Genomic DNA, 40,576 nt, shown 5'->3' on the forward strand with positions numbered 1-40,576 from the left:
GCGCACGCGGTTGTGGTTGAAGCCCACCAGCTCCTCGGCCTGGAAGCCACTGATCTCCACGAAGTCCGGGTTCACATGGGTGACCGCGCCCTTGAGATCGGTGGTGGAGAGGATGTTGGCGTCGGCCAGCACTTCCACCTGGCGCCCGCTGACGGGCAGGTTGAGCTTCATCGCTGGTGCTCCAGGCGGGTCTGGAACAGTTGCTCCGGCGCCAGCGGCTTGCTGAACAGGAAGCCCTGGGCGTGGCGGCAACCTTCCTGGCGCAGGAAGTCGAGGTGTTCCTGGCGCTCCACACCTTCGGCCACCACTTCCAGGCCGAGGCTATGGCCCAGGCCGATGATCGCCCGGCAGATGGCGCTGAGCTCCGGGTCGTCCGGCACGCGGGTGATGAAGCTGCGGTCAACCTTGAGGATGTGCAGCGGGTAGCGCTTGAGGTAGCCCAGCGAGGAATAGCCGGTGCCGAAATCGTCCAGCGCCAGGCGTACGCCCTCGGCGGCCAGTTCGCGCAGGCAGGCGAGGGTTTCCGCGCCGTCCTGCATCAGCAGGCTTTCGGTGATTTCCAGCACCAGGCTGCGTGGCGACAGGCCGCTCTCGGCAAGAATCTGCTGCACCCGCGCGGCGAATCCCGGCTGCTGCAGCTGCCGGCTCGACAGGTTGACCGAGCAGTACAGGTTGCGATGCCCCTGGCTCTGCCACAGCACCGTCTGCCGGCAGGCCTGGCGCAGCACCCAGTCGCCGACCGGAACGATCTCGCCGGATTCCTCCAGCGCCGGGATGAAGTCCAGCGGCGAAATCGACTGGTCGTCGTGCTTCCAGCGCAGCAGCACTTCCACCGCTTCCCAGTGCGGCGAGTCGCGGTCCAGGCGGACGATGGGCTGGTAGTGCAGGCTGAATTCCTCGCGGCGCAGCGCCTGGGCCAGTGCGCTTTCCAGGTCCAGCCGGCGTTGCGCCTCGGCCTGCAGCTCCAGGCTGAAGCGCGCGTACTGCGCCTTGCCGGCCTCCTTGGCGCGGTACAGCGCGAGGTCGGCGGCCTGCAGCGTGTCGATGGCCTGGCCGTCGGTCATCAGTCCGGTGATGCCGATGCTGGCGCTGACTACCAGCGTGCGTCCGTCCACATGCAGCGGCTGGCGCAGGCAGTCGAGCATGCGTTGCGCGACCTGCTCGGCGTCCGCCAGGCTGGCCAGATCGTCCAGTAGCACGACGAACTCGTCGCCGCCGAAGCGCGCCAGGTGGTCGCCCGGCCGCAGGCAGCGCAGCAGGCGCTGGGAGACCTCCACCAGCACGCGGTCGCCGACTGCATGGCCGAGGCTGTCGTTGATCAGCTTGAAGCGGTCCAGGTCGATGAACAGCAGGCCGGACTCGCGCGCGCCGGGGCGGCGCTGGCGCATCAGGGCCTGCTGCAGCAGCTCGTCCAGGCGCAGGCGGTTGCCCAGGCCGGTGAGCGGGTCGTGCCGCGCCGCGTGACTGAGCTGGTGCTCGCTGGCCTTGTGCTGGCTGATGTCGGTCTGCGAGCCGGCCATCCGTCCGTCGGTGATCACGCCGCGCGCCAGCACCCAGAGGTAATTGCCGTCGCGCTGGCGGATACGGTACTCGTGGCTGAGCAGCGCGCTGCTGCCGCGCAGGTGCGCGTCGATGGCCTTGCGCAGGCCGGGCAGGTCGTCCGGGTGCACGCGGGCGAACCAGCTGGTGCTGCCTTCGCCGAGGTTGTCGCGGGACAGGCCGAGCATGCGTGCCCAGCGCTCGGAGACGTAGAGGCGGTCATTGCCAAGGTCCCAGTCCCAGATGCCGTCATTGGCGCCACGCAGGGCGCGGGCATAGCGCGCCTCGCTGTCTTCCAGCGCCTGGCGCTGGGCGGCGCCGTAGGTGTCGATGGCCAGCGACATGTCGAAGAACACCCGCTTGAGCAGGCTGGCGTAGGTCCTGGCTTGCGGCGCATCGCCCATCAGGTCGGCGAGCATCTGGTCGAGGTACAGGCGATAGGCGCCCAGGTACCACTTCAGCTCGACGCCGACCTGCTGGTGCACCAGCCCGATGCGCAGGCGATCGCGCACGTAGTCGGCATCCTGCGGGGCGTCCCACAGCTGCCGGTAGTATTCGAACTGGCTGCATTTGAGCCGCGCCAGCGTCGCCGGCTCGGCGAGGATCGCCCCCAGCGGCGGGTAGTTGCGCAGGTGGTCGTAGAGCTGCTCGATGAAGCGCTGGTGGCAGCCTTCCAGTTCGGCGGCGCGGCCATGGAGAAGGTCACCGTCCTCCTGTCGCCATTCCAGGTAACTCAGGCGCTGTTCGACTTCCATCGTCGACAGGCCGATGCGCTCGAGCACGCTATCGAGCTTGGGTCCCAGGCCCATGTTCGGCTCCTTGCGGGGTCTGCTGTTTTTATCGGGCATGAAAAAAGCGCCGGCCGGTCATCCCGTCGAAATCGAGGATGACCAACTCGGCGCTTTGTCTTGCAGGTCCACAAGTCCTGCCCGGCAAAGCCAGCTTCCGCAACGCGGAACGCGGGTGGTTTGTCTTTTACACCAGGGAACGAGGGCCAGACAACTCCTGCAATGCACCGCTCAATCGCTGGCGCAGTTCGCCCAGCTCGCGAGAGCGGAAGGCATGCCGGGTGCGCTCCAGCACGCCGATGGCATCGGCCAGCAGCGCGAGCATTCGCGCCGATTCGCTCAAGGGCGCTTCCTTGAACCATCGGCACAAAGGGGCCTGCTCGCAGTCGCGCGGCCCTTCCATTACCGCGCAGGGCAGTTCATAGGCGGCCAGCAGCGCCCGAACCTGGCGCGCCAGCGCCGGGTCGTGGGAGGTGACCAGCAACTGGACCGGATACCGGTGGAGAGTCATGGCGGGGATCACTCATATCAGGGATACGCCAAATGTAATCGGTAGTGGCTATCTGATATTGACTTTTGTCATGCCGGTGCAAGCTTGCGTGACGCGCCGACGGATGGCGTGAATCGGCTCGCATTGCGGTGTCGGGAGACTGCCAGAAACGCGCGGTGACGTCGGGCGTATAACCGGGAACAGGTTATCCGACGGACCCTTGGCGGGCGGATAACGCTGGTGCGTTATGCGCCCTACATGCTGGAAGAGCAGGCAAAACGTACCGGCTGACACCGAGGTTACTTCTCGCTCCGAACGGTCCCCTCTCCGTAACCCTGGCTGCGCGCTCCGCTCCGAAGGGAGAGGGGACCGGAGGGGCCGGCTGAAACCACGGCATCAGCCGGCAGGAACTGCTCCCTCTCCCTTCAGGGAGAGGGGACTGGAGGGTGCCGGCTGAAACCACGGTATCAGCCGGCAGGAACTGCTCCCTCTCCCTTCAGGGAGAGGGCGGGGGAGAGGGCCGCCACCTGCACTGTGCTTCACAGGGGGCTTCGATGCTTTAACGAGGTGCTCAGGCGGCGTGGAACGATGGGTATCGCTTCGCTCCACGCCATCCTACGGAGTGCGAGCAGGGCATCAGTGCAGCGAGCGCACCTGGTTTTCCATGATGCGCACCGCATCGGTCCAGCGCACCCAGACCTTGCCCTGCCAGTCCATCACGCTGGTGGGCTGGCCTTCGATCTGCTCCATGCGCCGGCGCGGCAGGTGCGGGTTGTTCTGCTGCGCATCGCGCAGCGCCGGCAGCACTTCCGTGCTGATCCACTGGCGCAGGCTGCGGTTCTCCGGGTGATAGAAGTGCACCAGCAGCAGCGCGTAGAGGCCGCTTTCGCTGACCAGATAGAGTTTCTCCGCCGAGCCGGCCAGAAGCTCGTGGCGAAGCTGGTCCGGGTCGAGCTTGCTGGTCACCCGCTCGCCGAGGTGGCTATTGGTCAGCTTGGCCAGATCGCGCAGGACGAACCACGCCTGGCGCTCGATGAGCAGCCCGCGCAGGCGACGGTTATAGCGTTGGAACACAGTGGGAATCAGGCCTTCGTCGGCCGACATCGAATCGGAAAACTTCATGCTGTCTCTCCATGTACGTCCAGAAGCCGCCGCCCGAACAACCATGGAGGGAGGCGGACCGTGCAAGGGTGGAATACCGAGACATACAGGAAGCTCAGCCGAGCCGAAGCTCGCCTCACACGATCCGCCATGGACTGCCAGATGACACTGACTGCTTTTCCGCCAATGCACCTGCCATGACGCGTGTAACGCAACCTGTATGTCTTCAGGATTCCACTCCTGGCCACAGCAAGCCGTGGCAGGCAGAACGCTACGCAGGGGTCTTGTAGGACAGCAATGCAGTTTGGGCGTAGGGCGATTCGGTAAATACCATCCCACGACGATGAACTTCCAGTTCAAGCCCGCAAGAACAGTGCTCGTCGGCTTTCCTCCAGAGCAAATTGACTGACTCAAATAGTAGTGTGTATGGTACACACTGCTGAGTCGCCGGGAGAGCGAGGATGCGCAGCAGGGAAATCATCGAACTGCTGATCGAGGATGGTTGGCTGGAGATCGGCTGCAACGGTAGCCACCACCAGTTCAAGCATCCCGAAAAGCCCGGCAAGGTCACCGTGCCGCACCCCCAGGCGAGTCTGCCCAAAGGCACGGTGAACAGCATCCTCAAGCAGGCCGGTTTGAAACCCTGCCGGTCGGACCCCACCCATTGAGCTGCGCTATGGCGTAGCGGGAGCCACCCATGAAATTCCCTGTCGTGCTCCACAAGGACACGGACAGCGACTACGGCGTCACCCTTCCCGACGTACCCGGCTGCTATTCCGCCGGCTGCACCGTCGACGAGGCGCTGGATAACGCCAAGGAGGCGCTGGCCCTGCATTTCGAGGGCCTGGTGGCCGATGGCGAAGAACTGCCCCAGGCGCAGTCCATCGACCAGCACCTGACCAACCCGGACTACGCCGGCGGCGTCTGGGCGGTCATCGAATTCGACGTCACGCCCTACCTCGGCAAGGCCGTTCGCTTCAACGCCACGCTGCCCGAACACCTGCTGCAACGCATCGACGACCGCGTCAGCAAGGACCAGCGCTACAGCTCCCGCTCCGGCTTCCTCGCTACCGCCGCGTTGCGCGAGCTGGCGCAATCCTGATCGCAGAACGCCAGAAACGAAAAAGCCGCGCATCTGCGCGGCTTTTTGCTGAAAGGGTGGTGGGCCCACACGGACTTGAACCGTGGACCAAAGGATTATGAGTTGCCTGGAGACGCTGCAAGCCCAGTGAAATCGGGCGTAGCCTAGCGCAGGTACAGTTAGCTGAAAGTACCACCGTAGATGGGTTTGAGCGTAATTGAGGTAAGTCTTCCAAAGCTAGGCACTATACCGTCAGTGTACCGATATTTGTACCATTGAGAATGGGGTACAGTGAGACCTAGAGCTGGTCGGGAACCTGGGCTTCAAGCCTCTTCTCCGGCACTGGCACTACTTCTGGTTCCGACTCCGTCTCGTTGCCTGCGCTTGGCTCTTGATGTTGTCTGGCCTCTACGATTGACAGGTAGTTTTGCCTGATCGCTTCCCAGCTCATGAAATGTCCATGGACAAAATGCACAAACCTGCCCATTAGACTCTTCAGAAGAGACTGGTCATCGATGCTCAGCTGAGCCATATGGTGCACCGCATTAGCCAGCCGGAACTCAGCGCTGCCGCTACCGGACAAGGCGAGATAAAGGCTTATGCCGTGGTTGAACACATGCGAGGAGTAGTTCATCCAAGGGCTGTACCTTGAGGTGATCGCCAGGGCCTTGTTATCAAGTAGATGGTTAAGGTGCAGATAAATAGTGCTTAGCAGCATTTCCGGGCGTCCTTCAGCGGCAAAGATTTCACGCCCATGAGTCTGAATGATCTTGAAAAGGATAAATCCAGACAGAGTGCTCGGGGTGCTAGCCAAGCGATAGATATCTTGGAACGTGAGCGGCAGTGGAAGCGCGCCTAAAGCGTAGAGCATTAATGCGTGACGCCTTTGTTCGAAATCAAACGGTGCGTTCACCATCGCTCTAAGCAAGACTGCTTGGATATTCACTAAAGGATGACCTTTCACATTGTGAAGGGCACCAAAAGTCCCATCCATACAGAACCATGGAATCTTGTTGGCTATCGAGAGCTGCATTGCGTCATAAACTGTAGCGTCGACGGCATCTTTGACCGTGAATGCATCAAGCTCTTCATCATGCATAGCTGGCCGCACAACGGTAATGTTGTCCAGAATCAGGCGTAAGTTTTCAAGTACGTGAGCATCCCGCTCACGTAAGTCCGATGCTGTTGTTCGGACAAGTCTCCCGCCATCTGTAAGGCCCAAGAGCATAAAATGCTCGTCAGAGATTTCACTGAGAAACGCCTCAAGTGTCTCTTTCGTGGTCGCAGGGGCGACGAGCGAAATACCAGTACCTAGTAAGTATCCGGCAATATTTGTAACCGCTAGGTAGCTGATGCTGTAGGCATCAAGCACGACTGCAGTCGGCTCCGTGTCTCCTATATCGCATAATGGCGACTTAGGGACTCGTTGGTCAGTCCAGCAGTTCATAGCTGCCTTGAAGGCATCCGATGGATATAGCGCATGACCACGCAGGTACAACGGAATAGCCTCCATCGTCTGCAGATTCACGCGCCTCTCCGCACCCTTCGCCATTTTTTCTTCTAAGAAGGGGATGAGCTCGTCAGGGTCAGACGGCATGTGCATCATCACGAAGCAATCACTGCCGTCGTTGTGGACGTGACGCAACGTTAATGCGATCCGTACGCAGGCCACATAAGGTGGAAGGCGCTCTTCCACCTTGTAGGTAGCCATGTTCAAGTTTTCGATATCGCCCTGCGACAGCTTCTGCAACAACTGCCCTACCTGACTGGACGCCTTCAGGGTGCACTCGCTACCCTCCAGCTCATCATCGATAATCAGCCGAACCAAGGTGTCACCCTCATGGGTGTACTGGACGGCCGCCAGGCATCGCTCTACCGAAGGCGAAACCTGCATGGGCTCAGTCTTCCGGTTACTAAGGCCGAAATGGAAATTGACTAGATCGACCGCATGACTGCGGGGGTCCTCAATCATCCATTTAACCCACTGGGATTCTGCTCGCTTGAAGCTACCAGCGAGTGCCAGAAAAAAGAGGATGCCCTTCACTTCGCGTGAGGGGTTCAGCAACACCGAATCCGGAACTCGTTCATGGAATATTCGTTGCTCTTCCAGGCTACGATAGCGGCCAAGGAGGTAGCAACGCCGGTACCAGGCATAAGGTCGCGTAGGCGCAAGTTCGATCATCGACTCACTGAACTTGATCGCTAGGTCGATATCGCCGCCACGTTCAGCTTGCACCGATTGGAAGCTCAGCAGTGTTACTGATTGATCGGCGCCTTTGACCCGAGCGATAACTTCGTCAAAGGTCTTGTTCTGTCCGGCCTCCTGCAAGCAGTGCAGGTAAGTCAAAACATAGGGCGAAGGCCAAAGCTCATGGCTAGGCGTCACATGCGTCGTGAGCTTGAGCGCCATATGTGGCAGATTGAGGGCGAGTAATTTCTCAGCGATTTCGAAGAGGCCGGTTGGTGCGATGGTGTGGAGTGCACCCTCCCACTCGGTGGTGAACCGGTCTACATGTTCACTTACCTCACGCCGATGGGCTGGGCTATCGTCTTGATCCGGACGTCGAAAAATATCCGCAACCAGCCTGATATAGGCCTCTTCCATTTCGGAGGCCCCGGCCAATATTCGCTCGCGACTCAGCCACTCACCAAGCTCGGACGGATTGGCCAGATTGATAAATGGACCTACTTCTTCTAGTTGGTGCGTGCTCGCCTCAAGAAATTGTCGGCACCATGCCTGCCTCTTTTGCGGGTCTCCATACGCTGCCTGTAAATCCCTCTCAGCCTGCGGAAGGCACGTATCGTCGCCAGCCAGCGCCTTGCACCTAGCAATTACCTCGGATCTGTTCGGGTCTAAGTGCTGAACACGCTTTTTCAACGCTTCGAGCAGCTCGGCGGATTGGTATTGATATATGTTGAGAATCGAGCAGCTAAGGTCATGGACTCGCCCGTCGGTACCCGACTCATCAAGAAGTCGAATGGCCATATCTCTGAGCTTGTCTACCTGCTCCTTCACCTCCGGGCGGTTCAGCCAAAAGTGGTGTCCAGCAAGGTCCGGATTGAGTGCAATGCCTGTAGCTATTGCCAAGAGCACTCTGGCGTTGTAGGAGCCATAGAGTGAGTTCAGGCGTGATGCCAGCTCAAGCGCCAGATTTGCTGCGCGCAGCCGAATAGCCCCTTCAACAGCACCGGTCAGTACACCCTCCGTGGGGAGGCTTCTTACGGCCGTCCGTATTTGCTCTTCGTCCGCGTAACAACGCAGATACGCTTCCTGGGAGTAAGCGCCCGGTGAGGACTCAGACAAATAAAGGTCTTTTGCCTCTCCCTCACGTGCGGTGCGGTAGGACAGTTGCAGCAGAGCGGCTTGGCAAACGTCTCTGATGATAGGGTTTGTGGCGCGTGAAACAATCCTTGCGACGGTTGCCCAGGCAGCGTCCTGATCTTGAGCTTCGACGAGCCCCCCATAGATAGAAATGACCTCTACCAGCGCAGCAGATTCTGGCTCTCGCTGCGCGATCGCCTTGAGCATGACTATCTGGGTCTTGGCTGTTGTCTTGTCCTTTTGCCGAAGACTTTCAAACACCAACTCCATGGGAGCGACGAGGTCTGCCGGGGCAAGCGACTTGATCTCATTGATGATCTTGTCGCGGCCGATATTGTCCCCATCACCGCTGTGATGTTGCTCAATAGAGGTCACTCGCGCTAATCCTCGCGGCTCAATTAACTATTTTGTTTCCACCTACGTTGTCGCCGCTGCCGCTGTGGGTCTGGTTAACGGTGGTTATAGTGGACGGTGCAACCAGAGCGGCCTTCGCGTTGATGTCGCGGATCAGCGTGGAGATTGTCTGAGACTGATCGAGTTGTTGGGAGATCGCTTTTTCACTCAGCCCATCGTGGAGATCAAGCTTTGCAAGCTCGCCAGCAACGGCTTCGGCGACTAAGTCCTCCTTGATCCATTGGCCCAGTCGATCCTTCAGTACGCCAGCACTGAGTTTCAGACCGTTCTTCAGGACGTCGTAAACAGTACTTGTGATGACTCCGGTGGTAATGAAGTCCATTTCGGACACTCCTTTATGTGACGGATTGACAGTAGCCGGCTGGGTTGAAGGGGGAGGCGTTGGAGTAAATCAGGCTCTGAGGCAAAAGCAGTCAGCGAAAGCTCGGCATCTTAAAAAAGAGTAGTTGGGGGCAGGCTACGATTTTCAAGCCTTTCTGCATTTCAAAGACTCTGCATCGTCCGACACTTGGGAAACGCCGAGCATCCCCAAAACTGCTGCCCTGCTTTTGCCCCCGATTTAACGGTGCGTATCAGCAGCGCACTGCCGCATTTCGGGCATTGCCGCTCGGCTGTCGGATCATTACGCCGCTTGAGGTTTTGAACATGCTCGCGGCTCGTGGCGAGGCTAGGCGCGCGTCGCCCGGTTTGCAGCGCATGTAGCATCGCGCCGACTTCAGTCTCGCTGAATACCGGCTGCTGGAATGACTTGATATAGCGGATAAAGCCGATGTCCTGGGTCACGTTGGCTGGCACCTCGGTCTTGAAGGTGCTGCCGCCCACGAAGGTGATGACTGAGTGCAGGTGCTCGGGGCTAATGCCAAGGGTGGCTTCCAGCGCTTTGAGATGTTTGTAGTTCTGCCGCAGCGGGTTCTGGAATTTGAAGGTGTGTTTGTAGAGCTTCTGAGTCCACTGCGTCTGCTTCTCGCTGCCGAAGATCCAGCCGCTCATGTTCTTCGTTTCCAGCACGAAGATGCCATAGGGCGAGAGGAATACGTGGTCGATCTGCGTCGTGCCGTCCGGCGTGTTCAGGGTGACATTGTGCAGGCGGCGGTAGGTCTGCTTATCCAGTTGCCAGTGGGCAAACAGCCGCACCAGGAGTTCGCCCATGTGCCCCTTGGCCCAAGACGATTTGAGCAGGCCGACCAGCAGTGCAGCCGGGATAATCCAAGCCAGCATGCCCCAGACCTGGGCGATGAGGGGAGTGAAGTCCATTTCCTGTCCCTGGGTAATCCTGTGTTAACCGGATAGTACCGAAACTTGGCGTAATGGCACGATAGTATCGCAGCGCGGATGGTGCGCTGCTTTGTCGCTGCGGGTTAGCCTTGAGCGGGTGCTGAATGCTGTATCTGATAGCGCGTGCTGCGCCCGCCGCCTGGGAGGCGGGCAAGGCAGCCTTTCTCTACGAGGTCGCTCAGGTGTCGCGTGGCGGTAGCTTTCGAGACTTTGGCCACGGCCTGATACTGGGCGGCGCTGATGCCGTTCTCGAAACCCTGTTCGCCGCCATCGAGCAGGCGGTTAAGCACTTTGATCTGCTCGGCAGACAAGGCTTGGCTGCGGTGCGTCTGCCAGAAGCGCGCCTTGACCAGCACGCGGTCGATTCGAGTCAGGGCCTGCTCCAGGCTCTTGAGCAACGTTGCGAGGAACCATTGCAGCCACGCGGTGATGTCCAGCGCGCCTTTCTGGGTCGCTTCCAGGATGCGGTAGTAGCCGGCGCGGTCATCGAGGATGCTCGCTGACATGGCGTAGAAGCGGATGGCTTGCTGTTCGCCTTGGGCCAGCGCCAGGTCGGTGATCGCGCGGGTGAGTCTGCCGTTGCCGTCATCGAAGGGATGCAGGGTAACGAACCAGAAGTGTGCAATGCCGGCGCGCAGAAACGGGTCGAAGTTTGCGTCGCTGCGACTATTCTCGAACCAACTGAGAAAGTCCCCCAGTTGCTTTTCCAGACCTGTGCGCGGGGGCGCCTCGAAATGCACGGTAGGGCGGTCGAGGCGGCCGGAAACGACCTGCATGGGCTCCTCGCCGCGCAACATGCCGATGCCTAGCGGGCGGGGCAGCAGGTGGTCGTCGCTGGGGAACAACCAGCCATGCCACTTGAACAGCCGCTGCAGATCGAGTGGCTGCTGGTAGGCGCGGGTGGCATCGAGCATCAGTTCTGCCAGGCCTTCCGAGCTTGGGGTGGTCCGGCCTTCTTCATTCAGCCCCAGGCGCCGCGCCAGGGATGAACGCACCGAGCCGACATTCAGTTGCTCACCTTCGATGGCGGATGAGGTGACGATGTTCTGCAGCAGGGCATCCAGACTGCTCTGTGCTTCGGTGTCACTGCCTACGGCGCCCAACATTCCGAGCAAGCGGCCCTGTGCCTGGCTGCAAGCGCGTAGCAGCGGTGCGAGCGCATCGGCTTGCCAGCTGAAGTGCGGCCAGGTGGGCTGCTGCCAGATCCAGAGAGGGTCGTTCATGAGGGCTCGCCTGTGAGCCGATTGGTGGGTTTATTCGGCTCATTTGGTGAGCCGATTGTGCCGGCTATTCGGCTCACTGTCTAATCTTTAACCAGGCTGTATGGTTTGCAGGGCGCGCTTCGCCAATGTCGTTACGCGTGGGGAGGTCTTACGGTGGGCAGGCGGGAAGAACCCCGTGATGGACAGCAGAAACGAAAAAGCCGCGCATCCGCGCGGCTTTTTGCTGAAAGGGTGGTGGGCCCACACGGACTTGAACCGTGGACCAAAGGATTATGAGTCCTCTGCTCTAACCAACTGAGCTATAGGCCCCCAGAAGGCGGGCGGATTATACCGGGGCGTTCTGGCTGGCGCCAACCGGATGCAGCGGTACCAGGAAGCGGTTGGCAAAGGCGTCGGCCGGTAGCGGGGCGCTGAGGGCGTAACCCTGGATCTGGTCGCAGCCTTCTGCTTCGAGGAAGCGCTCCTGCGCTTCGTGCTCCACGCCTTCGGCGATCACCGTGAGGTTCATGCTGCGGCCCAGGGCGATGATGGCGCGGGCTATGGCGGCGTCGTGCGGGTCGTCCGGCAGGCCGTGGACGAAGGATTGGTCGATCTTCAGGGTGTCCAGCGGCAACTGCTTCAGGTAGCTGAGCGAGGAGTAGCCGGTGCCGAAGTCGTCGATGGCCAGTTGCACGCCCAGGTGCTTGAGGCTGTGCAGGATCGACAGGGCTTCCTCGGTCTGGTGCATGAGGAAGCTTTCGGTGATTTCCAGTTGAAGGCGAGAGGACTGCAGGTTGTAGTGGGCGAGCAGCTCGCGGATGCGTTCCACCAGGTTGGTCTGGCGCAGTTGTGCGCCGGCGAGGTTGACCGAGAGCGGGCCGAAGGCGGCGTGGCTGTCCTGCCAGCGGCTCATCTGTCGACAGGCTTCGCGCAGCACCCAGTCGCCCAGTGGCAGGATCAAGCCGTTTTCCTCGGCCAGGGGAATAAAGCGGTCCGGAGAAATCGCACCGAATTGCGGATGCTTCCAGCGGATCAGTGCCTCTGCTCCTACAAGCTGCCCGCTGGCGAGGGAGAGCTTGGGTTGGTAGTAGAGCTGCAGCTGGTCGCTCTCCAGGGCGCGGCGCAGTTCGTGTTCCAGGGCCATGCGCTCGGTGGCCTGGAAGGTCAGTTCGCGGGTGTAGAACTCGACGCGGTTGCGCCCCTGGGCCTTGGCCCGGTACATCGCGGCGTCGGCGTTCTTCACCAGGGTGGCGACGTCGCTGCCATCGCTGGGGTAGAGGCAGATGCCGATGCTGGCGCTGACGAAGAACTCCTGTTCGCCAGCGATGAACGGCTTGTCGAAGCAGAGCAGCAGCTTGTTGGCGACATGCTCGGCGTCCAGCGCGTGGTGCAGCCCGGGCAGCAGGATGATGAATTCGTCGCCGCCCTGGCGGGCCACGGTATCGACGTCGCGCAGTTGCTCGCGCAGGCGCGTGGCGATGGACTTGAGCAGCAGGTCGCCGACCGGGTGGCCGAGGCTGTCGTTGATGTGCTTGAAGCGGTCGAGGTCGAGGAACAGCACGGCGCCCTGGTGATGGTTTTCCTGGGCTTCCTTGAGCGAGGAGGTGAGGCGGCTCTCGAACAGCAGGCGGTTGGGCAGGCCGGTAAGGGGGTCGTGGTGGGCCTGGTAGTCGAGCCGCGCCTGGGCGTACTTGAGGGTGGAAATGTCGGCGAACACACCGACATAGTGCGACAACTCGCCGTCGGCGTTGCGTACGGCGCTGACGGTCAGCCACTCCGGATACAGCTCCTGGTTCTTCCGGCGGTTCCAGATTTCGCCCTGCCAGTGGCCTTCGGCGTTCAGTTGATGCCAGAGGGCGACGTAGAAGCTGCTGTCGTGCTGGCCGGAAGCGAGCAGGCGCGGCGAGCTGCCGAGGGCTTCCTGCTCGCTGTAGCCGGTGATCTCGCTGAAGGCACGGTTGACGGCGACGATCCGCTGGCGGGCGTCGGTGATCATCACGCCTTCGGCCGTGCTCTCGAATACGGTCGCGGCCAGCTGGAGCTTTTCCTGCATCTGCTGGCGCTCGGTGATGTCGCGGGCGACGGTCAGCATGCAGTCGTCGCCGCCGATGGTGATGCGGTGGGCGGACAGCTCGCACAGGCGCAGGCTGCCATCGCGGGTGCGGATCTGCGCGGTGAACTCCGGTGCGCTGGGTTCGTTGGCGAGGATGCCCAGCAGCCTGCTGCGGTCGGCCGGGTTGGCCCACAGGCGCATGTCCAGGGTGGAACGCTCGGCGGCTTCCTCGCGGCTGTAGCCGGTGATGCGGGTGAAACCCCGGTTCACCTCCACCAGTCGGCCATCGCTGATGCGCGAGATGAGCATGCCATCCGGGGAGGCGTGGAAGGCCTTGGCGAATTTCTCCTCGGAGACGCGCAGCTGCTCCTGGGTTTCCTTGACCTGGGAGATGTTGCGTACCACCACGACCAGCGCCGGGGTGTCGTCGAGGACGATGTGCTGGGCCGAGAGGAGGGCGGTGAAGCGAGTGCCGTCGCGGCGGTTGAGTTGAATCTCGACGTTGTTCAGCGGCTCGCCCTGCAGGCGCGCGAGCATTGCCGGGCCCATGCCCGGTTCGCCCCAGATGCCCAGTTCGGTGGAGGTCTTGCCCAGCGCCTCGCTGGCGGGGATGCCGATCTGTTGCTCGAAGGTGCTGTTCACCGCGAGCAGTTGCCCGTCGACGCGGCGGGCGAGGACGATGATGTCCGGGCAGTGGTGGAACACCGAGGCGAACTTCTGTTCGGACAGGCGCAGGGCCTGCTCGGTGGATTTGGCGTCGGTGATGTCGATCATCAGGCCGCGCAGGATCAGGTCGTCGCCGTGGTGGATCAGCGTGACGATGTCGCGAATCCACACCACGCGCCCGTCCGCCGCGAGCATGCGGTAGTCGAAACTGTGGTTGCGCCCGGCCTGGCTTTCGCTGAGGCAGAAATTGATCGCGTGCTCGGCGTCGTCGGGGTACAGCGTGCGCTGCCAGAAGCCGGGCTCCAGCCAGTCCTTGATGGGGTAGCCGAGCAGTCGCTGGGCATGCGGGGAGACATAGGTGAAGCGGTTTTCCGCCAGGCGCATTTCCCAGGCGATGGCGATCAGGCTTTCGACCAGGCCGCGGTAATGTTGCTCGCTATCGCGCAGCGCCTGTTCGAGTCTTTCCCGCCGCTGCATTTCGCCGCGCAACCGGCGGTTCATGGTGAACAGCACCAGCAGGGTGAGGGCGGTGAGCAGGACGATGGGCACGACAACCCGAAGCACGGTGGGCCAGATGCTGCGGCTATCCACCAGGCCGCCGACCCAGGGCGCCTGGAGGGCGTCGATCTGCTCGATCGTCAGGTCGGCCAGGACCTTGTCGATGATGCCGGCGAGTATCGCCTGGCCCTTCGGCACGGCCATCGCCAGCTGGTAGCGGTAGGGCGTTTCGCCGCTGATCTGCAAGCCGTCGAGTTTGAGTTGGCGCAGATTCCAGACTGCGGAGGCGAGATCGCCGACGAATGCGTCCACTTGCCCGGTGGCCAGCGCCTGCAGCCCGGCGGCGACACTGGGCAAGGGCTGCAGGTTGAGGTCGGGGTGCTTGGCAATCAGCAGCTCGTGGGCCGCGTAGTTGGCCACGACGCCGACCTTGAGGCCGTATAGCTCCTTGAGGTTGCCGGGGGCGGGGCCGTTCTTGCGGGCAAGGATGATGATCGGAAAGTCGAGGTAGGGCCGGGTAAAGGTCAGGTAGTCGAGGCGCCTGGGCGTGGCCATGACTCCGGGCAACAGGTCGATGCGATTGTCGCGCGCGCGCTGCAGCACTTCGCCCCAGCTGGTCGGTTCGACCGGCTGCAACTGCACCTTGAGCTGCTCGCTGATGAGCTGCACGTAGCTGGCGGCGAGCCCCTGATAGTTGCCGTCGGCATCACGGAATTCGAAGGGCGGCCAGGAAGTATCGATGCCCAGGCGCAGGCTGGGATGCTCCTGCAGCCAGCGCTGTTCGTCGGGCGTGAGGCTCAGGGCGAACGCCTGACCTGCCCAGAATGCGAGGCACCACAGTAGAACTGCCTGCAGACGCGGCATGAAGGGCCTCACTCCTGGGAAAGACTACGCCGAAGTGTAGACGTGGCACTTTGCCCAGTGGAAGGCCCAAAGAAAAACCCCCGGTTTCAGGCCGGGGGTTTTTCATCACTCGTCGAGGAAGGAACGCAGGTGCTCGCTTCGCGACGGGTGGCGCAGCTTGCGCAGCGCCTTGGCTTCGATCTGGCGGATACGCTCGCGGGTCACATCGAACTGCTTGCCGACTTCCTCGAGGGTGTGGTCGGTATTCATGTCGATGCCGAAGCGCATGCGCAGGACCTTGGCTTCGCGAGCGGTAAGGCCGGCGAGGACTTCGCGGGTGGCTTCCTTGAGGCTCTCGCTGGTCGCCACTTCGATCGGCGACTGCATGGTGGAGTCCTCGATGAAGTCGCCCAGGTGCGAGTCTTCGTCGTCACCGATCGGCGTTTCCATGGAGATCGGTTCCTTGGCGATCTTCAGGACCTTGCGGATCTTGTCTTCCGGCATGTCCATGCGTTCGCCCAGCTCTTCCGGCGTCGGTTCGCGACCCATCTCCTGCAGCATCTGGCGGGAGATACGGTTGAGCTTGTTGATGGTCTCGATCATGTGCACCGGGATACGGATGGTGCGGGCCTGGTCGGCGATCGAACGGGTGATCGCCTGGCGGATCCACCAGGTAGCGTAGGTCGAGAACTTGTAGCCGCGGCGGTATTCGAACTTGTCCACCGCCTTCATCAGGCCGATGTTGCCTTCCTGGATCAGGTCGAGGAACTGCAGGCCGCGGTTGGTGTACTTCTTGGCGATGGAGATCACCAGACGCAGGTTCGCCTCCACCATCTCCTTCTTCGCACGACGGGCCTTCGCCTCGCCGATGGACATGGCGCGGTTGACGTCCTTGATCTCGGCAACGGTCAGCTGCGAGCTGGTTTCCAGGTCGACCAGCTTCTGCTGGTTGCGCAGGATGTCGTCACGCAGGCGCTCGATGGCCTCGGCGTACTTGGGCTTGCCCTTGAGTACGGTGTCGACCCAGGCGGTGTCGGTTTCATGGCCGGGGAACTGGCGCAGGAAGTCGGCACGCGGCATGCGGGCATCACGCACGCACAGTTGCATGATGGCGCGTTCCTGGCGACGGACGCTGTCCAGCGAATCGCGGACCTTGGCAACCAGCACGTCGAACTGCTTGGGCACGAGCTTGATCGGCATGAACAGCTCGGCCAGCGCGACCAGCTCTTCGGTCGCCTGCTTGCTGCCGCGACCATGCTTCTTCAGGGCCTTCTTGGCCTTCTCGAGCTGCTCGGAAACAGCGCCGAAGCGACGGGCGGCTTCTTCCGGATCCGGACCGCCATCGCCTTCTTCTTCCTCGCTGTCGCCGTCGGACTCTTCGTCCTCTTCGTCCTTTTCCTTGGCTTCGGCGTCATCCTTCAGGCCGACGGGCTCGACTTCCTCGGCCGGCACGGAGCCGTCGTCCGGGTCGATGTAGCCGCTGAGGATGTCCGACAGGCGGCCGCCTTCGGCAACCACACGGTTGTACTCTTCGAGAATGCCGTCCACCGCGCCCGGGAACTGGGCGATGGCGCTCATGACCTCGCGGATGCCTTCCTCGATGCGCTTGGCGATTTCGATCTCGCCTTCGCGGGTCAGCAGTTCCACGGTACCCATTTCACGCATGTACATGCGCACCGGGTCCGTCGTGCGGCCAACGTCGCTCTCTACCGCGGCAAGGGCGGCAGCGGCTTCTTCGGCGGCAGCTTCGTCGGTGTCGGTTTCCGCCAGCAACAGGGCATCCGCATCCGGGGCTGTCTCGAATACGTTGATCCCCATGTCGTTGATCATGCGGATGATGTCTTCTACCTGTTCCGGATCAGAGATATCCTCCGGCAGGTGGTCGTTGACCTCCGCGTAAGTCAGGTAACCCTGCTCACGACCACGGGTGATCAACTCTTTGAGACGAGATTGCTGTTGCGCTTTTCCGGACATAACACCCTATCCACTGAAGGTCTTGGCGGGCTGAAATAAGCCGAGGATTATACCAGATTCGAGGCTTCAGACGCCAGTTCAGCTCTGGCTGCCTGTTGAAGAGGGGGTGCTGTAGTGCTCCCGCAGTAACGCTTTCTCTTCGTCGGTCAGTTCACTGGGATTCTTTCGCAGCACGCTGTGCAGGCGGGCTTCGCGGCTGCTGAGCAGCTGGTTGTGTGCAAGTGTAGTAATGGTGTCGACGAACTGCTTTTCAAGATTGCCGTCATCGATCAGCCATTCTTTCCCCGCCAGCACCTGCAGCAGGCGCCCCTGGGGCGTACCGTGCCAGCGCGCGATGAGGTGCATCGAGCTCTGTCTCGGATTCTTCTGCAACGCCTCGACCAGCGCGGCGAGCAGTTGCGAATAGGTCTGTCCCTCGTTGGAGAAGTGGCTCGCATCCTCGACGCTCTGCGCCAGTTGAGGATGGTGCAGCAGGGTGCGCAGTGCGGTCAGGGTCGGCGATTCGACGCTGATCTCGGTGCGCGGCTGGCGCGGCGTGAACTCGCCTTTCCTGCCCTTGCCGTCCCACTTGCGATCGCCCTTCCAGGGCTTCTTGCCCTGCTTGGCGCCGCCGTTGCCGGCGGAGTACTCCTGCGGCGCCTCGAAGTAGCTCGAAGCGTCCTGGTAATGACTGTCGCCCTGCTCCGCGAACTGGCCCATGTCGTAGTCGGCGTATTCGTGGGCGTGCTGGTCCGTGCTGTGCGCGTGCGCCGCTGTGGGGGCATGGCTGGGCTTGCCCTGGCCGCCGAGGTCGGAGCGCGGTGCGCCGATCTGGCTGAGCGCCTCGGCGGACAGCCCGGTGATCTCGCCCAGGCGCTGGCGCATCAGCAGGCGCAGGGTGTTGCCGGGAATCTTCTCCAGCAGCGGGCCGGCCAGCGTCGCCAGGTGCGCCTTGCCTTCCAGCGTGCTGGGGTCGGCCTCCTGGGTGAGCTGCTGGAAGAAGTAGTCCGCCAGCGGTTGGGCCTGGTGCGCCAGGCGGGCGCGGAAGGCATCCGGACCTTCGGCGCGCACGAGGCTGTCCGGGTCTTCGCCTTCGGGCAGGAACAGGAAGCGCACCTTGCGCCCGTCCTGCAGGTTGCTCAGCGCCGACTCCAGGGCTCGCCAGGCAGCGTTGCGGCCGGCCTGGTCGCCGTCGAAGCAGAAGAGGATGTTCGGCACGATGCGGAACAGCCGCTTGATGTGTTCTTCGCTGGTGGCCGTGCCCAGGGTCGCGACCGCGTTGCGGATGCCCTGCTGGGCCAGTGCGATGACGTCCATGTAGCCTTCGACCACCATGATCTCGTCGAGATCCCGGTTGTTCTTCCGTGCCTCGTACAGGCCGTAGAGCTCCTGTCCTTTATGGAAGACCGGGGTTTCCGGCGAATTCAGGTACTTCGGCTTGTCGTCGCCCAGCACCCGGCCACCGAAGGCGATCACTCGCCCACGGCTGTCGCGGATGGGGAAGATCACCCGGTCGCGGAAACGGTCGTAGCGCTTGCCGCTGTCGGGGTTTTCCACCAGCAGGCCGGCATCGAGCATGGCCTTGAGTTGTAGGTTGTCGCCGCCCAGGTTCTTCAGCAGGTTGTCCCAGCCCGGCGGTGCGAAGCCCAGGCTGAAGTCGCGGGCGATCTCGCCGGTCAGGCCGCGGCCCTTGAGGTACTCCACCGCGGCCTTGCGCGCCGGGTGGCTTTTCAGCGCCTGGCGGTAGAACTCGGCGGCGGCGGCCAGCAGCGGGTAGAGCGGCGAGTCGACCGGCTGGCGCGGCTTGTTGCCCCGCCGGCCTTCCTCGCGGGGCACATCCATGCCGGCGCGCTTGGCCAGGTCCTCGACTGCCTGGACGAAGTCCAGCTGGTCGTGGTCCATGATGAAGCCGAGCGCGTTGCCGCCGGCGCCGCAGCCGAAGCAGTAGTAGAACTGCTTGTCGGGGCTGACGGTGAAGGAGGGCGTCTTCTCCTTGTGGAAGGGGCAACAGGCGCTGTAGTTCTTGCCGGTCTTCTTCAGCTGGATGCGCGAACTCACCACATCGAGAATGTCGGTGCGGTTGAGCAGGTCATCGATGAAGGATTGTGGAATCAGGCCGGCCATAGACTCATCGGGACGCAGGGTGGACCCAAGCATAGCGCGGGGCATCGAGGCCGCGAGCGAGGCTTGAGACTAAGCATGGGGCTTGAAAAGCAAAAACTCCGAAGTCCGCGAGTGCGAATCGGAGTTGTCGTGCCTTGAGTCAGGCACTCGCCCGGCGAGTGGGCCGGGCGATGCGGAAAGCTTGCGACGAGGCGCTGTAACTCAGTACAGGCGCTCGCGGCGGCGCTGTTCGCGCTGCACTTTCTTGGCGTGACGCTTAACAGCGGCAGCGGCCTTGCGCTTGCGCTCGGCGGTCGGCTTTTCGTAGAACTCGCGGCTACGGACTTCGGCCAGTACGCCTGCTTTTTCGCAGGAGCGCTTGAAACGACGCAGAGCTACGTCGAAGGGTTCGTTCTCTTTAACTTTGACGGCGGGCATCCAGGTCGTACCTTCAATGATTACCGGAGGATTTATCGCGCTCCTGACGGTTGTTCGGAGTCGGCGGTTTTCAAGGGTTGCGGATATTAAACGTTCGGAAGGAGGAATGCAAAGCCTCCGATCGAAAAGCACTGGTCCGAAGCCCAGCCGGCGATTATGATGCGCGGCTTCAATTTTGCCCAGAGTAAAGGCTCAAACCCATGCTAGTGCTGGGGTTGGAAACCTCCTGCGACGAGACCGGCGTCGCCCTGTACGACAGCGAAAAGGGCCTGCTGGCCGACGCGCTGTTCAGCCAGATCGACCTGCACCGCGTATACGGCGGTGTGGTGCCCGAGCTGGCCTCCCGTGATCACGTCAAGCGCATGCTGCCGCTGATTCGCCAGGTGCTGGCGGAGTCCGGCCGCACCGCCGAAGACATCGACGCCATCGCCTATACCGCCGGCCCCGGCCTGGTGGGCGCGCTGCTGGTCGGCGCCTCCTGCGCCCAGGCCATGGCGTTCGCCTGGGGCATACCGGCCGTCGGCGTGCACCATATGGAAGGTCACCTGCTGGCGCCGATGCTCGAAGAGCAGCCGCCGCAGTTTCCGTTCGTCGCCTTGCTGGTGTCCGGCGGCCACACCCAGTTGGTGCGGGTGGATGGCATCGGCCAGTACCAGGTGCTCGGCGAGTCGGTGGACGATGCTGCCGGCGAAGCCTTCGACAAGACCGCCAAGCTGCTGGGCCTCGCCTATCCCGGTGGTCCGGAGATCGCGCGCCTGGCCGCGAGCGGCACGGCGGGTCGCTTCGTCTTCCCGCGGCCGATGACCGATCGTCCGGGCCTGGATTTCAGTTTCAGCGGCCTCAAGACCTTTGCCCTGAATACCTGGCAGCGCTGCGTCGCCGAAGGTGACGACAGCGAACAGACCCGCTGCGACATTGCCCTGGCGTTCCAGACGGCAGTGGTCGAGACCCTGACCATCAAATGCAAGCGCGCGCTCAAGCAGACTCACCTGAAGAGCCTGGTGATCGCCGGTGGCGTAAGCGCCAACCAGGCGCTGCGCCAGCATCTGGAGAAGATGCTCGGCGAGATGAAGGGCCAGGTGTTCTACGCCCGCCCGCGTTTCTGCACCGATAACGGCGCGATGATCGCCTATGCTGGCTGCCAGCGGCTGTTGGCCGGGCAGCGGGACGGTCCGGCCATCGGCGTCCAGGCGCGTTGGCCAATGGAGTCGCTGCCGGCCGTCTGAAGCCGGGGAGCTGAAAGCGACAAGCTTCAAGCTACAAGCGGCACTTTGCGGCTTTTGCTTGCAGCTTACCGCTTATGGCTTGAAGCTGCTTTTTTACTAGAAATGACGCTCGCGCCCGGCGATCAGGTCGCGCAGGTTGCTGCGGTGACGCCAGACGATCAGGCCGGTAAGCACGGTCATCGGCAGCAGCGCCGAAGGCTCCTGCCAGGCCAGCAGCGGCAAGGTCAGCGGCGTGGCGACCAGGGACGCCAGCGAGCTGGTGCGTGACAGCTTGAAAGTCACCAGCCAGGCGATTGCCGCGAGCAGGGCGGCCGGCGGGTATAGCGCCAGCAGCATGCCGGCGGCGGTGGCGACACCCTTGCCGCCGCGAAAGTTGAAATACAGCGGGTAGAGGTGGCCGATCACCGCTGCCAGCCCGACCCAGGCCTGCTCCATGTCGGACAGGCCGATCAGGCGGGCGATGAGCACCGGCAGCAGCCCCTTGGCGAGATCGCCGAGCAGGGTGAGGATGGCGATCTTCCTGCCGGCCAGGCGCAGCATGTTGGTGGCGCCGGGGTTGCCCGAGCCGCTGGCGCGCGGGTCGGCGGTGCCGAACAGGCGACTGAGGAGTACCGCGAAGGACAGTGATCCGAGCAGGTAGGCGAGGATCGCCAAGAACCAGAACATGGTTTCCACCGGAGACGAGGTCGTTTCCGATTCTAACGGGGCGCCGGCCGCTTGTCGTGTCGCCTTGGAGCATGCAGTCAGTGGACAGAGTTTTCATCGAGGGGCTGGAAGTGGACACCGTGATAGGCGTCTACGACTGGGAACGGGGTATCCGGCAGTGCCTGCGCCTGGACCTGACGCTGGGCTGGGACAACCGCCCGGCGGCGGCCGACGACGATATCGCCAAGGCCCTGGACTACGCCGTGCTCTCCGAGCGGGTCATGGCATTTGCCCGTGACGCGCACTTCCAGCTGGTGGAAACCTTCGCCGAGCGCCTGGCCGAGCTGCTGATGGCGGAGTTCGGCATCAAGTGGCTGCGCCTGAAAGTCACCAAGCCCGGCGCCGTTGCGGCGGCCATCGGCGTGGGTGTGGAGATCGAACGCGGATGCCGCTGACGACGGTCTACCTCGGGCTTGGCAGCAATTTCGAGCGCGAGCGCCATCTGCTCGCCGGGCTGGAAGCGCTGGACGCTTTCCTCGAGGACATCCGCTGCTCGCCGGTGTTCGAGAGCGAGCCGGTGGGCATTCGCAGCGGCCCCTTCTACAACTTCGTGATCGTCGCGCGCACCGAGCTGGCGCTGGCGGAGCTGAGCCTGCGGCTCAAGCACATCGAGGCGGACAATGGCCGCTATGCGCCGGAGCGCAAGGGCCTGCCGCTGGATATCGACGTGTTGCTGTACGGCGACCTGCACGGCGAGTTCGACGGCCTGACGCTGCCGCGCGCCGAGGTGCTGAAGAACGCCTTCGTGCTCTGGCCGCTGGCATTGCTGGCGCCCGAGGCGAAGCATCCGGCGGTGCAGCGTTCCTTCTCCGAGCTCTGGGCGGACTCGCGCATCGAGCAGAAGCTCTGGCCGGTGCCCTTCCAGTGGCGCGGTGTGGAGCTTACGCCGGCGGCGCTGATCGCAGCGCATCCGGCGGCTTGATCTTGCGCCAGTGTCCTATTGGGCACCGAGCCAGTCTTTTGTAGGAGCGAGCTTGCTCGCGAACAATCTATCCGGCGACTCAAGCGCTGGGCGGGTTCGCGAGCAAGCTCGCTCCTACAGGATTAATCCACGGTTGACTGGCTTTCCTTATAGACCTTCAAGGCCGCCAGGCGCTCGCGCTTGAGCGCTTCGCCCAGCTCGGCGCCCTTGTATCCCTTCTCCAGCAGTGGCTGCACCGCGACCGCGCGGGCGGCCTGCGCCGCGCCGCGCAGGTAATCGGCCTGTGGATAAGCACGCTCCTCCAGCCCATGCCGGCCACGGGCGTCCATTTCGCTGGCGGCGATGAATTCCTCGAAGCGCTGTGGCCGGCGGTAGACGTCGAAGGACTGCAGCAACTCCAGGAGGGTATTCGGCCGCAGCTCGAGTGCTCGGTGACAGTGGGTGTGGTACTCGCCTACCAGCCGCGCCAGCTCCTGGCAGTCACGCGGGACCTTGAAGCGGGCGTTGATCGCGTCGATCAGTGGCAGGCCCAGGTGTTCATGGGCGTGGTGCTTGGGCCATTCCTCCTCGCGAGTTTCACCCTTGCCCACGTCATGCACCAGGCAGGCCCAGCGCACGCTCAGCGGCTGGTCATGCTTGGCGCATTCACGCAGGACGGCCAGCACGTGCTCGCCGGTATCCACTTCCGGATGATGCTGCGGTGGTTGCGGCACGCCGAACAGCGCGTCGACTTCCGGCATCAGCACGGCCAGGGCGCCGCAGTTGCGCAGGACCTGGATGAACACGTCGGGGCGCGATTCCATCAGGGCGCGGGAGATTTCCTTCCAGCTGCGTTCGGCGGTCAACGCTTCCAGTTCGCCGGATTCGGACAGCTCGCGCATCAGCGCCAGGGTTTCCGGCGCCACGCTGAAGCCCAGCGGGGCATAGCGCCCGGCGAAGCGGGCGACGCGCAGCACGCGCAGCGGGTCTTCGGCGAAGGCCAGGGAGACGTGGCGCAGCTGGCGGGCTTCGAGGTCTTCCTGGCCGTGGTAGGGGTCGATGACCTGGCCATCATCGTCCTCGGCCATGGCGTTGATGGTCAGGTCGCGGCGGATCAGGTCCTCTTCGAGGGTGACGTCTGGGCTGGCGTAGAAGGTGAAACCGCCGTAGCCGCGCCCGCTTTTGCGTTCGGTGCGGGCGAGGGCGTATTCCTCGCCGGTCTTCGGGTGGAGGAAGACTGGGAAGTCGGCGCCGACCGGGCGGTAGCCCTGGGCGAGCATCTCGTCGGCGCTGGCGCCGACCACTACCCAGTCGGTGTCGCTGAAGGGGATGCCGAGCAGGCGGTCGCGCACGGCGCCGCCCACCTTGTAGATCTGCATGAAGCTGTCTCCTGTTCTGGGGGATAGCTTCGGGGTTCTGTGCGTTAGCTTCAAGCTGGGGTGCTGGGCGCGGTTCGCGAGCAAGCTCGCTCCTACAGATGTGGTCGGGATTTTCGTAGGGCTGTGGGATTACGGCGCAGCGGAGGGAATTTGCTGGACCAGCGCACCGATGGCGTCTTGGAGCAAGGCACTGCTGGAGTGCGCGGGGCTCAGGCCGGTGCTGACGGTGCCTTCCCAGAGCGTCTGTTCCTGGGCGTCGGTCAGGCGCAGGCGCAGGGTGCCGGTTTCATCGCGCAGGCGGTGGATAGCGAGGTAGGGGCCGAGCGGATTCGGCGGCGGCGTGTCGACCTTGAATTCCAGCGGTGCATCCTGAAGCGCCAGCCAGTAGTAGACGCGCAACTGCGGTGCGGCGCTTTCGCGGTAACCGCGCTCGATCAGGCCCTGGCGGACCTGGGCGTTGATCAGCGGATAACGGCTGCGGTAGGGCAGGGCATCGACGGCGTTTTCCGGTGGCATCAGCTGGAAATCGCGCAGCCCCACCAGGCGCGCATCGGCGGGATGCGCGACCTGGGCGTGGGGAACGGGGTTGCTGCAAGTCGCGACAGCAAGGCAGAGCAGGAGAATGGCGAACAGACGCATGGCGGTCTCCAGCGGGGTTACCGCCATGCTTGTCGCGCCCATTCCCGGCGGTCAACCGATCAAATGGGTGGGAATGATCAGGTCGAGACGCGGGTAGCCCTCCTCGCTGTCGCGTTCACCCTTTGGGGGCATGTGGAAGGTATTGACGATGTTCTCGCCCTGCAGGGTCTCCAGGTGGATGTCGAAGCCCCACAGGCGGTGCAGGTGCTTGAGCACGTCGTCGGTGGATTCGCCCAGGGGTTTGCGGTCGTGCTGCTGGTGGCGCAGGGTCAGCGAGCGGTCGCCGCGGCGGTCGACGTCCCAGATCTGCACGTTCGGCTCGCGGTTGCCGAGGTTGTACTGGGCGGCCAGGGTTTCGCGGATCTTGCGGTAACCGTCGTCGTCGTGGATGGCGTCGACCAGCATGTCGTCCTTCTGGTCGTCGTCGAGGATGCTGAACAGCTTGAACTCGCGGATCACCTTGGGCGAGAGGAACTGCAGGACGAAGCTCTCGTCCTTGAAGCTCTTCATGGCGAACTTGATGGTGGCCAGCCAGTCGCTGCCGGCGATGTCCGGGAACCAGCGCTTGTCTTCCTCGGTGGGGTTCTCGCAGATGCGGCGGATGTCGCGGTACATGGCGAAACCCAGCGCATAGGGGTTGATGCCGCTGTAGTAGGGGCTGTCGAAGCCGGGCTGGTAGACCACGCTGGTGTGGTACTGGAGGAACTCCATCATGAAGCCGTCGCTGACCAGGCCTTCGTCGTAGAGGTCATTGATCAGCGTGTAGTGCCAGAAGGTCGCCCAGCCTTCGTTCATTACCTGGGTCTGGCGCTGCGGATAGAAGTACTGCGCGACCTTGCGCACGATGCGCACCACTTCGCGCTGCCAGGGCTCGAGCAGCGGGGCGTTCTTCTCGATGAAATAGAGGATGTTTTCCTGCGGCTCGCTCGGGTAGCGCGCCAGGCCCTGTTCCTTGTCCTTGCCGGTGGCCTTGGGAATGGTCCGCCAGAGGTCGTTGACCTGGCGCTGGATCTGCTCCTCGCGCTCCTTCTGGCGCTGCTTCTCTTCTTCCGCGGAGATCGGATAGGGCCGCTTGTAGCGGTCCACGCCGTAGTTCATCAGGGCGTGGCAGGAGTCCAGCAGGTCTTCCACGGCGTCGATGCCGTAACGCTCCTCGCACTTGTTGATGTAGGACTTGGCGAACACCAGGTAGTCGATGATCGAGGTGGCGTCGGTCCAGGTGCGGAACAGGTAGTTGCCCTTGAAGAAACTGTTGTGTCCGTAGCAGGCGTGGGCGATCACCAGCGCCTGCATGCACTGGGTGTTCTCTTCCATCAGGTAGGCGATGCACGGGTCGGAGTTGATCACGATCTCGTAGGCGAGGCCCATCTGGCCGCGCTTGTAGTTCTTTTCCGTGCTGAGGAAGTGCTTGCCGTAGGACCAGTGGTTGTAACCGATGGGCATGCCGACGGAGGCGTAGGCATCCATCATCTGCTCGGCGGTGATCACCTCGATCTGGTTGGGGTAGGTGTCCAGCGCGTAGCGCTCGGCGAGACGGCTGATCTCGCGGTCGTATTGCTGGATCAGCTCGAAGGTCCACTCCGAGCCGGTGGCGATCGGCTGGCGCTTGCTCATGCGACGAGCCTCCTCTGGAACAGCTCGCGGAACACCGGGTAGATGTCCGAGGCGGAGACGATCTGCTGCTGGGAGAAACTGTCCTCGAAGGTTTCGCGGATCTTGTCGTACTCGAACCACAGCGCCTGGTGTTCGCGGGGGGTGATCTCGACGTAGGTGTAGTACTGGACGAACGGCATGATCTGCTTCATCAGGATGTCGCGGCAGACCGGCGAGTCGTCGTTCCAGTTGTCGCCGTCCGAAGCCTGGGCGGCGTAGATGTTCCATTCATTGGTGGGGTAACGCTCGACCATCACCTCCTGCATCAGTTTCAGGGCGCTGGAGACGATGGTCCCGCCGGTCTCGCGGGAATAGAAGAACTCTTCCTCGTCCACCTCGCGGGCGCTGGTGTGGTGGCGGATGAACACCACCTCGATCTTCTCGTAATTCCGCTTGAGGAACAGGTAGAGAAGGATGAAGAAGCGCTTGGCGATGTCCTTGGTGGCCTGGGTCATGGAGCCGGAGACGTCCATCAGGCAGAACATCACCGCCTTCGAAGTCGGGTTGGGCTGCTTCACCAGCAGGTTGTACTTGAGGTCGAAGGTGTCGAGGAACGGCACCTTGTCGATGCGCGCGCGCATGGCGGCGATCTTCTGCTCCAGTTCCTGGATATCGCCCAGGTTGTCCGGTTCCTCGCGCTTCAGCCGATCGAGCTCCGCCAGCGCCGCGCGCAGCTTGCCGCGGGTGGAGCCGGACAGCGCGATGCGCCGCGCGTGGGCCGAGCGCAGGGTGCGCACGATGTTGATGCGCGAGGGGTTGCCCTCGTTGCTGATACCGGCGCGCACGGTCTTGAAGGTGTCGCTGCCGGTGAGGTGGCGCTTGACCAGGTTGGGCAGCTCCAGGTCCTCGAACATGAAGTCGAGGAATTCCTCCTGGGTGATCTGGAAGACGAAGTCATCCATCCCGTCGCCCTGGTTGCTCGCCTTGCCGGCACCACGGCCACCGCCGCCGCCCTGGGGGCGCGGGATATGTTCGCCGGTGGTGAATTCCTTGTTGCCGGGGTGGATCACCGTCTGGCGACCGCCACGGCCATGGTGCAGGACCGGCTCGTCGATATCGCGGCCAGGAATACTGATCTGCTCGCCGTGTTCCATGTCGGTGATGGAGCGGCGGCTGACGGCTTCTTCGACGGCCTTCTTGATGTGCTCACGGTAACGCCGCAGGAAGCGCTGGCGATTCACCGTGCTCTTGTTCTTGCCGTTCAGACGCCGGTCGATGACGTAGCTCATGAATGCTCCTCAGGGCCTGCTGCGCAGCGGCTTGGAGCCGCCCCGGACAGGTCCGAATGCGACGGCGACCGGCGCGGCGGGGAATGCCGCCGCGCCGATGGCAGACTACTGCGACTTGCGAACCCGCAGATACCATTCCGACAGCAGGCGCACCTGCTTCTCGGTGTAGCCGCGCTCGACCATGCGTTTGACGAAGTCGTTGTGCTTCTGCTGATCCTCCTTGCTCGCCTTGGCGTTGAAGCTGATGACCGGCAGCAGGTCCTCGGTGTTGGAGAACATTTTCTTCTCGATCACCACGCGCAGCTTCTCGTACGACAGCCAGCTGGGGTTCTTGCCGTTGTTGCCGGCGCGGGCGCGCAGCACGAAGTTGACGATCTCGTTGCGGAAATCCTTCGGGTTGCTGATGCCCGCCGGTTTCTCGATCTTCTCCAGCTCCTCGTTGAGGGCGGCGCGGTTGAGGATTTCGCCGGTTTCCGGGTCGCGGTATTCCTGGTCCTGGATCCAGAAGTCGGCGTACAGCACGTAGCGGTCGAAGATGTTCTGGCCATACTCGCTGTAGGACTCCAGATACGCGGTCTGGATTTCCTTGCCGATGAACTCGACGTAGCGCGGCGCCAGGTATTCCTTCAGGAAGCGCAGGTAACGCTCGCGGGTTTCCGGCGGGAACTGCTCCTGCTCGATCTGCTGCTCCAGCACGTAGAGCAGGTGCACCGGGTTGGCGGCCACTTCATGCGGGTCGAAGTTGAACACCTTGGAGAGGATCTTGAAGGCGAAGCGGGTGGAAAGCCCCGACATGCCTTCGTCCACGCCAGCGGTGTCGCGGTATTCCTGGATCGACTTGGCCTTGGGATCGGTGTCCTTGAGGTTTTCGCCGTCGTAGACGCGCATCTTCGAGTAGATATTGGAGTTTTCCGGCTCCTTCAGGCGCGACAGCACGGAGAACTGCGAGAGCATCTTCAGGGTGTCCGGCGCGCAGTGGGCGTGCGCCAGGGAGCTGTTGATCAGCAGCTTGTCGTAGATCTTGATCTCGTCGGAGACGCGCAGGCAGTACGGCACCTTGACGATGTAGATCCGGTCGATGAAGGCCTCATTGTTCTTGTTGTTGCGGAAGCTGTGCCATTCCGATTCGTTGGAGTGGGCGAGGATGATGCCGCTGTAGGGCAGCGAACCGAGGCCTTCGGTGCTGTTGTAGTTGCCTTCCTGGGTTGCGGTGAGCAAGGGGTGCAGGACCTTGATCGGCGCCTTGAACATCTCGACGAATTCCATCAGGCCCTGGTTGGCCCGGCACAGGGCGCCCGAGTAGCTGTAGGCGTCGGCGTCGTTCTGCGGGAATTCTTCCAGCTTGCGGATATCCACCTTGCCGACCAGTGCGGAGATGTCCTGGTTGTTCTCGTCGCCCGGTTCGGTCTTGGCGATGGCGATCTGGTTGAGGATCGAGGGGTGCAGCTTGACCACGCGGAACTGGCTGATGTCGCCGCCGAATTCGTTGAGGCGCTTGGTCGCCCAGGGTGACATCACCGAGCGCAGGTAGCGCCGCGGGATGCCGTAATCCTCTTCGAGGATGGCGCCGTCTTCATCCGGATTGAACAGCCCCAGGGGCGATTCGAACACCGGTGAGCCCTTGATGGCGTAGAACGGCACGTGCTCCATCAGTTGCTTGAGCTTCTCGGCGAGGGAGGATTTGCCGCCGCCGACCGGGCCCAGCAGGTAAAGGATCTGTTTCTTCTCTTCCAGGCCTTGGGCGGCGTGGCGGAAGAAGGAAACGATCTGGTCGATGCACTCTTCCATGCCATGGAAGTCGGCAAAGGCCGGGTAGCGGCGAATCACCTTGTTGGAGAAGATCCGCGACAGGCGGGAATCGACGGATGTGTCGAGTAGTTCAGGCTCGCCGATGGCCATCAGCATCCGCTCGGCGGCGGTGGCATAGGCAATCTTGTCCTGCTTGCAGATGTCCAGATACTCCTGGAGGGAGTATTCCTCTTGGCGGGTCGCTTCGAAGCGTTCCTGGAAGTGACTGAAAATGCTCATGACGTCTCCTCGCTCGATGCATGGAGCCGGCGCCGGATCGGTCTGTGCGGGTGCGGTCGGGCTGCCAGCGCTGCCGGCGAGAATCCCCCAGAACTCCAACGGAACCTGGCCTCTGCCCTGATCCGCCCCCAATGGTCACTGCCGATTAGCCGGAAGCCGGTGTGCCGGCTCTCCCTTTTTTGGATGGCCTGAGGGAAAGGATAGTTCGTTCTTTGATGTGTAAAGGACGAAAGCGCGAGAAGTTACAGATTTTTTGAAGGGGCTAATCCGCCCCTTTCGTAGGGGCTTTCAGTCAGCTTCGCCAGCGCTGGTATCCGCGGGATAGACGCTGCGCCACAGTTCGAAGCCGCCGTCGAGGCTGTAGACCTCGGAGAATCCCTGCTGGACGAAATAGGCCGCTGCGCTCTGGCTGGAGTTGCCGTGGTAGCAGACCACGACCAGCGGTGCATCCATGTCGGCTTCGCGGATGAAGTCTGCTACCGAGTGGTTGTCGATGTGCCGGGAGCCGCTGATGTGGCCCGTCGCGTAGCTTTGCGGGTCGCGGATGTCGACGACCTGGGCGCCGCTTTCGCGCAATTCCTGGGCCCGGTCGGGGGCAATGCGTTTGAAATCGCTCATGGGTTACCTCGCAAGGCGCGGGGCCTTCGGCCCCGCTGCAATCATTCTGGTTTATCGGCGCAGCTGCAGTGGATGCGCTCGAGGGTATCGACGTTCATCAGCGTCATGCTGCCGCCCCACACGCAGCCGGTGTCGAGAGCGAACAGGCCGGGGACGTCACACCGGCCTTCCAGTGCGGCCCAGTGGCCGAAGATGATCTTGCGCCCGGCGGCCTTGCGCTCGGCATAGCTGAACCAGGGGGCGTAGCCGGGCGGGGCGGCGTCCAGGCCTTCCTTGGATTTCAGGTCGAGTTTGCCGTCGGGCGTGCAGAAGCGCATGCGCGTGAAGTAGTTGGTGATCACCCGCAGGCGTTCGATGCCGTGCAGCTTCTTGTCCCACTTGGCCGGCTCGTTGCCGTACATGCCGTCGAGGAACATCGGCAACTGGCTGTCGTCGCGCAGGGCCTTCTCGACCTCGGCGGCGCGCAGCAGTGCCTTCTCGACGGTCCATTGCGGCGGGATGCCGGCGTGCACCAGGGTGATGTCGCGCTGGGCGTCGTGATGGATCAGCGGCATCTGCCGCAGCCATTCGATCAGTTGCGCGCAGTCCGGCGCCTCGACGATCTCGCGCAGGGTGTCGTTCTTCTTCAGGCGTTCGGCGTTGCAGGCCACGGCGATCAGGTGCAGGTCGTGGTTGCCGAGCACGCAGACCAGCGAATCACGCATGGCATAAAGGAAGCGCAGGGTCTCCAGCGACGCCGGGCCGCGGTTGACCAGGTCGCCAACCAGCCACAGCTTGTCCTGGGCCGGATCGAACTTCACCTGCTCGAGCAGACACTTGAGCGGCTCCAGGCAGCCCTGCAGGTCGCCGACGGCATAGGTGGCCATCAGTGCAGCGCCCCCGGTACGGCGAGGCGGAAGGCCGGGATCTCGGCCTCGAAGTGGTGACCGTCGGTGGCGACCATCTGGTAGCTGCCATGCATGCTGCCGACCTTGGTGGCCATCACGGTACCGCTGGTGTAGGTGTGGCTGGCGCCCGGTTCGATCAACGGCTTTTCGCCGACCACGCCGGCGCCGCGCACTTCCTGCACGTGGCCGTCGCCGTCGGTGATGATCCAGTGGCGGGTCAGCAGCTTGGCGGCCAGCTCGCCGTGGTTGTGGATGGTCACGGTATAGGCGAACACGTAGCGCTGCTGCTCCGGCTGGGATTGCTCGGGCAGGTGGCGGGTGGTGACGCTGACGCTGACCTGATAGCGCGGATCGCTCATGCGGACGGCTCTTGTTCGGCTTCCGGGTGGGTGGCGCTGTAGCGGTTGGCCAGGCTCACGAAGTCGGCGACGCTCAGCTGTTCGGGGCGCAGGGTCGGATCGACGCCGGCGGCCTCGATGTCCTCGACGCTCATCAGCGTGCGCAGGGTGTTGCGCAGCGTCTTGCGGCGCTGGTTGAAGGCTTCGCGGACGATGCGTTCGAGAACGCGGTGGTCCTTGGCCGGATGTGGCGGCTCAGCGTAGGGCACCAGGCGCACGATGGCCGACTCGACCTTGGGCGGCGGGTTGAACGCGCCGGGGCCGACGGTGAACAGGTAATCCACGCGGCAGAAGTACTGCACCATGATCGACAGGCGGCCCCAGTCGCCGTTGCCCGGCTCGGCGGCCAGGCGCTCCACCACTTCCTTCTGCAGCATGAAGTGCATGTCCTGAATCAGCGAGGCGTGGTCCAGGAGGTGGAAGATCAACGGCGTGGAGATGTTGTAGGGCAGGTTGCCGACCACGCGCAGCTTGTCCTCGGGAGACGCGACGAGGCTGGAGAAGTCGAACTTCATGGCATCGCCCTGGTGCAGGCTGAAGTTGGGCTTCAGGCCGAAGCGATACTTCAGTTGCGGGATCAGGTCGAGGTCGAGCTCGATCACGTCGAGCTTCGCATTGCTGTCCACAAGGCCTTCGGTCAGGGCGCCCTGGCCCGGACCGATTTCCAGCAGGTGCTGGCCTTCCTTGGCGGCGATGGCGCGCAGGATCTTGTGAATCACCCCGGCGTCATGCAGGAAGTTCTGCCCGAAGCGTTTACGGGCGCGGTGCTGGAAGAGTTCGGACGACATAGATGCGGCTCCAGGCTTCAAGCTGCAAGCGACAAGCCAGAGCCAAAGCGGTGTTCAAAGGGGCAAAGTTTACCAGCTGACACCGCCTGCCGCTTGTCGCGTGCGGCTAACGGCTGGCGGCTTCGGCCATCTGGTAGGCCGTTTCCAGTGCGACCTGCAGGCTGCCGCTGTCGATCCGGCCGGTGCCGGCCAGGTCCAGCGCGGTGCCGTGATCCACCGAGGTGCGGATGATCGGCAGGCCCAGCGTCACGTTCACCGCCGCGCCGAAGCCCTTGTACTTGAGCACCGGAAGGCCCTGGTCGTGGTACATCGCCAGCACGGCGTCGCAGTGCTCCAGGTGCTTGGGGGTGAACAGCGTGTCGGCCGGCAGCGGGCCGATCAGTTGCATGCCCTCGGCGCGCAGGCGCTCCAGGGTGGGTTCGATGATCTCGATTTCTTCGCTACCCAGGTGGCCGCCTTCGCCGGCATGGGGGTTCAGGCCGCAGACCAGGATGCGCGGGGCGGCCAGGCCGAACTTGTCGCGCAGGTCGGCATGCAGGATGCGGGTGACCCGCTCCAGGCGCACCGAGGTGATCGCATCGGCGACCTGCCGCAGCGGCAGGTGGGTGGTCACCAGGGCGACGCGCAGGCCGCGGGTGGCGAGCATCATCACCACCTGGGCGGTTTGGGTGAGGTCGGCGAGGAATTCGGTGTGACCGGAGAAAGCGATGCCGGCTTCGTTGATCACGCCCTTGTGCACCGGCGCGGTGATCATTCCGGCGAAGTGCCCATCCAGGCAACCTTGGCCGGCGCGGGTCAGGGTTTCCAGTACGTAGGTGGCGTTGGCCTGGTTCAGCTTGCCCGGCTCGGCCGGGGCGGCCAGCGGGGTGTCCCAGACATACAGGGTGCCGGCCGGTGCGGCGGCGTCGGGCCACTGGCCGGGGCCGACGTCCTGCAGGTTGACGTTCAGCCCGAGCAGGGCGGCGCGCTGCGCCAGCAGTTCACGGCTGGCAATGGCGACCAGAGGATGCGGCTGCGCTTCGCGGGCCAGCAGCAGGCAGAGGTCGGGACCGATGCCGGCGGGCTCGCCGGGGGTCAGGGCGAAAAGGTGGCTGTTCATCAGGGGATCTCGAATCAGGATCTGCAGCGGATGGGGCCTACTCTACGACGAAGCCTGCGTTCTTCGAAGCTTTCGGCGGGCAAAAAGAAACCCGGCCGGGGCCGGGTTTCTTTCGAGCGACTCGCGCCGCTTACTGCTTGATCTCGACGTAGGCTTCGTCGCGGATCTGGCGCAGCCACGCCTGCAGTTCCTCGTCGTACTTGCGTGCGCGGAGGGTCTGGGCGGCTTGTTGCTCGCGGAACTTGTCGCTGCTGTCGGTGGCGCGACGGCCGAGGACTTCCAGCACGTGCCAGCCGAACGGCGAGCGGAACGGCTTGGTAACCTGGCCTTGCGGCGCGTTGTTCATCACCTCGCGGAATTCCGGTACCAGGGACTCCGGGTCGACCCAGTTGAGGTCGCCGCCGTTGAGCTTGGAGCCCGGGTCTTCGGAATACTTCTTCGCCAGATCGCCGAAGCTTTCGCCAGCCTGGATGCGCTCGTAGAGCTTCTCGGCCAGGCGCTGGGTCTCTTCCTCGCTGCGGATCTCGCTGGGCTTGAGGAGGATATGGCGGACGTGGACTTCGTCACGCAGCATCTTGCTGCCGCCGCGCTTCTCTTCCAGCTTGATGATGATGAAGCCGCCCGGGGTGCGCACCGGCTCGGTCACGTCGCCCACGGCCAGGCTGCCGACCATGCTGTCGAACGGCGAGGGCAGCTGGGCGGCCTTGCGCCAGCCGATCTCGCCGCCTTCCAGCGCGTTGTCGCCGGCCGAGCGGGACACCGCCAACTGGCCGAAGTCCGCGCCCTGCTTGAGCTGCTGGTACATTTCCTGGGCCTGACGAGCCGCAGCCTGCACGGTTTCCGGCGAGGCGCTGTCGGGTACCGGGATCAGGATGTTGGCCAGGCGGTACTCTTCGGAGAGCTGGATCTTGCCGAGGTCGGAGGCGAGGAAGTTCTGCACTTCCTGCTCGCTGACCTGGATGCGCTCGGCCACGCGGCGCTGGCGCACACGGCTGATGATCATCTCGCGGCGCACCTGCTCGCGGGCCTCGTCGTAGGACAGGCCGTCGTGGGACAGGGCGGCGCGGAACTGATCCAGGCTCATGTTGTTGCGCTGGGCAATGGTACCCATGGCCTGGTTCAGCTCTTCATCGGTGATGCGAACGCCGGAGCGGTCGCCGATCTGCAGCTGGATGTTCTCGATGATCAGGCGCTCGAGCACCTGCTGGGTCAGCACGTGCTCGGGCGGCAACGGCGCGCCGCGCTTCTGGATGGTTGCACGGACTTCGCGCAGGCGCTGGTCGAGCTGGCTCTGCATCACCACGTCGTTGTCGACGATGGCGACCACACGGTCCAGCGGAACCACTTCGGCGTGCACGACGGAACTTGCCAACAGCGCGCCCAGCATCAGCGGGCGCAGGGCCTTACATAGCATTGTCTTCACGTTGACGATAACCCTGGATACCTTGGTCGAGGAAGCCTTCCACCTGGTTGCCAACCACGCCGCCAAGGCCTTTCAAGATGATTTGAAGGAATACACCGCGGTCGGCCTTGGACGTCGAGGTGATGAACTCGTCGTCGTCGTAGTCGACCCAGTAGCGATTGATCAGGCGCAGCTTCCAGCAGCAGCTGTCGTACTCGAAGCCACCGAAGGCTTCCAGCGTGCGGCTCTGGTTGTAGTCGAACTGCCAGCGGCCGATGGCGGCCCACTGCGGCAGGACCGGCCAGATGAACGAGAAATCATGCTGTTCGATCTTGTACTCGTCGCTGCCGTATTCGAACTGCCCGGTGTTCGGGTTGAAGCGCTTGCTGTCCGCACGGTAGCGGTAGCCGGCGTTGAGCACCTTGCGAGGATCGGCTTCGGGCTGATAGTGGAACATCAGGTTGCCGTTGTCGGTGTGGTGCGTGTTCGGGTTCCAGTTGAAGTCCGAGCTGGCATACCAGTCATGGTCGAAGCGATAGATGCCGGTGAGCGCGTAGGGAGAGCGCCAGGTATCGGCGTCCGGGTTCTTCGCACCGCTGACACGCAGGTCGTTTTCGGTCAGGCCCGGCAGTTGTACGCGGCGGTCGCTGAAGTAGTAGATCTGGCCGGCGGCGATGTAGGCGCGCTCGAAACCGTCGTCCTCGATGAAGCGCGAGCCCAGGCCGAGGGACAGCTGGTTGGCGTCGCCGATGCGGTCGCGGCCGGTGAAGCGGTTCTCACGCCACAGCGAGTCGTAGCTGAAGGTGAACTCGCCGGTATCGAAGGTCGGCAGATTGTCCTGGTCCTTGTACGGCACGTAGAGGTACATCGCGCGCGGTTCCAGGGTCTGGCGGAACTTGGTGCCACCGAAGGTTGTGTCGCGGTCGAAGTACAGGCCGCTGTCGAGCTTCGCCAGACCCAGCGAACGATCCGGGCTGCTGTCGTAGTTCAGCCAGGGCTGGTTGTTGGCGATGTACTGCTTGCCCTTGCCGTCCAGGTCCAGTTCGTACTTGGTGTACATGGCCTTCACGGTCGGGGTCAGGAAGCCCCAGCTGCGATTCATCGGCAGGCTGATGCCCGGCTCGGCATGGAAGCGGTCACCGGTGGCGCGAGCCAGCCCCTGGATGTTGGTGTCCGGGCGGGCATACAGGTTCGGGTCGTCTTCATTACGACGATAGAAGCCTTCATCCAGATCGCGATCGAAGCGTACGGCCTCGGTGCTGTAGGTGAAGTTCAGGCCGCCCGGGTTGAACGGCAGTTTGCCATCCAGGGTGAGCTGCGGCAGGCGATCGTACGGGGTGACGTCGGTCACGGTCGCCAGCTGGTAGGACTGTGCATTCAGGCGGGCGGTGTAGCTGTCGCCGCGATAGGTCAGGATGCCCTGCTGGTTGACGTAGGTCGGCGAGCCGATGCCCAGCGAGGTGTCCAGGTCCTGGAAGTAGTACGGGTCGCTGATGCGGGTGTAGTCCACCTGCGCCAGCACGCGCGAATCCAGGCCGCTGACGTTTTTCCAGCCGTACAGCCAACGGGTGTCGGTGTACTGCGGGAAGTCCTTGCGGTCGTCGTTCTTGTCGTTCAGGTAGGCGGCGTTGACCTGGCCTTCGCTGCTGTGGGTCAGGTAGCGGAACTCGCCTTCCATCAGCAGGCCGCGCTTGACCATGTAGTGCGGGTACAACGTGGCGTCGTAGTTGGGCGCCAGGTTGAAGTAGTACGGCGTGGTCAGCGTGAAGCCGGTGTCGGTCGAGCTGGCGAAGGAGGGCGCCAGGAAGCCGGACTGACGACGGTTGTCGATCGGGAAATAGATATACGGGGTGTAGAAGACCGGAATGTCCTTCACCCGCAGGGTCGCGTTGGTCGCGGTGCCGAAACCGGTAGCCGGGTTCAGCTTGATGTTGTTGCCCTTGACGACCCAGGCGTTGCTGCCCGGTTCGCAGCGGGTGTAGGTGCCGTCCTTGAGCTGGATGATCGCGTCTTCCTGGCGCTTGGCGTACAGCGCGCTGCCGCGGATCTGCGCCTGGTGCATGACGTACTCGGCGTTGTCGATCTTCGCCGCGCCGTTGTCCAGTTGCAGCTCGGCGTGGTCGCCGACGATCAGCGCGCCGTTGTCGCGCAGCTTGACGTTGCCGACCAGCTCGCCGCGGTTCTCGGCCTGGTGCAGGTTGGCCTCGTCGGCCTCCACCTGCATGCTGCCCTGGCGCAGGACCACGTTACCGGCGAGGGTGGCGATCTGCTTTTCCTGCTCGTAGCGGGAAACCTTCGCCGAGACGTAGGTCGGAGCCTCGTCGTTCGGCGTCTTGTCGTTCATCCCCGGACGCACCGGCTCGACGTATTCGCCACCGCAGTACGGACCGATCTCCGCCTGCTGGGCAGCGGTGAGCTTGTCGCGCGGGATCCAGTCGAGGTGGCTGTAGTCGCTGCTGCGCGATTTCAGGCCGCGGCCGCCTGACTCGGTGACCAGTTGCTTCGGCTCTTCGCCGGCGCTGCTGGAGCTGCCCGAGGACTTCGAGCCCGCGGCAACGGCAGCGCCGCCGGCACTGACCGAGCTTGCGCCGTGTTGTGGGCGCGGTACGCTGCTGGCGCTGCTCTGCGAGGAGCAGTCCCAGGCGCCGGACGCGGAAGGCTGGCAGGCGAACTGCTCACCGGGTGCCGCGGTCACAGAGGCGAGCGGCTGGATAGCCAGCAGGCCACCGGTCACCAGTAAGGGGAATTTTCTACGGAACACGGGGAAATTCACTGCCATCTTGTTAATCCGGGCTTCCTGCGAGCCATCGGCCCAAAGCGGACCGCACGCCTCTCGATGGGCTCAAAAAGATGCTGGATAATAAAGCATGACCCGCGCAACGGCTAGGGCCGTGGAGAACCCATAAAGATGTCACAGGATGCCCGTTACCAGCAGATGATCGGCTGGTTGGACTTGAGTTTGCCCGCCGTGTTCAACGCGCAGGGCTGGGGGCCGGTGCCCGAGGCCAGCCTCACCGCGGCCAGCAGCGACGCCAGTTTCCGCCGCTATTTCCGCTGGCAGGGAGAGGGCCGCAGCCTGATTGTGATGGACGCGCCGCCCCCCCAGGAGAACGTCCGTCCCTTCATCCAGGTCGCCGGCCTGCTGGCCGAGGCCGGTGTGCATGCGCCGAAGATTCTCGCCGAAGAGGTCGAGCAGGGTTTCCTGTTGCTGGACGACCTGGGACGCCAGACCTACCTGGATGTACTCACCGCGCAGAACGCCGAGGAGCTGTTCGAGGATGCCCTCGACGCCCTGGTGGCCTTCCAGCGGATTGATGTTGCCGAGCGTTTGCCGGCCTACGACGAGGCCCTGCTGCGCCGCGAGCTGCAGCTGTTCCCCGACTGGTACCTGCAGCGCCACCTGGGCGTAACACTGGAAGGCGAACAGCTCGCCCGCTGGGAGCGCACCTGCGACCTGCTGGTGCACAGCGCCCTGGAGCAGCCGCGCGTCTTCGTGCACCGCGACTACATGCCGCGCAACCTGATGCTCAGCGAGCCGAACCCCGGCATCCTGGATTTCCAGGACGCGGTGTACGGTCCGGTGACCTACGACGTCACCTGCCTATATAAGGATGCATTCCTCAGCTGGCCGGAGCCGCGCGTGCACGACGGCCTGTCGCGCTACTGGCGCAAGGCCCAGGCCGCCGGTATCCCGCTGCCGGACAGCTTCGAGACCTTCTTCCGCGCCAGCGACCTGATGGGCGCCCAGCGCCACCTGAAGGTGATCGGCATTTTTGCGCGGATCTGCCATCGCGACGGCAAGCCCCGCTATCTCGGCGATGTGCCGCGCTTCTTCCGTTATCTGGAAAGCGTGATCGCGCGCCGACCGGAACTGGCCGACCTCGCTGCGCTGCTGGCCGGCCTGCCCAAAGACGAGACGCACCCCGCATGAAGGCCATGATCCTCGCCGCGGGCAAGGGCGAACGCCTGCGCCCGCTGACCCTGCACACGCCCAAGCCGCTGGTGCGTGCCGGCGGCGTGCCGCTGATCGAGTACCAGCTGCAGGCGCTGCGCCGGGCGGGATTCGATCAACTGGTGATCAATCACGCCTGGCTCGGCCAGCAGATCGAGGATCACCTGGGCGACGGTTCGGCGTTCGGCGTCAGCATCCGCTTTTCCCCGGAGGGCGAGCCGCTGGAAACCGGTGGCGGTATCTTCAAGGCGTTGCCGCTGCTGGGTGACGGGGCCTTCGTCATCGCCAACGGCGACATCTGGACCGACTTCGACTATGCAGGCCTGCACGGTGCTCTGGCTGAGGGCGACCTGGCGCACCTGGTGCTGGTGGAGAACCCCGGCCACCACAGCCGCGGCGATTTCTGCCTGAAGGACGGACGCGTCAGCGATTACCTCGATGGCCAGCCGAGCCTGACCTACAGCGGCATCGCCGTCTTGCGTCCCGAACTTTTCGAGGGCTGCGAGCCTGCTGCCTTCAAGCTGGCGCCGCTGCTGCGGCGGGCGATGGAAGCCGGCCGTGTGAGTGGTGTCCATCATCACGGACGCTGGATCGACGTGGGCACCCACGAGCGACTGGCGGAAGTCGAACGCCAACTGGCGGAGGGCTGAGGTGTTCTGGCCGGGCACCCTGGTGGGCGTCATCGCCGGCTGGGCATTGGCAAGCATTCCCGGCGCCATGCTCGGTGCGCTGCTGGGCCAGGTGCTCGACCGGCGCCTGAAGCCGCGCACCTGGCGGGGCCTGCTCGATCAGTTGCGCGGCGGGCCGCGGGTGTGCGACCAGGAGCTGCTGTTCCTGCTGCTCGGTCGCCTGGCCAAGAGCCGCGGTCGCGTGGTCGATGCGCACATCCAGCAGGCGCGCGCCGAGATGCAACGCCTGCAACTGGATGACAAGGCGCGCCGGCAGGCCATCGATGCCTTCGGCCGCGGCAAGCTGGGCGGTGACCTGCTGGACGCTGGCCTGCGCCAGCGCCACGGCCGGGAGGCGACTGCCGAAGGCCTGATCCAGGCGTGCTGGCGCATGGCCTGGGCGGGCGGTACGCCGAACGCTGCGCAGAAGAACCTGCTGTTGCAGTGGGGCGAATCGCTGGGGCTTTCCCGCTCCAGGGTCCTCGCGCTGTCGGCGAACGCCGAGCCGCCCAGGCCGCCGGCCACGCCGCGCGAATCCTACACCGCGGCGCTGCGACTGTTGGGCGTGACGGTGGAGAGCGAGCCGGAAGAAATCAAGCGTGCCTACCGCAAGCTGATCAGCCAGAACCACCCGGACAAGCTCGAAGGCATGGGGGCGAGCCCCGAGCGGATCGCTGCGGCCACCCAGAAGACCCGCGAGATCCAGGCCGCCTACCTGCTGGTCCGCCAGCGCCGCGGCTTCCGCTGATCAGGGCTGCTCGGTCGGCTCCAGGTGCATCGACAGCCAGCCGCGGATGCGCCGATAGAGTTGCTCCTGTTCCGTGCCGAGGTCGGCGGGCAGGGCATTCATGCCGATCTGCACGTAGTTGGGCGCCTTCTGCCGCTTGCTCGCCTGCAGGCGCAGCTTCGCGGCCGCCACGTCAGGCGCCTTGTCCTTGTAGTAGAAGTCACCGGTGGCGAGGTTCAGCAGCGGCACGGTTTCGTCCAGCGATGGCTTGAAGTCGCGCGGCATCTCCGGCGCCACCAGCAGCAGGTTCTTGATCTCGGCTGGGGTGCGCTCGCCCAGGTAGCGGGTTGCCCAGTAGGCGCCGGTACCGTGGCCGAGCAGGACGATGGTTTTCGGGTTGTGTTGCTGTGCCAGTTCGACCGCGGCCTGGATGCGCGCGAGCACGCGCTCGGCGTGGGCCTTGCGCAGCTCCACCGGGTCGGTGGGCGGCGGCGGAGCCTCGGGGCTGGCC

Annotated in this window: 34 protein-coding genes and 1 tRNA gene; 8 read left to right on the plus strand and 27 right to left on the minus strand. The window is 63.5% G+C overall.

What is annotated here, in order from left to right; genetic code table 11:
• The 4 genes from ACCC94_RS08435 to ACCC94_RS08450 all read right to left on the minus strand — a co-directional run.
• Nucleotides 1–171 (minus strand): PAS domain S-box protein (locus tag ACCC94_RS08435; protein WP_413348906.1); only part of this gene is annotated, 171 nt, incomplete at its 3' end.
• Nucleotides 168–2,348: a putative bifunctional diguanylate cyclase/phosphodiesterase gene (locus ACCC94_RS08440; RefSeq protein WP_413348863.1), complete on the minus strand. Its 2,181-nt coding sequence runs from the start codon at nt 2,346–2,348 to the stop codon at nt 168–170. The genes ACCC94_RS08440 and ACCC94_RS08435, both read right to left, overlap by 4 nt.
• A gap of 166 nt (nt 2,349–2,514) precedes the next feature.
• Nucleotides 2,515–2,838: a hypothetical protein gene (locus ACCC94_RS08445; RefSeq protein ID WP_413348864.1), complete on the minus strand. Its 324-nt coding sequence runs from the start codon at nt 2,836–2,838 to the stop codon at nt 2,515–2,517.
• A gap of 615 nt (nt 2,839–3,453) precedes the next feature.
• Complete coding sequence (locus ACCC94_RS08450) at nt 3,454–3,939, minus strand: Bro-N domain-containing protein (protein WP_413348866.1); 486 nt, start codon at nt 3,937–3,939, stop codon at nt 3,454–3,456.
• Between the two features lie 440 nt (nt 3,940–4,379).
• Between ACCC94_RS08450 and ACCC94_RS08455 the strand changes: the two genes are divergently transcribed.
• Nucleotides 4,380–4,586, plus strand: coding sequence for a type II toxin-antitoxin system HicA family toxin (locus ACCC94_RS08455; protein ID WP_413348867.1), 207 nt, complete (start codon nt 4,380–4,382; stop codon nt 4,584–4,586).
• Between the two features lie 29 nt (nt 4,587–4,615).
• A complete protein-coding gene (locus tag ACCC94_RS08460) occupies nt 4,616–5,020 on the plus strand; it encodes a type II toxin-antitoxin system HicB family antitoxin (RefSeq protein ID WP_413348869.1) in 405 nt (134 codons plus the stop codon).
• 277 nt (nt 5,021–5,297) lie between these two features.
• Here the strand turns inward: ACCC94_RS08460 and ACCC94_RS08465 are convergent, their stop codons facing one another.
• From ACCC94_RS08465 to rpsU, 9 genes are all read right to left on the minus strand, one after another.
• Nucleotides 5,298–8,696 (minus strand): PIN domain-containing protein, encoded by a 3,399-nt coding sequence (locus ACCC94_RS08465; protein ID WP_413348871.1) that lies wholly within the window; start codon nt 8,694–8,696, stop codon nt 5,298–5,300.
• A gap of 19 nt (nt 8,697–8,715) precedes the next feature.
• On the minus strand, nt 8,716–9,057 hold the full coding sequence (locus ACCC94_RS08470) for a hypothetical protein (protein WP_413348872.1): 342 nt from the start codon (nt 9,055–9,057) through the stop codon (nt 8,716–8,718).
• Between the two features lie 161 nt (nt 9,058–9,218).
• Nucleotides 9,219–9,989, minus strand: a complete 771-nt coding sequence (locus ACCC94_RS08475) for an NERD domain-containing protein (protein ID WP_413348873.1) — start codon at nt 9,987–9,989, stop codon at nt 9,219–9,221.
• A 104-nt stretch (nt 9,990–10,093) separates the two neighbouring features.
• On the minus strand, nt 10,094–11,233 hold the full coding sequence (locus ACCC94_RS08480) for a Fic family protein (RefSeq protein WP_413348874.1): 1,140 nt from the start codon (nt 11,231–11,233) through the stop codon (nt 10,094–10,096).
• Between the two features lie 232 nt (nt 11,234–11,465).
• Nucleotides 11,466–11,542 (minus strand) — tRNA-Ile (locus ACCC94_RS08485).
• A 16-nt stretch (nt 11,543–11,558) separates the two neighbouring features.
• Nucleotides 11,559–15,293 (minus strand): bifunctional diguanylate cyclase/phosphodiesterase, encoded by a 3,735-nt coding sequence (locus tag ACCC94_RS08490; protein ID WP_413348876.1) that lies wholly within the window; start codon nt 15,291–15,293, stop codon nt 11,559–11,561.
• A 105-nt stretch (nt 15,294–15,398) separates the two neighbouring features.
• A complete protein-coding gene (gene rpoD / locus ACCC94_RS08495; protein WP_413348878.1) occupies nt 15,399–17,246 on the minus strand; it encodes an RNA polymerase sigma factor RpoD in 1,848 nt (615 codons plus the stop codon).
• 78 nt (nt 17,247–17,324) lie between these two features.
• Nucleotides 17,325–19,349: a DNA primase gene (gene dnaG / locus ACCC94_RS08500; RefSeq protein WP_413348879.1), complete on the minus strand. Its 2,025-nt coding sequence runs from the start codon at nt 19,347–19,349 to the stop codon at nt 17,325–17,327.
• Nucleotides 19,350–19,550: 201 nt separating this feature from the next.
• Complete coding sequence (rpsU, locus tag ACCC94_RS08505; protein WP_003085057.1) at nt 19,551–19,766, minus strand: 30S ribosomal protein S21; 216 nt, start codon at nt 19,764–19,766, stop codon at nt 19,551–19,553.
• Between the two features lie 200 nt (nt 19,767–19,966).
• On the opposite strand from rpsU, the gene tsaD reads away from it, so the two are divergent.
• Complete coding sequence (tsaD, locus tag ACCC94_RS08510) at nt 19,967–20,992, plus strand: tRNA (adenosine(37)-N6)-threonylcarbamoyltransferase complex transferase subunit TsaD (protein WP_413348882.1); 1,026 nt, start codon at nt 19,967–19,969, stop codon at nt 20,990–20,992.
• Between the two features lie 96 nt (nt 20,993–21,088).
• Here tsaD and plsY read toward each other — a convergent pair whose 3' ends face one another.
• Nucleotides 21,089–21,658 carry a glycerol-3-phosphate 1-O-acyltransferase PlsY gene (plsY, locus tag ACCC94_RS08515; protein ID WP_413348883.1) on the minus strand — a complete coding sequence of 190 codons (570 nt, stop codon included), beginning with the start codon at nt 21,656–21,658 and terminating at the stop codon, nt 21,089–21,091.
• A gap of 80 nt (nt 21,659–21,738) precedes the next feature.
• On the opposite strand from plsY, the gene folB reads away from it, so the two are divergent.
• Nucleotides 21,739–22,092, plus strand: coding sequence for a dihydroneopterin aldolase (folB, locus tag ACCC94_RS08520; RefSeq protein ID WP_413348884.1), 354 nt, complete (start codon nt 21,739–21,741; stop codon nt 22,090–22,092).
• Nucleotides 22,083–22,619, plus strand: coding sequence for a 2-amino-4-hydroxy-6-hydroxymethyldihydropteridine diphosphokinase (folK, locus tag ACCC94_RS08525; RefSeq protein WP_413348885.1), 537 nt, complete (start codon nt 22,083–22,085; stop codon nt 22,617–22,619). Before folB ends, folK begins: the two co-directional genes overlap by 10 nt.
• A gap of 122 nt (nt 22,620–22,741) precedes the next feature.
• On the opposite strand, the gene ACCC94_RS08530 is transcribed toward folK, so the two are convergent.
• From ACCC94_RS08530 to ACCC94_RS08585, 12 genes are all read right to left on the minus strand, one after another.
• Nucleotides 22,742–23,977: a multifunctional CCA addition/repair protein gene (locus tag ACCC94_RS08530; RefSeq protein WP_413348887.1), complete on the minus strand. Its 1,236-nt coding sequence runs from the start codon at nt 23,975–23,977 to the stop codon at nt 22,742–22,744.
• A gap of 129 nt (nt 23,978–24,106) precedes the next feature.
• A complete protein-coding gene (locus tag ACCC94_RS08535; RefSeq protein WP_413348888.1) occupies nt 24,107–24,616 on the minus strand; it encodes a hypothetical protein in 510 nt (169 codons plus the stop codon).
• 51 nt (nt 24,617–24,667) lie between these two features.
• Nucleotides 24,668–26,230, minus strand: coding sequence for a SpoVR family protein (locus ACCC94_RS08540; RefSeq protein ID WP_413348890.1), 1,563 nt, complete (start codon nt 26,228–26,230; stop codon nt 24,668–24,670).
• On the minus strand, nt 26,227–27,498 hold the full coding sequence (locus tag ACCC94_RS08545; protein WP_088420317.1) for a YeaH/YhbH family protein: 1,272 nt from the start codon (nt 27,496–27,498) through the stop codon (nt 26,227–26,229). Before ACCC94_RS08545 ends, ACCC94_RS08540 begins: the two co-directional genes overlap by 4 nt.
• Before the next feature lie 105 nt (nt 27,499–27,603).
• Nucleotides 27,604–29,526, minus strand: a complete 1,923-nt coding sequence (locus tag ACCC94_RS08550; RefSeq protein ID WP_017517293.1) for a PrkA family serine protein kinase — start codon at nt 29,524–29,526, stop codon at nt 27,604–27,606.
• Between the two features lie 288 nt (nt 29,527–29,814).
• Nucleotides 29,815–30,144: a thiosulfate sulfurtransferase GlpE gene (gene glpE / locus ACCC94_RS08555; protein WP_413348891.1), complete on the minus strand. Its 330-nt coding sequence runs from the start codon at nt 30,142–30,144 to the stop codon at nt 29,815–29,817.
• A gap of 41 nt (nt 30,145–30,185) precedes the next feature.
• Nucleotides 30,186–31,010 (minus strand): symmetrical bis(5'-nucleosyl)-tetraphosphatase, encoded by an 825-nt coding sequence (locus ACCC94_RS08560; RefSeq protein ID WP_413348892.1) that lies wholly within the window; start codon nt 31,008–31,010, stop codon nt 30,186–30,188.
• A complete protein-coding gene (gene apaG, locus ACCC94_RS08565) occupies nt 31,010–31,390 on the minus strand; it encodes a Co2+/Mg2+ efflux protein ApaG (protein WP_413348893.1) in 381 nt (126 codons plus the stop codon). Before apaG ends, ACCC94_RS08560 begins: the two co-directional genes overlap by 1 nt.
• Nucleotides 31,387–32,217 (minus strand): 16S rRNA (adenine(1518)-N(6)/adenine(1519)-N(6))-dimethyltransferase RsmA, encoded by an 831-nt coding sequence (gene rsmA, locus ACCC94_RS08570; RefSeq protein WP_413348895.1) that lies wholly within the window; start codon nt 32,215–32,217, stop codon nt 31,387–31,389. The genes apaG and rsmA overlap by 4 nt, the downstream gene beginning before the upstream one ends.
• 106 nt (nt 32,218–32,323) lie before the next feature.
• Entirely contained in the window at nt 32,324–33,316 is a 993-nt protein-coding gene (pdxA, locus tag ACCC94_RS08575; protein WP_413348896.1) for a 4-hydroxythreonine-4-phosphate dehydrogenase PdxA, read from the minus strand.
• A 130-nt stretch (nt 33,317–33,446) separates the two neighbouring features.
• Nucleotides 33,447–34,739 carry a peptidylprolyl isomerase gene (locus ACCC94_RS08580; protein WP_413348898.1) on the minus strand — a complete coding sequence of 431 codons (1,293 nt, stop codon included), beginning with the start codon at nt 34,737–34,739 and terminating at the stop codon, nt 33,447–33,449.
• Complete coding sequence (locus ACCC94_RS08585) at nt 34,720–37,497, minus strand: LPS-assembly protein LptD (protein ID WP_413348899.1); 2,778 nt, start codon at nt 37,495–37,497, stop codon at nt 34,720–34,722. Before ACCC94_RS08585 ends, ACCC94_RS08580 begins: the two co-directional genes overlap by 20 nt.
• A 129-nt stretch (nt 37,498–37,626) precedes the next feature.
• Here ACCC94_RS08585 and ACCC94_RS08590 point away from each other — a divergent pair, with 129 nt between their 5' ends.
• From ACCC94_RS08590 to ACCC94_RS08600, 3 genes are read left to right on the plus strand one after another with little or no spacing between them, the layout of a single operon-like run.
• Entirely contained in the window at nt 37,627–38,649 is a 1,023-nt protein-coding gene (locus tag ACCC94_RS08590; protein ID WP_413348901.1) for an aminoglycoside phosphotransferase family protein, read from the plus strand.
• On the plus strand, nt 38,646–39,320 hold the full coding sequence (gene murU, locus ACCC94_RS08595; RefSeq protein WP_413348902.1) for an N-acetylmuramate alpha-1-phosphate uridylyltransferase MurU: 675 nt from the start codon (nt 38,646–38,648) through the stop codon (nt 39,318–39,320). Before ACCC94_RS08590 ends, murU begins: the two co-directional genes overlap by 4 nt.
• 1 nt (nt 39,321) lies before the next feature.
• A complete protein-coding gene (locus ACCC94_RS08600; RefSeq protein ID WP_413348903.1) occupies nt 39,322–40,086 on the plus strand; it encodes a DnaJ domain-containing protein in 765 nt (254 codons plus the stop codon).
• Here the strand turns inward: ACCC94_RS08600 and ACCC94_RS08605 are convergent.
• Nucleotides 40,087–40,576, minus strand: a 490-nt coding sequence (locus tag ACCC94_RS08605; protein WP_413348904.1) for a DUF3530 family protein, incomplete at its 5' end; no start/stop codon positions are given.

The organism is Pseudomonas sp. Pseusp97 (genome assembly GCF_047304025.1).
Lineage (GTDB): Bacteria > Pseudomonadota > Gammaproteobacteria > Pseudomonadales > Pseudomonadaceae > Pseudomonas.

Excerpts from the sequence above, each read along its gene's own strand:
- glpE (WP_413348891.1), bottom strand. The coding sequence starts at position 30,144 with ATGAGCGATTTCAAACGCATTGCCCCCGACCGGGCCCAGGAATTGCGC.
- ACCC94_RS08440 (WP_413348863.1), bottom strand. The coding sequence starts at position 2,348 with ATGGGCCTGGGACCCAAGCTCGATAGCGTGCTCGAGCGCATCGGCCTG.
- tsaD (WP_413348882.1), top strand. The coding sequence starts at position 19,967 with ATGCTAGTGCTGGGGTTGGAAACCTCCTGCGACGAGACCGGCGTCGCC.
- ACCC94_RS08535 (WP_413348888.1), bottom strand. The coding sequence starts at position 24,616 with ATGCGTCTGTTCGCCATTCTCCTGCTCTGCCTTGCTGTCGCGACTTGC.
- ACCC94_RS08560 (WP_413348892.1), bottom strand. The coding sequence starts at position 31,010 with ATGGCCACCTATGCCGTCGGCGACCTGCAGGGCTGCCTGGAGCCGCTC.
- ACCC94_RS08540 (WP_413348890.1), bottom strand. The coding sequence starts at position 26,230 with ATGAGCAAGCGCCAGCCGATCGCCACCGGCTCGGAGTGGACCTTCGAG.
- ACCC94_RS08545 (WP_088420317.1), bottom strand. The coding sequence starts at position 27,498 with ATGAGCTACGTCATCGACCGGCGTCTGAACGGCAAGAACAAGAGCACG.
- apaG (WP_413348893.1), bottom strand. The coding sequence starts at position 31,390 with ATGAGCGATCCGCGCTATCAGGTCAGCGTCAGCGTCACCACCCGCCAC.
- ACCC94_RS08490 (WP_413348876.1), bottom strand. The coding sequence starts at position 15,293 with ATGCCGCGTCTGCAGGCAGTTCTACTGTGGTGCCTCGCATTCTGGGCA.
- dnaG (WP_413348879.1), bottom strand. The coding sequence starts at position 19,349 with ATGGCCGGCCTGATTCCACAATCCTTCATCGATGACCTGCTCAACCGC.
- rpoD (WP_413348878.1), bottom strand. The coding sequence starts at position 17,246 with ATGTCCGGAAAAGCGCAACAGCAATCTCGTCTCAAAGAGTTGATCACC.
- murU (WP_413348902.1), top strand. The coding sequence starts at position 38,646 with ATGAAGGCCATGATCCTCGCCGCGGGCAAGGGCGAACGCCTGCGCCCG.
- ACCC94_RS08480 (WP_413348874.1), bottom strand. The coding sequence starts at position 11,233 with ATGAACGACCCTCTCTGGATCTGGCAGCAGCCCACCTGGCCGCACTTC.
- rsmA (WP_413348895.1), bottom strand. The coding sequence starts at position 32,217 with ATGTCGTCCGAACTCTTCCAGCACCGCGCCCGTAAACGCTTCGGGCAG.
- rpsU (WP_003085057.1), bottom strand. The coding sequence starts at position 19,766 with ATGCCCGCCGTCAAAGTTAAAGAGAACGAACCCTTCGACGTAGCTCTG.
- pdxA (WP_413348896.1), bottom strand. The coding sequence starts at position 33,316 with ATGAACAGCCACCTTTTCGCCCTGACCCCCGGCGAGCCCGCCGGCATC.
- ACCC94_RS08455 (WP_413348867.1), top strand. The coding sequence starts at position 4,380 with ATGCGCAGCAGGGAAATCATCGAACTGCTGATCGAGGATGGTTGGCTG.
- ACCC94_RS08460 (WP_413348869.1), top strand. The coding sequence starts at position 4,616 with ATGAAATTCCCTGTCGTGCTCCACAAGGACACGGACAGCGACTACGGC.
- ACCC94_RS08530 (WP_413348887.1), bottom strand. The coding sequence starts at position 23,977 with ATGCAGATCTACAAGGTGGGCGGCGCCGTGCGCGACCGCCTGCTCGGC.
- ACCC94_RS08550 (WP_017517293.1), bottom strand. The coding sequence starts at position 29,526 with ATGAGCATTTTCAGTCACTTCCAGGAACGCTTCGAAGCGACCCGCCAA.
- plsY (WP_413348883.1), bottom strand. The coding sequence starts at position 21,658 with ATGTTCTGGTTCTTGGCGATCCTCGCCTACCTGCTCGGATCACTGTCC.
- folK (WP_413348885.1), top strand. The coding sequence starts at position 22,083 with ATGCCGCTGACGACGGTCTACCTCGGGCTTGGCAGCAATTTCGAGCGC.
- ACCC94_RS08470 (WP_413348872.1), bottom strand. The coding sequence starts at position 9,057 with ATGGACTTCATTACCACCGGAGTCATCACAAGTACTGTTTACGACGTC.
- ACCC94_RS08590 (WP_413348901.1), top strand. The coding sequence starts at position 37,627 with ATGTCACAGGATGCCCGTTACCAGCAGATGATCGGCTGGTTGGACTTG.
- ACCC94_RS08585 (WP_413348899.1), bottom strand. The coding sequence starts at position 37,497 with ATGGCAGTGAATTTCCCCGTGTTCCGTAGAAAATTCCCCTTACTGGTG.
- ACCC94_RS08445 (WP_413348864.1), bottom strand. The coding sequence starts at position 2,838 with ATGACTCTCCACCGGTATCCGGTCCAGTTGCTGGTCACCTCCCACGAC.
- ACCC94_RS08450 (WP_413348866.1), bottom strand. The coding sequence starts at position 3,939 with ATGAAGTTTTCCGATTCGATGTCGGCCGACGAAGGCCTGATTCCCACT.
- ACCC94_RS08475 (WP_413348873.1), bottom strand. The coding sequence starts at position 9,989 with ATGGACTTCACTCCCCTCATCGCCCAGGTCTGGGGCATGCTGGCTTGG.